This window comes from Vibrio sp. ArtGut-C1 (assembly GCF_002105475.1).
Taxonomy (GTDB): Bacteria; Pseudomonadota; Gammaproteobacteria; order Enterobacterales; family Vibrionaceae; genus Vibrio; species Vibrio diabolicus.
Genome location: NZ_NCTH01000017.1, coordinates 57,672 through 102,198, shown reverse-complemented (window position 1 = coordinate 102,198; position 44,527 = coordinate 57,672). Strand labels below are relative to the sequence as shown.

37 protein-coding genes (1 of these 37 running past the window's edge) are annotated in these 44,527 nt (G+C 45.0%); 18 read left to right on the top strand and 19 right to left on the bottom strand.

Annotated elements, in window-relative coordinates:
• Nucleotides 1-79: 79 nt before the first annotated feature.
• On the top strand, nucleotides 80-538 hold the full coding sequence (locus B7360_RS15415; RefSeq protein ID WP_254048125.1) for a hypothetical protein: 459 nt from the start codon (nucleotides 80-82) through the stop codon (nucleotides 536-538).
• A gap of 183 nt (nucleotides 539-721) precedes the next feature.
• Here B7360_RS15415 and B7360_RS15410 read toward each other — a convergent pair whose 3' ends face one another.
• From B7360_RS15410 to B7360_RS15390, 5 genes are all read right to left on the bottom strand, one after another.
• Nucleotides 722-1,765, bottom strand: a complete 1,044-nt coding sequence (locus B7360_RS15410) for a GMP reductase (protein ID WP_005396079.1) — start codon at nucleotides 1,763-1,765, stop codon at nucleotides 722-724.
• 435 nt (nucleotides 1,766-2,200) lie between these two features.
• The gene (locus B7360_RS15405; RefSeq protein ID WP_085343917.1) at nucleotides 2,201-3,742 is read right to left on the bottom strand and encodes an NAD(P)H-hydrate dehydratase; all 1,542 of its coding nucleotides are present in this window, start codon (nucleotides 3,740-3,742) and stop codon (nucleotides 2,201-2,203) included.
• 86 nt (nucleotides 3,743-3,828) lie between these two features.
• Nucleotides 3,829-4,266: a PAS domain-containing protein gene (locus B7360_RS15400; protein ID WP_005396081.1), complete on the bottom strand. Its 438-nt coding sequence runs from the start codon at nucleotides 4,264-4,266 to the stop codon at nucleotides 3,829-3,831.
• Nucleotides 4,266-5,270 (bottom strand): response regulator, encoded by a 1,005-nt coding sequence (locus B7360_RS15395; protein ID WP_005396082.1) that lies wholly within the window; start codon nucleotides 5,268-5,270, stop codon nucleotides 4,266-4,268. The genes B7360_RS15400 and B7360_RS15395 overlap by 1 nt, the downstream gene beginning before the upstream one ends.
• A 366-nt stretch (nucleotides 5,271-5,636) precedes the next feature.
• Nucleotides 5,637-6,545, bottom strand: a complete 909-nt coding sequence (locus B7360_RS15390) for an aldo/keto reductase family oxidoreductase (protein ID WP_085343916.1) — start codon at nucleotides 6,543-6,545, stop codon at nucleotides 5,637-5,639.
• 95 nt (nucleotides 6,546-6,640) lie between these two features.
• Between B7360_RS15390 and B7360_RS15385 the strand changes: the two genes are divergently transcribed.
• Nucleotides 6,641-7,054 (top strand): helix-turn-helix transcriptional regulator, encoded by a 414-nt coding sequence (locus tag B7360_RS15385; RefSeq protein ID WP_005396084.1) that lies wholly within the window; start codon nucleotides 6,641-6,643, stop codon nucleotides 7,052-7,054.
• On the opposite strand, the gene B7360_RS15380 is transcribed toward B7360_RS15385, so the two are convergent.
• On the bottom strand, nucleotides 7,035-7,613 hold the full coding sequence (locus tag B7360_RS15380; RefSeq protein ID WP_164673223.1) for a hypothetical protein: 579 nt from the start codon (nucleotides 7,611-7,613) through the stop codon (nucleotides 7,035-7,037). The two genes, B7360_RS15385 and B7360_RS15380, sit on opposite strands and share 20 nt — an antisense overlap.
• Before the next feature lie 490 nt (nucleotides 7,614-8,103).
• Here B7360_RS15380 and clcA point away from each other — a divergent pair, with 490 nt between their 5' ends.
• Nucleotides 8,104-9,507 carry a H(+)/Cl(-) exchange transporter ClcA gene (gene clcA / locus B7360_RS15375; protein ID WP_074190503.1) on the top strand — a complete coding sequence of 468 codons (1,404 nt, stop codon included), beginning with the start codon at nucleotides 8,104-8,106 and terminating at the stop codon, nucleotides 9,505-9,507.
• 261 nt (nucleotides 9,508-9,768) lie between these two features.
• The gene (locus B7360_RS15370; protein ID WP_074190502.1) at nucleotides 9,769-10,716 is read left to right on the top strand and encodes a TDT family transporter; all 948 of its coding nucleotides are present in this window, start codon (nucleotides 9,769-9,771) and stop codon (nucleotides 10,714-10,716) included.
• A 46-nt stretch (nucleotides 10,717-10,762) separates the two neighbouring features.
• Here B7360_RS15370 and B7360_RS15365 read toward each other — a convergent pair whose 3' ends face one another.
• Both B7360_RS15365 and folE read right to left on the bottom strand, forming a co-directional pair.
• A complete protein-coding gene (locus B7360_RS15365; RefSeq protein WP_006741126.1) occupies nucleotides 10,763-12,001 on the bottom strand; it encodes an NRAMP family divalent metal transporter in 1,239 nt (412 codons plus the stop codon).
• A gap of 275 nt (nucleotides 12,002-12,276) precedes the next feature.
• On the bottom strand, nucleotides 12,277-12,930 hold the full coding sequence (gene folE, locus B7360_RS15360; protein ID WP_085343914.1) for a GTP cyclohydrolase I FolE: 654 nt from the start codon (nucleotides 12,928-12,930) through the stop codon (nucleotides 12,277-12,279).
• A gap of 287 nt (nucleotides 12,931-13,217) precedes the next feature.
• Between folE and moeA the strand changes: the two genes are divergently transcribed.
• The 7 genes from moeA to B7360_RS15325 all read left to right on the top strand — a co-directional run bounded on the left by moeA (nucleotide 13,218) and on the right by B7360_RS15325 (nucleotide 21,589).
• Entirely contained in the window at nucleotides 13,218-14,453 is a 1,236-nt protein-coding gene (gene moeA / locus B7360_RS15355) for a molybdopterin molybdotransferase MoeA (protein WP_085343913.1), read from the top strand.
• 9 nt (nucleotides 14,454-14,462) lie between these two features.
• Nucleotides 14,463-15,212, top strand: a complete 750-nt coding sequence (gene moeB, locus B7360_RS15350; RefSeq protein WP_006741129.1) for a molybdopterin-synthase adenylyltransferase MoeB — start codon at nucleotides 14,463-14,465, stop codon at nucleotides 15,210-15,212.
• A gap of 185 nt (nucleotides 15,213-15,397) precedes the next feature.
• On the top strand, nucleotides 15,398-17,509 hold the full coding sequence (locus B7360_RS15345) for an LruC domain-containing protein (protein ID WP_085343912.1): 2,112 nt from the start codon (nucleotides 15,398-15,400) through the stop codon (nucleotides 17,507-17,509).
• Between the two features lie 10 nt (nucleotides 17,510-17,519).
• Nucleotides 17,520-17,969 carry a hypothetical protein gene (locus B7360_RS15340; RefSeq protein ID WP_085343911.1) on the top strand — a complete coding sequence of 150 codons (450 nt, stop codon included), beginning with the start codon at nucleotides 17,520-17,522 and terminating at the stop codon, nucleotides 17,967-17,969.
• 140 nt (nucleotides 17,970-18,109) lie between these two features.
• Entirely contained in the window at nucleotides 18,110-18,406 is a 297-nt protein-coding gene (locus tag B7360_RS15335) for a hypothetical protein (RefSeq protein ID WP_005396101.1), read from the top strand.
• A 39-nt stretch (nucleotides 18,407-18,445) separates the two neighbouring features.
• Nucleotides 18,446-19,276 (top strand): sulfurtransferase, encoded by an 831-nt coding sequence (locus tag B7360_RS15330; protein ID WP_085343910.1) that lies wholly within the window; start codon nucleotides 18,446-18,448, stop codon nucleotides 19,274-19,276.
• 21 nt (nucleotides 19,277-19,297) lie between these two features.
• Complete coding sequence (locus B7360_RS15325; protein ID WP_085343909.1) at nucleotides 19,298-21,589, top strand: EAL domain-containing protein; 2,292 nt, start codon at nucleotides 19,298-19,300, stop codon at nucleotides 21,587-21,589.
• 25 nt (nucleotides 21,590-21,614) lie between these two features.
• Here the strand turns inward: B7360_RS15325 and B7360_RS15320 are convergent, their stop codons facing one another.
• Both B7360_RS15320 and B7360_RS15315 read right to left on the bottom strand, forming a co-directional pair.
• Nucleotides 21,615-22,907: a glycoside hydrolase family 18 protein gene (locus B7360_RS15320; RefSeq protein ID WP_085343908.1), complete on the bottom strand. Its 1,293-nt coding sequence runs from the start codon at nucleotides 22,905-22,907 to the stop codon at nucleotides 21,615-21,617.
• A gap of 131 nt (nucleotides 22,908-23,038) precedes the next feature.
• Complete coding sequence (locus B7360_RS15315) at nucleotides 23,039-24,040, bottom strand: sugar-binding transcriptional regulator (protein ID WP_005396112.1); 1,002 nt, start codon at nucleotides 24,038-24,040, stop codon at nucleotides 23,039-23,041.
• 466 nt (nucleotides 24,041-24,506) lie between these two features.
• On the opposite strand from B7360_RS15315, the gene tal reads away from it, so the two are divergent.
• Together tal and tkt are read left to right on the top strand one after the other, a co-directional pair.
• On the top strand, nucleotides 24,507-25,457 hold the full coding sequence (tal, locus tag B7360_RS15305) for a transaldolase (protein WP_085343907.1): 951 nt from the start codon (nucleotides 24,507-24,509) through the stop codon (nucleotides 25,455-25,457).
• Between the two features lie 123 nt (nucleotides 25,458-25,580).
• Nucleotides 25,581-27,572, top strand: coding sequence for a transketolase (gene tkt, locus B7360_RS15300; RefSeq protein ID WP_085343906.1), 1,992 nt, complete (start codon nucleotides 25,581-25,583; stop codon nucleotides 27,570-27,572).
• 141 nt (nucleotides 27,573-27,713) lie between these two features.
• Here the strand turns inward: tkt and B7360_RS15295 are convergent, their stop codons facing one another.
• The 3 genes from B7360_RS15295 to aroG all read right to left on the bottom strand — a co-directional run bounded on the left by B7360_RS15295 (nucleotide 27,714) and on the right by aroG (nucleotide 31,855).
• Complete coding sequence (locus B7360_RS15295) at nucleotides 27,714-29,276, bottom strand: PAS domain-containing methyl-accepting chemotaxis protein (protein ID WP_048624841.1); 1,563 nt, start codon at nucleotides 29,274-29,276, stop codon at nucleotides 27,714-27,716.
• Nucleotides 29,277-29,487: 211 nt separating this feature from the next.
• The gene (locus B7360_RS15290) at nucleotides 29,488-30,660 is read right to left on the bottom strand and encodes an MFS transporter (protein WP_085343905.1); all 1,173 of its coding nucleotides are present in this window, start codon (nucleotides 30,658-30,660) and stop codon (nucleotides 29,488-29,490) included.
• 142 nt (nucleotides 30,661-30,802) lie between these two features.
• Nucleotides 30,803-31,855: a 3-deoxy-7-phosphoheptulonate synthase AroG gene (gene aroG, locus B7360_RS15285; RefSeq protein WP_012842357.1), complete on the bottom strand. Its 1,053-nt coding sequence runs from the start codon at nucleotides 31,853-31,855 to the stop codon at nucleotides 30,803-30,805.
• 461 nt (nucleotides 31,856-32,316) lie between these two features.
• Between aroG and B7360_RS15275 the strand changes: the two genes are divergently transcribed.
• The gene (locus B7360_RS15275) at nucleotides 32,317-33,309 is read left to right on the top strand and encodes an OmpA family protein (RefSeq protein WP_005396135.1); all 993 of its coding nucleotides are present in this window, start codon (nucleotides 32,317-32,319) and stop codon (nucleotides 33,307-33,309) included.
• Nucleotides 33,310-33,396: 87 nt separating this feature from the next.
• On the opposite strand, the gene B7360_RS15270 is transcribed toward B7360_RS15275, so the two are convergent.
• Nucleotides 33,397-33,999, bottom strand: a complete 603-nt coding sequence (locus tag B7360_RS15270) for a beta-phosphoglucomutase family hydrolase (RefSeq protein ID WP_031780520.1) — start codon at nucleotides 33,997-33,999, stop codon at nucleotides 33,397-33,399.
• Nucleotides 34,000-34,075: 76 nt separating this feature from the next.
• Here B7360_RS15270 and arfB point away from each other — a divergent pair, with 76 nt between their 5' ends.
• Together arfB and B7360_RS15260 are read left to right on the top strand one after the other, a co-directional pair.
• Complete coding sequence (arfB, locus tag B7360_RS15265) at nucleotides 34,076-34,489, top strand: alternative ribosome rescue aminoacyl-tRNA hydrolase ArfB (protein WP_005396137.1); 414 nt, start codon at nucleotides 34,076-34,078, stop codon at nucleotides 34,487-34,489.
• A gap of 101 nt (nucleotides 34,490-34,590) precedes the next feature.
• On the top strand, nucleotides 34,591-36,360 hold the full coding sequence (locus tag B7360_RS15260) for a methyl-accepting chemotaxis protein (RefSeq protein ID WP_085343904.1): 1,770 nt from the start codon (nucleotides 34,591-34,593) through the stop codon (nucleotides 36,358-36,360).
• A 90-nt stretch (nucleotides 36,361-36,450) separates the two neighbouring features.
• Here the strand turns inward: B7360_RS15260 and vmeZ are convergent, their stop codons facing one another.
• A complete protein-coding gene (vmeZ, locus tag B7360_RS15255; protein WP_085343903.1) occupies nucleotides 36,451-39,603 on the bottom strand; it encodes a multidrug efflux RND transporter permease subunit VmeZ in 3,153 nt (1,050 codons plus the stop codon).
• Nucleotides 39,604-39,611: 8 nt separating this feature from the next.
• On the bottom strand, nucleotides 39,612-40,739 hold the full coding sequence (gene vmeY / locus B7360_RS15250) for a multidrug efflux RND transporter periplasmic adaptor subunit VmeY (protein WP_085343902.1): 1,128 nt from the start codon (nucleotides 40,737-40,739) through the stop codon (nucleotides 39,612-39,614).
• A gap of 416 nt (nucleotides 40,740-41,155) precedes the next feature.
• Here vmeY and B7360_RS15245 point away from each other — a divergent pair, with 416 nt between their 5' ends.
• Nucleotides 41,156-41,620, top strand: coding sequence for a dCMP deaminase family protein (locus B7360_RS15245; protein ID WP_005373515.1), 465 nt, complete (start codon nucleotides 41,156-41,158; stop codon nucleotides 41,618-41,620).
• Nucleotides 41,621-41,707: 87 nt separating this feature from the next.
• Here the strand turns inward: B7360_RS15245 and pepT are convergent, their stop codons facing one another.
• Together pepT and B7360_RS15235 are read right to left on the bottom strand one after the other, a co-directional pair.
• Nucleotides 41,708-42,937 carry a peptidase T gene (pepT, locus tag B7360_RS15240; RefSeq protein WP_048624837.1) on the bottom strand — a complete coding sequence of 410 codons (1,230 nt, stop codon included), beginning with the start codon at nucleotides 42,935-42,937 and terminating at the stop codon, nucleotides 41,708-41,710.
• Nucleotides 42,938-43,107: 170 nt separating this feature from the next.
• Nucleotides 43,108-43,971: a DUF6279 family lipoprotein gene (locus B7360_RS15235; protein WP_085343901.1), complete on the bottom strand. Its 864-nt coding sequence runs from the start codon at nucleotides 43,969-43,971 to the stop codon at nucleotides 43,108-43,110.
• A 261-nt stretch (nucleotides 43,972-44,232) separates the two neighbouring features.
• Between B7360_RS15235 and B7360_RS15230 the strand changes: the two genes are divergently transcribed.
• Nucleotides 44,233-44,406 carry a hypothetical protein gene (locus tag B7360_RS15230; protein ID WP_005373524.1) on the top strand — a complete coding sequence of 58 codons (174 nt, stop codon included), beginning with the start codon at nucleotides 44,233-44,235 and terminating at the stop codon, nucleotides 44,404-44,406.
• 89 nt (nucleotides 44,407-44,495) lie between these two features.
• Here the strand turns inward: B7360_RS15230 and B7360_RS15225 are convergent, their stop codons facing one another.
• Nucleotides 44,496-44,527, bottom strand: the 3' portion of a protein-coding gene (locus B7360_RS15225; protein WP_005398453.1) for a response regulator. It continues 601 nt past the right edge of the window; 32 of the gene's 633 nt are visible here — the last part of the coding sequence; its start codon lies off the right edge, out of view; it ends in the stop codon at nucleotides 44,496-44,498.

Below are 44,527 nucleotides of genomic sequence, written 5' to 3'. Positions count from 1 at the left end.
GCAGTTTCTGTTGAGGAGTCAGTGTAATTTTCATAGTTCGTAGCATGATCCTGATTCTAAAGAAAATCAAGCATCTTCAATGATCACGGGTATATTTCCCGGCTTACGCATTGGCTATATGATTCCGCCAAAATCTTTAATAGATCCAATTTCAAATATGTTATGGCACTTGGGACGAAGTACATCTGTGGTGTCTCAAATCCTACTTGACGAATTCATGCGTGACGGTCATTTCTCTCACCATTTACTCAATATGAATAAAATCTATAGCGAAAGGTACCATAAACTCACTCAATTAATTGACAACGTAGATTGCTTACAACGTATTCCGAGCCAAGGTGGGTTACATATAGCAGCTGAAGTATCGGGGTGCGCGACAAAAATGGTGAATAAGCTTGCTTCATCCAATGTAGCGGTTTATCCATCATCGCATTTTTCTATCAACAATCATTCTAATGCCATCTTATTTGGATTTGGCATTATCCCTACCCCCAAAATAGAAGAAGCGTTTGATATTATTCAATCAGTATTAGATTAAACCGAGATAGTAGCAAGTATCTCATACTAAAGCAGATATAAAATTGCCCCTTCAAAAATGTCATAAACTTAAAGAGTCATAGACTTATGAAGAGGCAATATCAATTATATTTGCACCAAATATCAATACATGGTTTTAAATATCAATTTATGGTTATTTCAGCACTTGTTACATTCAGTCGATTTACTCTTTACCGAACACGTTGTTCTCTTGTTCTTGAACGCGGATGAATGTAGTACGCTTGGTTAGCTCTTTAAGCTTTGCTGCACCCACGTATGTACAAGTTGAGCGAACGCCGCCAAGGATGTCTTGAATAGTGCCGTGAACGCTACCACGGTATGGCAATAACACGGTTTTGCCTTCGGCTGCGCGGTAGCCAGCAACACCACCTGAGTGCTTCTCCATCGCGCTCTTCGACGACATTCCATAGAACTTCATGAACTTCTCGCCGTCTTTCTCGATCACTTCGCCGCCTGACTCTTCGTGGCCCGCTAACATACCGCCTAGCATAACAAAGTCCGCACCGCCGCCGAATGCTTTGGATACATCACCTGCGCATGAGCAACCACCGTCACCGATGATCATGCCACCAAGGCCGTGCGCTGCATCGCCACACTCGATGATTGCAGAAAGCTGCGGGTAACCAACACCCGTTTTTACACGAGTTGTACAAACTGAGCCAGGGCCAATGCCTACTTTCACGATGTCTGCACCAGCGAGGATCAACTCTTCACACATATCACCAGTAACCACGTTACCCGCAGAAATCACCTTGTCTGGGAACTCTGCTCGCACGCGTTCAACATACTCGACTAAATGCTCTGAGTAACCATTTGCAATGTCGATACAGATGAAAATAAATTCATCTGAAAGCGCCATAATATCTTTGGTTTTTTGGAAATCCGCGTCAGATGTTCCCGTAGACACCATTACGTTATTCAGGGTTGCTTTATCAGCTGATTTAGCAAACTCAGCCCAATCTTCTACCGTGTAATGTTTGTGAACAGCAGTCATTACACCATGCTCAGCTAGCGCTTTAGCCATTGCAAAGCTACCAACCGAATCCATGTTTGCTGCGATTACAGGCACACCAGACCATTGACGACCACTATGCTTGAATGTAAAATCGCGGGTTAAATTTACTTGAGAACGGCTCTTAAGGGTAGAACGTTTCGGGCGAAACAGTACATCTTTAAAACCTAACTTAAGTTCTTGTTCGATACGCATTGTGTAATTCCTTGATTCATATGTATATGTGTCATCTCAGAGTGCGTAGTGATTTCGTTGGCAGACGAGTTCACTGTTCTTCGGACACAAAAAAACCGGAGCGTTGGCAGACGCTCCGGTTTTCAGCATTATAGGCTGTGATTTATTTCCTACAAGTCTGATATTTGAATTTTTTTTGTGATACCATCTTGATAATCGCATATCAAAAACACTCCTCAAGTCGTTATTTTTTCTCATTATTTATAATTATCAACAACTTAAGAAAACGTTTAAGTTAACCTATTGCGCAAACCTTTGCGTCATACCTTTAAAATGAAAACGCACAACCTCTCAAATCTGCCTAAAACTCAATCACCTAATACTAAGATGCCCTGCTAATTCGTAAAAAGTACTCAAAAAAATCGACCAATTTTCTCAACAATGCATGAAATATAATTAAGTTCGATAGAGTTCTTGGGTGATAGCGGTACGAAGAGTGCTAACGACATCACTTGCCAAAAGACCAATTTGACCATGCTGACTCACGTTTATATCGGCAGCATGACTGTGGAGTACCACACCTAAACGTGCCGCGATGGAAATGGGTAACCCTTTAGCTAGCAATGCACCAATAACACCTGATAGCACATCTCCCATTCCGCCCGTCGCCATTCCTGCGTTGCCCGCTAGGCAGACGTACATTCTCGTTCCATCGTAAATAAGCGTTCCCGCACCTTTTAAAACCACCACACCGCCATAACGCTCTTGCAGTTGTCTTGCAGCAGAATATCGGTCACTTTCTATTTGTTGAGTGGTCACATTTAATAGTCGAGCTGCCTCTCCAGGATGCGGCGTGATCACTCGCTGGTTGTCGCACACCAAAGTGCCATCACATCGTTGACTTAGCATCGCTAGAATATTGAGCCCATCAGCATCAACAACTTTAGGTTTCTGTTCTTGAGCCAGATATTGATAGGCTTGATAAGCCCACTCATCATCACCAAAACCTGGACCAAACACCAATACTTCAGCCCAGCGAATGCGTTTAGTTAAGTCGTTCTCAGTATCCCTGAGTAAGTCGGCGGTGATGCTTTGGCTCATTACTTCTGGGCAGCCAATCTGTAGTGGAATAAGGCTACTCGGGTGAGTAATTGCGGCAGTTAAACCCGCTCCGGATCTAACCGCTGCAGAGGAACATAAACGAATCGCTCCTGACATACCTTGGTTACCACCGACACAAAGTAGTTTGCCATTGTCACCTTTGTGTGCTGTCGGGTTTGGCTTGAGCATTAACCTTGAAACAACCTGATGATCAATACCTAGTGCACTTTCTACTTCGATAGAATCAAACTCAACATTTACACCCAATCCACAAAAGTGGAGTTCACCAACTCGATCTCTCGCTTGTCCGGTGCACAAGCCTTGCTTAACACCAATGAAGGTTACAGTATGCTCAGCATGAATGGCATCGCCTAAAATAGCACCTGTATTTGCACACAACCCGGAAGGAATATCGACTGCAATCACTGGGGTGTGAATTTGATTGATTTGCTCAATGTAGCGACGGTACTCCGAACGAACCTCACCACTTAAACCAGTGCCTAACATGGCATCAATGATCACATCGGCTTCTAGCAATGCGGTATTCCACTCATCCCAATCATTGTTAACACCATCGATGGACTGCCAATCTTGATATGCGCGTAAAGCATCACCTTTGAGCGCAGTCACATCACCAAGTTGGAAAACCTGTACATTGAGTTGCGCTTGTTTAGCAAGCGAGGCAAATACGTATCCGTCACCACCATTATTCCCTTTGCCACAAATGACCAAGATATTTTTTGATTTGGGATACAAGTGTAAAAAACGCTCATACACAGCCATACCTGCGCGTTGCATTAAGCTATACATAGAAACACCAGCCATTTGCGCTGCCAGCGTTTCACCGTTTTTTACTTGTTCTGCGGTGTAGAGTTTTAGGGCGAGATTAAAGTCCATCTTCACGTTCTGCGCATTAGGAAACACAATTATAAGTATACAAAAAAGCCAAGGCGAACCTTGGCTTTTGAGAAAGTTTTTTATCGCTACTGACTCTGAGACATCAATGCTTCAGCCGTCGCGTCTTGTATAGATAAAAACAACGAATTGATTTTTCCAGTCGGTGTACGCATGGGGTTCAGCGTAACGTTCTGGTACATAAACTCCGCTTGCTGAGTGACAGGACGTACGTTACGGCAGCGGAACAAGTAAGGACGCTGGCGCCACGTAATAAAGCTGCGGCAACCTAAATCATACACGGGCTTTGTTTTTAACTTAAACCATTCCTGCGGGATTTCAGGGAAGATATCAAAGATAGAACGACCAATTGCATCATGAGATTGCAAACCACTGTGATGAGTCATAAACCCATTCCACACTTGCACATTATAATCTCGGTCAATGACGACGAGCCCCATGTCGACGTTTTGTACCATGTCTACCATCCAATGGAATTGTTCAAACTCTGCTGGCATATTCAACATTAGAACTCCTCCATTAGATATGACAGTTTGTTATCGAGCAGCGGCAAAGATTCATCGACGAACATAAACAATAAATCACAACGGATTGACGTTCCCTCAATGTTGTAGCTCACCTCGAATGTCATGGTGCGGCTGAATGCGCCCGTCGTAGACTCAATGATCGAATCAATTGATATATGCTGACCAAGAAGCACTGGAGGGCTTTGGAAGAATCGCACTTCAGATTGTTCGCCTAAGCCATTTAAGAATGACCCCACCAAGATATTGGAAATATCCATGAGCAGCTCAAGCTCTTCCAGTTCGTCGCTGTCAGCTGGCACTTTCATCAACTTCTTGAGATCCGATACGCTCGAATCGCTCAAAATCACCAGCGCTTCACCCGCAATACCTTCGCCACAAAAGCCCTGACAAACGCCCGATACGTTATCATGCGACGCTAAGTCACGGAGTGCCATGTGTAGTTCGCTCACTTCGAAGATATTAACGTTCGGAAGCGGTAATTGCACAAACACATCAAAATGACGCGCCAATGCATCTGCGGCTCGACCAATAGAGACGTTCGCTACTTCCATATAAATATCGCGACGACGTAAAATCGGTAACTCAATAGAAACAGGCGTGATAATTTGAGGACGAGGCTCTGGCTCAACCAACTCTTTAAGCGCATTCTTGAGTTCATCTTTGGCGATCGGTTTTTGAATAAACGCTTTTGCGCCCAGTGCGAACACACGTTCTTTCGCTTTAGGTTGGATATCCCCCGACACCACAACCACGGGAGTTTTATTCCCTAACCGCTGCATGTTTTCTAGTGTTTCAAAGCCATCCATTTCTGGCATGGTCAAATCAAGAAACATCAATTTAAACTCGTTCTTTTCGAGTTCTTCTAGCGCATTTTTTCCGTGGATAGCAAACGTAATATCGGCATTCAATGTGGCTGGTAGTGATCTCGCCATCTGTTTGCGTGCTAACGCTGAATCATCACAGATGAGTACGGGAAAAGACATTCAATCACCTTTTTATATTCCACAATCTGCGCCGGAGTCTAACAGATTGTTACAGCATGTAATACGAGAAAACTGACGAGTTTTTATTTCTTTTTTATTCAATAAGCATACGCAATATGAATGGATGAGTGAACAAAATGGCGAAAAAGCAAACATCCCATTCGCTGTTTAGTGACATGAAACAAACATGGATAAAACGCCTCCATTAAAAATAAGCACAAAGTTGCATTTTAAATTAAAAATCCGTTTTTACTCCCACTCTATCTGCTCAGTATGAGTAATGGGTAAATCGGTATCACGTAGCAATAAAAAAGCACCCTTTCATAGGGTGCCTTGAATAATGTATTCATCAATAAAATGTCACGTCTATGGCACACCGTGACCTTTAGAAGCCACCCATACGCGATACCATTGCTCTCGAGTCAATTCGATATTCAGCGCATTTACTGCCGTTTGCACACGCTCAATCTTACCAGAGCCAATGATTGGAATTGGGTTAGATGGCAAACGACGTACCCAAGCGTAAATCACTTGGTCAATGCTAGTCGCCCCCACTTCTTCGCGAATCGCTTCTAATTCGTTGCGAACACGAACGGCTTGCTCACTGTCACCACTGAAGATTGAGCCACCACCGAGGCAAGACCAAGCCATTGGGCGCGTACGCAGCATTTGCATTTGATCAAGCGTTCCATCATGTGCAACTTCAAAATTAAGCGGGTTGATTTCCACTTGGTTAGTCACAAGAGGCTTACCTAAACGAGATTGCAACAGCTCAAACTGGCGTGGAGTAAAGTTAGATACACCAAAGTGCTTCACTTTACCCACTTTGTGTAACTCTGAGAATGCTTCAGCCACTTCATCGGCATCCATTAACACGTCAGGGCGATGGATTAAAAGCACATCGATTTCGTCCACATTCAAACGCTCAAGCGAGTTATTCACCGATTGGTAGATGTGAGCGGAACTTGTATCGTAGTGATTGATCTTACGCTCTGGTGTTTTATCTCCGCACAGGTTGATATCACACTTTGTGACGATCTGAATCTGCTCTCGCACGCTCTTATCGAGAACAAGTGCTTCACCAAACAACTTCTCACACTCGTAATTACCGTATATGTCTGCGTGATCGACCGTGGTAATGCCTAACTCAATATGTTGCTTGAGGAATGACAAACGCTCTTGAGCAGTCATGCCCCAATCAACTGCACGCCAATATCCTTGGACCAGCTCTGAGAACTCAGGGCCTTTTGGTGCAGTCACAACTTTTGCAACCATGGTTTTTCTCCTTCAATTGATCTGCATTCATCGTAGTCTTGTTTTCACATCGGCTCAACGGGTAAACTTTGGCAATTCGAACTGGAGTACGAAATATGTCTTTTGCCCAACGCCTAGCCACCTTGATCGGAGAAGAAAGCATCAGCGGATTTGCACGACGCGTTGATGTGTCTGAAGCTTTAATACGCAAATATTTAAAAGGCAGTGAACCGAGCCTTACGAAAGCAAATCAAATTGCGATGCGAGCCAACTGCTCTCTTGAATGGTTAGCGACCGGATGTGGTTATTTATATCGCCGCGCTGAAGTCGTAGATATGGATGCGTACAAACTTGCATTTCAACACGTTATGAATCAGCCGTTGCCAGATGAGGCAGAAGAACAGCACCGTAAGCTCATCGCTGGCTATCAATACCTGCGTGCGCACAAAAAATCGGATGGATTTTTGGACGAGTCTGCGATGGCGACCTTCCTATCTCTCCATAAAGAATCTAAAAACGAGTCACTTTAACATCGATAATTTCGCCATCGCTGTGCAATTCCACATTTAAAGACGGTGATGGCGACGAAAACTCGTCCGGTTTTACCCAAAATAAGCTTCGAATCGTTTCTTGCGGATAGCGGTTTATCAACAAGATAACTTCTTTATCGACGAGCTCAGAAGATTTCTTTTCCAGTGCTTCAAAGACGTCATAGTGCTCTTGTCCGATAGTTATACTACGTAAAACCAACCCGTCTTTTCTTAAATTGAGGATTAAGTCATTGAGACTTTGCCATTGATATTCGGTCAAAAAAGAGAACTGAGCACTGTCCTTTCCCAAAACAACTTCACCATACAGATGCTGCTGATAGTACGAAAAATCGTCCAAACAAAATGTGCTGAAATACGTTGAAGCATCTTGCTGCTGCACGTCACAGCGATACCAGCTTCCCTTTGTTTCTATACGCTCTTTTAAATTGGAATACGGCATTGCAGACAACGTGTCCTGCCACCAACTCTGGGTTGAAAATGCTGGAAACGTTACCGAAAAACAACATAAAGAAAACAGGACTCGAGGATAAAAGCGCATGAATTACTCTGGTTGATTAACATCGACCCCAGACATTACCGACTAGTAGAAATTGTTCAAGATAAAAATAGTGGCAGGTAGTGCGGAAAGTTGTGAGCAGAAATTAAGAAGGCGCACATTTGCGTGCGCCTCTACCTCGTTACTCAATCGTGAGTGTGCGAATCGGAGATGTCTATTGATGCATCCCGAACATAAAACGAGGACTTACCGTAGGGTTTGAATCCATCCAAATTGTGTGTAAAACCTCACATCCCTCCTTCTGAAGCAGTCATGTTGCTTTACACCTAAAGCATGGTTCATTTTGCTCAAAAAACAAGTTTTTTATCCCAAATTATGAGAGCAATAGCACAGTCTTGGTGAATGAATGATATCGCGACACTTCGAACACTCAATAGTGAAAAGCTAAATTGCATCTTTATTGATTAGGTCTAGACTCTGCGAAGCGTATACTTTCTCGCGTCCCTTCCACCAGCAACAGGAGAACTTGTTAATGACCAAACGAGAGAGAATTGTGAAATCTGTGTTAGCGCACGTACCGAAAGATGCGATTAACCAGTTTGTCTCTCGAGGGTCCACACCATTTTCTGTCCTGATTATGGCCGCAATCGTTGGCACACTAGCTGGTTTTGTCGGCACTTACTTCGAACTTGCGGTTCATTTTGTTTCTGAAACCCGTACCGAATGGCTGAGAAGCGAAATCGGTAGCGTACTTCCTCTTTGGCTTGCTGCGGTGCTGATCAGCGCGTTGCTTGCTTTTATTGGCTACTTTCTTGTTCACCGCTTTGCCCCAGAGGCGGCGGGCTCAGGTATCCCTGAAATTGAAGGCGCGATGGACAACATTCGCCCTGTGCGTTGGTGGCGAGTCCTGCCAGTAAAATTCTTCGGCGGCATGGGCGCACTTGGCTCCGGAATGGTACTTGGTCGCGAAGGTCCGACAGTTCAAATGGGCGGCGCAGTTGGTCGAATGGTGACCGATATTTTCCGTGTGAAAGATGACGATACTCGTCATTCTCTACTCGCTTCAGGTGCCGCTGGTGGTTTGGCTGCCGCCTTTAATGCCCCACTCGCAGGCATTATGTTCGTTGTGGAGGAAATGCGACCTCAGTTTCGCTATTCTCTGATCTCAATTCGCGCGGTGATCATCTCTGCTATTATGGCCAACATTGTGTTTCGCGCCATCAACGGGCAAGACGCTGTCATCACAATGCCGCAATATCACTCTCCAGAGCTTCAGTCCCTTTGGTTGTTTTTATTGCTTGGCGCATTGTTTGGCGTATTCGGAGTGATCTTCAATAAATTGATTACCGTGGCACAAGACAGTTTTGTTGCAATTCACAAAAACGATCGTAAACGCTATTTAATCGTGGGTTCACTACTTGGTGGCATTTTTGGTCTGCTTCTCTTATACGTGCCGCAGCTAACTGGCGGTGGCATCGGCCTTATTCCTGATATTACCAATGGCAACTACTCGGTATCCGTTTTAGTTCTGCTTTTCTTTGGTCGCGTCATCACGACGTTGCTATGCTTTGGCTCTGGTGCGCCGGGTGGTATCTTTGCACCTATGCTTGCTCTGGGGACCTTGTTTGGCTATGCATTCGGAGCGAGTGCTGATGTGTTGCTTCCTACGCTTGATATCGAACCTGGCGTATTTGCTATTGCGGGCATGGGGGCCCTGTTTGCTGCAACGGTACGCGCACCGATCACGGGCATTTTGTTGGTGATTGAAATGACCAATAACTACTACTTAATTCTACCACTTATCATTACTTGTTTAGGTGCCGTGATTATTGCTCAGTTGTTTGGCGGACAACCGATTTACAGCCAGTTGCTACATCGTACAATCAAAAACGATAAGTTACGTCAGCAGGATCTTCCTGAAAACCAATCGACATAATTCTCGCTTTGTTATTATTTCGCTCCAAACTATCGAAGGGTTTGGAGCGATAAACTCTACATTTTTACATCCTTTCCCAAATATTCGATACCAAACTCACAAAAATACCATTCTCTGATATTTCCTCATCACCTTTCATGAGTAAGCGCTCTCTAAACTTGCTAGTATTCGCTACTCAAATAGAGCATTTCATCCAAATCATCACGTTTCGTTTCATTCAGGAAAAAATCAAATGGAGTAGATTTGAACTGGAGAAGACTTGTGCAGTTTTATAGCGTTCCGCCGTCTCAAGCCGCGTTAGCGCTAGGTATGATAGGTTTAGGACAAGCTTGGGCACTCTATGTCCCTGAAATTGGTGAACCAATACGCCCATTTTTAGCGTCACTCGGCGCGCTTTTACTCGCCCCTGTGCTGATAAAATATGCCACGAATCCACGATTATTTATGGTCGACATTCGTCACCCATTGAGCGGTAGCTTAATGGCACCCATGAGTATGGCGTTACTGATCCTTGCAGACTATCTTGCTTCTGTAGCGCCAATCATTGCTTATCCACTCTGGTTTATGGCACTTTTGCTGCATTTTACTATGATGGTACTGTTTTTTAGCTTTCAGCTAATGAACTTCAAAATGTCGAATATCGTACCTAGCTGGTTTCTCTATCCAGTGGGACTGATCAGCAGCTCATTAGCAGGCTCCCAATTGGGTCACAACCTATTCTCTGAAACCTTAGCGATGATGTGCATTGGCATTTATTTCTTTATGTTACCGCTGGTGCTCTATCGTTTGGTGTTTTTCGGATCTCTACCGAGACGAGCCAGGCCGACCCTCGCAATTATGGCCGCACCGGTAAACTTGTCATTGGCGGCATACTTGGTGAACTTTCCCCTGCCCGATCCGATACTGACTGGCGCATTAGCAGGGATTGCTATCACAATGACGTTATTGATCTACCTGTGTTACTTCCGCTTACTTCGATTGAAGTTTCAACCTTCTATCGCGGCGGTAACCTTTCCTTCCGTGATCAGTGCCATTGCGATGCACCGCTTAACCTCCTTTTTTGCCGAATCGCATCCACATTGGCACTGGCTACACGATTTTGGCTTTTTAGAGCTCAGCATTGCGACTGTGTTGGTGGTTTGGGTATCGGCAGGTTACGTCAAAATGTATTGGCCAGAAATCGTTAAGTCGCCCTCTAAACAAGCATAAAAAACGGCCTCATCTGAGGCCGCTGTTTATCTCTATCAATAAGACATCAACCCGCAAACTTCGCCATGAAGTTCCCAATGTTAGTCAAACTCGATGCCGCCATTACGATAACAATCGCTGCTCCAGTTAGCGTTAAGTACATTGGGTGTTGGTAGTCACCGACAATATCTTTGCGTTTTGTCGCAACCAATACAGTGCCCAAAACGATAGGAAGAATAATGCTGTTCACTAGGCCCGCTAGCATCAAAAGAAGAATTGGCATGTCCATGGTTACCGTGCCTAGCGAGGTTAAGATAATGAAACCAACACACCACGCTTTCTCGTTTCGCGCCACAACTGGGAAAAGCGTCTTAATTAATGATATAGCCATGTAAGAGTTGCCAACCACAGACGTGATGGAAGCTACAAACAGTACTAAACCAAAGATGAAGTAACCAAGCTGGCCAGCACCTTGACGGAAAGCATCCGCCGCAGGGTTAGCCGTATCCAGCGTTGCGCCTGTCGCGATAACGCCAAACACCGCCAAAAACAGTAGGATTCTAATAACCACCGCGATAGAAATACCAGCCCACGCTGTTGAGGTGATGGAAGGCACGTTCTCTTTGCCTTTCAAGCCGATGTCTACTAGGCGTTGTGCCCCCGTGTAGTAACCGCCAACTGCACCGCCAACGATAGTCAACGTAGGCAGAAGCAAACTACCAACATCCATAGGCATCACCGCTGCACTTAGTGTCTCTCCCATCGGAGGTAAGCTCGTCATAGCCACGTATGCGATCAGAACGATCATGAACAAGCCAAGGTAGCGGGCCATTTGGTCCATTCGTTTGGAGGCGTTATGAACCACAAACAACAAACAGCCAACGACACCGGTAAACAGTGCGCCCCATGTTGTGTCCACGCCCGTTAGCACATTGATGCCTAACGCTGCGCCACTCACGTTGCCAAAGTTAAACGCCACTGCACCAAGCGCAAGGAGAATACCAACACCATAACCCATGCCGGGTGCCACTTTGTTCGCAATGTCTTGGATTCGCATGCCAGAAACGCCGACAATACGCCACAAGTTCATCACAATACCAAACGTGATAAAAATGGAAGCCAAAACTGGAAATGCCATGTCGACTTTGTAGATATTTGTGAAGACTGCGGTTTGAGTCAAAAAGCCGGGACCAACAGAGGTTGTCGCCATCAAAAAAGCGACACTAAGCATGGCTTTCTTTTGCCAACTACTTTCTGTAACTGGAGCTGAAATAGAGGAGGTGCTGATAGTGCTTTGTGTAGTCATGCTGAGTCCCAAATTTGTTGTCTTTCTATTATTAGAAAATAGAAAGACAACTGACCGAGATCAGCTGAACTTAGAGAAATATTTCTTTTTAAAACAAACGATTACAAGTTGCAGCCGTTCATTGGGCGCATATATTAAGAGCAACGAATGTGACTGTCAATACACAATTGCATAATTACTATTTATTGCGACTCACTTGACGATGATTTGGATATAAAAGATATAAAAAAGGATGGCAACTCGCCATCCTCTCTCAATTTTATTTGTCGATTTGATTAACGCAGGCCATGCAGAAATTCAGCACGGGTCGCTGGGTTGCTCTTAAAAATACCACCTAACGCCGTAGTCGTGGTTTCACTGGTGGCATCCATCACGCCGCGTGACTTCACACAGTAATGCGTCGCGTCGATAGTCACCGCTACATCGTCAGACTCAAGCAATGTTTGCAAAGCAACAAGAATTTGCTGGGTCATACGCTCTTGAACTTGAGGGCGTTGCGCAAAGAAACGAACAATACGGTTGATCTTAGACAGGCCAATGATCTTACCGCGAGGAATATAAGCAACAGCGGCTTTACCGTCGATTGTCACAAGGTGGTGTTCGCACGTACTGGTCACAGTAATGTCTTTCACGCGAACCATTTCGCTCACGTTCATCTTGTTTTCGATAACGGTGATCTTGGGGAGGTTGGAGTAATCCAAACCAGAGAAAATCTCGTCCACGTACATTTTTGCAATGCGGTGTGGCGTTTCTTCTAAGCTATCATCCGTAAGGTCGAGCTGAAGCAGACCAAGAATCTCACGCATGTGGTATTCAATCTTTTCCTTCTTCTCTTCACGGCTAACGGCATTAGGGCGCATTGGTGTTTCTAACCCGCGTTGCTCTAGCGCTTCTTTCACTAACTTTGCTGACTCGCTAAGACCTGACATTCCACTTCCTCTTTTGTAACTACCACTCTCGGTGTGAAATACAATTGCCGTGTTTTCATCCCGTAGCGTTAAAGTCGCTCAGTCCGATGTTTATAACGCCAAGGCACATAACAAGAATACACTGAGCTATTTTCTCATGCTCCGTAGGAACTTTACCCCTTTCGGATGGGTGACAAGGATACTCGGATTTTTGAATAATTACACCCATATTTTATAGGTGGACATTCTTACTCGGTCCCCTTTTATGGTAGAGTTGCCACAAAACAAAAGAACATAGGATTATCTCAATGGGCTGCTGCGACGCACCTGGCTTGATGCCAATTGAAGAAGCGATGGATAAGATGCTATCGCGAATCAAACCTATCCAAACGACACTTTCTCTTCCTCTTGCTGACGCTCTGGGTTTTGTGCTGGCTGAAGACATTTTATCGCCAATTCACGTGCCCCCTTTCGACAATTCAGCGATGGACGGTTATGCCATTCGTATTCAAGACCTAGAAGTGTCTACAGTGTTGCCTCTGGCAGGTAAATCCTTCGCAGGTCAGCCTTTTGAGGGTGAATGGCCGGCAGGCACTTGTGTTCGAATCATGACTGGCGCGAAAATTCCGGAAGGCTGTGATGCCGTTATCATGCAAGAAAATACGGAAGTGATCGACGCTGGTATTCAGTTCAACCAAACGGATGTGAAGCCGCAAAATAACATCCGCCCTACGGGTGACGACATCAAGCAAGGCGATATTGTATTGGCAAAAGGCGCGCGCCTGACACCGCGCGATATTCCAATGATTGCCTCTCTTGGTGTCAGCCATGTCACCGTCGTGCGTAAGCCAAAGGTGGCATTTTTCTCCACAGGTGATGAACTTAAACCATTGGGTGAGCCACTCAAGGCGGGTCAAATCTACGACAGTAATCGTTACGGTATTAAGCCGCTGATCGAAAACTTTGGTTGTGAAGCGATTGATCTTGGCATTATCCCTGATTGCCCAGAAACACTAAAAGCAACGTTTGAAAAAGCACAAACGCTTGCGGATGTGGTTGTAACGTCTGGCGGTGTCAGCGTTGGTGAAGCAGATTACACCAAAGACATTCTTGAAGAACTTGGCGAAATCGGTTTCTGGAAACTGGCAATCAAGCCGGGTAAGCCTTTCGCATTTGGCAAGTTAAGTACTGCTTGGTTCTGTGGGCTACCAGGTAACCCTGTATCTGCGGTGCTAACAATGTACGTACTTGTTCAACCAATGTTGGCTAAATTGGCAGGCCACACTGAATGGAAAGCACCTGAGTCTATCCCTGTGACGACTAAAACCGCATTTAAGAAAGCGCCGGGACGTACAGACTACCAACGCGGTATCTATACTCTAGAAAACGGTAAATTTGTCGTTGAAACCACTGGCAACCAAAGTTCAGGAGCCTTCCGCTCAATGAGTTTGGCAAACTGCTTTGTTGTGTTGGAACGTGAGCGTGGCCGTGTGGAAGTTGGCGAAACGGTTCAAATCCAACTGTTTAACTCAACGTTATACTAGGAACGTACCGTGGATATTCTTTCCGATCAGGAGATGCTGCGCTATAACCGCCAGATCATTCTTCGTCAGTTCGATTTCGAAGGGCAAGAAGCACTCAAACAAAGCTCGGTGCTTATTTTGGGTGCTGGCGGTTTGGGTTGCGCTTCTAGCCAATACCTTGCCACGGCTGGTGTTGGCAATATTACGTTTATCGATGACGATATTGTTGAACTCTCCAATTTACAACGCCAAGTATTGCACCACGACGCCGATATTGGCCGTAAAAAGGTTGACTCCGCGGCGGATGCGTTGCGGGAACTTAATCCTCATATCGAAGTAAATACCGTTGCTAAACGCCTTGACGACATTCAGCTTCAGGCTTTGATTGAACAACACACTGTGGTGGTCGATGCTTCAGATAACGTCGACACTCGCAATCAACTCAACCGACTCTGCTTTGCAACAAAAACACCGCTTATTTCTGGTGCAGCCATTCGTATGGAAGGCCAAGTGAGTGTGTTTACGTACGACGACCCAACTCAACCGTGCTATCAGTGTTTGAGCGCGCTATTCGGCAGCAGTGCATTAAGTTGCGTTGAAGCTGGCGTAATGGCGCCTGTTGTGGGTATTGTTGGCGCTGTACAAGCGATGGAAACCATCAAGGTGATTGCAAATTACGGCCAACCCAAAAAAGGGAAGATCCTCATTCTCGATGCGTTTAGCATGTCCTGGCGGGAAATGAATTTGATGAAAATGCCGACCTGCCCTGTTTGTGGCTAAGTAACGCTGTCAGCTTATCAATGAAGATTCTCAAAAAGCTCAACGTAACGTTGAGCTTTTTCTTATTCTGAGATTCATATTTCGAACCAAATAACTTACCGATATAAAATTCATTATAAACAGTAATTTAAAAACTGGCACATTCCTTTCATTGCATATCATACAAACCAATGAGAGGGCGAATCATGAAAAGGACATCACTATTACTTGGATCTCTGTTCGCAAGCGCATACGTAAGCGCAGCGCCATTCGACACTTGTCCGAGCAAAGCATATTTATTCCAATCGACCCCAGTGCAAGTTTACGGCGTTAATCTGGTTACCGGATCAACCAAGTTACTGACCGACGATGTGGGCTTAGCATCTGGTATTAACGGCGTCGGTTTCAACTTCACTGATCGATACATCTATGGTTACGATACAACCAACTTGAAAATCGTACGTTTAGGCCAGGACTTTCAAGCAGAAACTCTCAACGTACAAGGGCTTCCTAGCCATACGTTTTTTGTCGGTGACGTGTACAACCACGTATACTACTTGTATCGCAAAGGTAAAGGGCTGTTTTCCATTGATCTGTCGCCGTTAGATACGGACCCAAATGCTACCTTAATCCTGAATAAAATCACATCAAATGCAAGCGTGAGTTTAACCGATTTTGCGTTCCACCCTGGCGACGGTGCGCTCTATGGTATCGATAATGGGTCTGGCGTATTGTATAAATTCGATACAAAAACAGGCCAAGCAACCGCGATCGGCAATACAGGGGAAACGGGTACCTTTGGTGCAGGCTACTTTGATGTAAACGGAAACTACTACGTATCGCGTAATCAGGACGGCAAAATTTATCGCGTCGACTTATCAGAAAACAATGCAGCCAATATCGCTGCGGGCATTGTTCCTGCTGTAGAGTTTGTGTCTAACGGTCCAAGTTCCAGCCAAAATGACGGTGCCCGATGCGCGAACGCTCCTGTTATTGACGAAGACGAGCCAATTGACTTTGGTGATGCACCTGACACTTACGCTACCTTGCTCTCTTCTAACGGACCACGCCACGCTGTTGATGGTATAACTTGGCTTGGCACCATTGCGCCAGATGGTGATGCCGATGGACAAGTGGCTCCGTCTGGAGATAACAAAGTTGGTACAGCAGATGAAGATGGCGTCGGCTTTGTTACCGCACTCGACCCAGGGTTAAGTTCACTAGTGAACGTAACTGCATCGACATCCGGCTACTTGTCAGCTTGGTTTGACTGGAACCGAGATGGTGACTTTGCTGACGAAGGTGAGCAAGTATTCACTGATGAGTTACTCTCTGCAGGCAGCAATACGCTTCCATTTGTCGTCTCTGAACTGGCAACCGCAGGTCCTAGCTGGAGCCGATTCCGCTTTAGCCAACAAACTGGTCTGAACTTCGATGGCGGATCAACATCAGGTGAAGTAGAAGATTACCCAATCACAATCACTGAAAACGGCGTATCCGTACAGCACTTCCCAAGTGCCGATTCCTACGCAACGGTCGCGTATGAAGACAACTGGCCCTACACCGCTGACTACGACATGAATGACGTTGTAATTAAGTTCCGTATGACTGAAACACGTATGGCCGGCACGGTGGAAAATATCCAAATTAGCGGAGATCTGGCCGCCTATGGGGCTGGCTATAAAAATGGCTTTGCTATTCGTCTACCTGGCGTTTCGAAAGCAAGCATTGAAAACGGCTTAACAAAGCTAACGTTTAATGGCAAAGAACAACCGACCAACGGTCTAGAAGCGATATCAGAAGAAGCCATCTTCATTATCAGTGACGACCTCAGTCAGTATGCGCAAAGTCAATGTGCGTATTTTCGAACCCAAACGGGTTGTAATGATAACGTCGCGTTGTCTTTCACACTGACCATCTACTTTAAGGAAGGAGCCGACCGCTCAGCGCTACAGGCCATGCCTTATGACCCATTTATCTTTGCCACCCCCAATACATATCACGGCGATGGCATCACCTTTCAACCAGGTAGAAAATGGGAAGTACATTTGCCAGACCAAGCACCAACTGAGCAGTTTGATGACGCAAACCTATATGGCGTGGGCGTAGACGCAAGTGACCCGGCTCGAGGCGTGTACTTCAAAACAGCGAACAACCTCCCTTGGGCATTGCTTATCGTCGAAGAGTGGAATTGGCCGCTAGAGAAAGTTGACTTAGTTGACGCTTACCCAGAGTTTGCCACCTACGCCGAGTCTGGTGGGCGAGAAGGAGCAAACTGGCATACCCAACCTAAAGCAAACAAACGTTACATTCCATAGGAGAAACATCATGAAAAACTTAATCACAATCATCATGGGATTAGCGTTAACAGCCTGCGGCGGTGGCGGCGGTGGAGACAAAAGCAACGATAGCGCTACTCCACCTCCAGCTCAAACTACCGTTATTGTTGAAGAGCCAAGCATGCAAAATTTAGACGTACCAGATGGGTTCGATTATGACCCAAGGTTAGAAAGCTCACTTGCGGTAGATATTAGTGGTTACTCTTTACAGCGCGCACATCTGAGCATTTATAAGGAGTACCGTGAAGATGCGTCTGGAACCTACCAAGCGAAATATTCGAGCAATATTGCTTCTGCTGCGCTGACGAGTGGGAAAGCTAAATTAGACTTCTCCACCTCGGACAGCCAAGATAACCTGTTAGTCGAAATTTGGTTCTACGATGGCTCAGAACCTCTTCAAAAAGTCGTCTCAACCGGAAATACGACATGGCGCATGTAAGATGCTCTATTGGTGAGCATTGATACTCGGGACTGGCGCAAGCCACAGGTTTTAAGACAAAATCGCATCGTTCTTTGAACATGCGATTTTTTTGTTGTAAAACAAAATGATTACTTGAAACAATAGCAATGGAGCGCAAATTGGATAATCCCAAAACCTATATGTTGGTCTTCAGCGGTTTCATTGCCCTACTTGTGCTCTTGTTGCTCATTAAGCAGACGGATGAGAACACGGTTTCAGCCACCGTCATTAGCAACACTTTAACTCAGTCCCTTGATGGTCAACGTCGGTACCTCACTATTAATTCACCTGAGATAGAGCAACAACGAGTGACGGTTCCAGTGTCCGCATCTTGTCCAGTGGGCTCTATTGCGTTGTTCCACCAAGCATCCCGCTCAAGTTTTGACTCATCCCTTTCATTCATTCGCTGTGAGTAAAGATACTGTGCGGACTTCCCAAATCAGAAGGATTTAACCATGCAAGCATTGATCGATGCCAAAGAACTTCATGCTTTATTAGACCAACCAAATGTAAAACTTCTAGACGCGAGTATTCGTTTTCAAATTCCTTCCGAAGGGAAAAAGATCACCAATAAGTGGATTCCAGGCTCATTGCGTTTCGACTACGACAATGACTTTTGTCTGCCAGATACCAATCTCCCTCATATGATGCCAACAGAAGAAGGGTTTAATCACAGCGCTCAGAAACTTGGCCTGAACAACGAAGACCTTATTGTTGTTTATGACAACTCAGGAACACTCGCCTCTCCGCGCGCATGGTGGATGTTTAAGGCAATGGGACACAATAATGTCAAAGTGCTTAATGGTGGCCTCCCGGCTTGGATTGAGGCTGGACTGCCTGTCACGGATGCATTGTCAGAAGCTAAGCAGCTTGGAAACTTTACCGGGAAATTAAATAAACATGCTTTTTTGGACGCAAATGCAATATTAGAGTACTCAAACAATTGCAGTGCAAACATTGTTGACGCTCGCTCACGTGCACGTTTTTTAGGCGAGGTACCAGAGCCAAGGGAGGGACTGCGTTCTGGTCATATTCCTAATTCTGTTTGCCTCCCTTTCCAAACATTGTTGAATAATGGCTTTATAAAGGCAGACTCGGAATTGAAACAAGCATTTAGTGCACTAACGTTATATAATGATAAATCAATCATTTTCAGTTGTGGCTCAGGTGTAACGGCCTGTATTTTGCTGCTAGCAGCATACCAGTTAGGTTGGCGTGATTTATCGGTCTATGACGGGTCATGGACAGAATGGGGCGCAGACCACTCATTACCCATTACTCGCTAATCTAGGAGCTATCGAAGCGGCATGGTCAGGTTAAAGAAGAACATTTGGACACTATACATGGCGCTACTTACAATAAGCGCCGTGTTGTTCGTGTTGTTTGGCCGCTACCATTATGAGTCAACCCTGAATAAGTACAAAGATAAGCAGCTCCTACAATTGGAGCTGTTTGCCTCTTCTGTCGAATCACTTCTGAAAGGACAAGAATCGTTACTTGAAGTCATTGGTCATCAGTTGGTCGAGAGAAATGACTTTTCTCGTACAGCAGCAGTTCAAACTCGCCCAATGCTGGACAAACTGCTCAGTATCCATCCGGCGATTATTGGGTTCGGCCTAACTAACCCCGATGGAGACTACATCGCCGTAAGCTCCAATTTGATCTTGGCAAAGCTGCATAATCTAAAACAAGATCCACTGACTCGTGATACCTTTTTGGCAGCGCTCAACTCCGACCGAATGATTATAGGTCGAACGTATTTTATGCCAGCTCAAGATTCACTTGTGATTCCGATCCGAAAAGCAATTCCAAATAAAGATGGTGTTGTACAAGCAGTGATGACGGCTGGCTTTAATATGAATTCATCTTCGGTTTTTCGTAACGACATCCATGCCAATGAGCACAACCGGGTCACATTGATCCGCAGTGATGGCTACCTTACTTTTAGCTCGTCAGAAGATACAACCCTAGAAGATTACCTAAAACCTGCCAATGATTTAGATATAAAAGCCGTTATGGCTCAAATAACAAAAGATTCAGGCTGGGATATGGCGCAACTAAAAGAGCTCACACGAGCGCTAAATATTGTTGTCGACAATTCTCGCCTGAGTGAGTTAATCACATTGAGATACCTTCCTGATTATCATCTTTGGGCCTCTTCCTCGACAGATTTGAATTTTATTAAGCGCGGATTTTACGAACAGTTTGCACTGTACTCGATTGTTTTTCTTATCGTCCAAGGTGCTTTTTACGCTTTATTCCGCTCCATTGCGAACAATGAACATAAAACAAAACTACGTTTGCTCTATCAAGCGAACCACGATCATCTCACTGGATTACCAAACCGAGAGTACCTACGCGCAAACATTCGACATTGGCTTTCAGGGAAAGGGAATCCTTTTTCTTTGATGTTTATCGATATTGATAATTTCAAATCAGTCAACGACACACATGGTCATGACTTTGGCGACGAAGTTCTAAAACAAATATCTATCCGCTTAAACACCTTTGTTAACGATGGCCGATTAATCATCCGTGAAGCCAGTGACGAGTTTATTTTTCTAACAAATCGAATTGATGAAGTAAGCGTTAAAAGACTAGCGAGCGACTTAATAAAGGCGCTATCAGAACCCTACGAAGTCAATGACAGTCAGTTCCTGCTCAGTTGCAGTATTGGTATTGCCTGCTATCCACACCATGGTGAAACATTAGATGAACTGCTCCTGTCAGCCGATATTGCGATGTATCAAGCGAAAAAACAACGCAACGTATACAGCCTGTTCAATCAGCAGATGCAAGCTACACACCTGCGTAAAATGAAAATTGAGCAACGCCTGAGGCTCGCGATAGATAAGCAAGCGCTTCATATGGTTTATCAACCTCAGTTAAACCTAGAAGGCGATATTTATGGTGTCGAAGCGCTTATTCGTTGGAGTGATGATGAGCTCGGCTTAGTCCCACCAAGTGAATTTATTCCCGTCGCAGAAAGCACTGGGTTGATGGTTCGTATTGGTGAACAAATCATTGAAAATAGCCTGACGGATATGGCTAAACTGACTGGTAATATTGATACATCTATCCAGATGTCTATTAACATCTCGGTCAAACAGTTTGTTCACGCCAAATTCATTACTAATCTTATGAATGCTATTGAGAAACGCGGCATCGAATGTTCAAAGATTACCCTAGAGATCACCGAAAACCTGTTTATTGAAGATCTTGAAAAGTTCGCACCAATTTGCGAGCGCTTGCATGCTCTTGGCTTTAAAATCTCGCTCGATGATTTCGGGACTGGCTACTCTTCATTAAGCATGTTGCGTACGCTACCTATTGACGAGGTGAAGATTGACAAGAGCTTTGTCGATCACATTGAGGATGACAAAAAAGCGCTGAATATGGTTAAGAATATCATTTCTATCGGCAAAAACTTTGAAATGAAAGTACTGGCTGAAGGAGTAGAAACGCTGCAACAACTGAATGAGTTAAAAGCTTGCGGTTGTGATTTGATTCAGGGCTACTTCTACTCTAAACCTTTATCGCTTGAAGACTTGATCGCTTTTACGAAGCAGAACCAAAGCAAAGAAACCGTAGTTGAATAATTACGATCGCTTTGCTTAGAAGGTTTTATTTATTCATTTCTTGGTACATCACCTCCACCAATTCTCCTTTCGGATCGCCTGACAATTCCCAAGTAAAAATACCGCCTAAGTTCGCCTGTTTAGCCCAATTTGCTTTGGCTTTGATCGAGCGTTGATCTTCGTAAGAGATAAAGACTTTCTTTACAGGATGCCACAAGTAAGGCGCTTGAGATTGCTCATCATACTTGTACTCGTAGCCCTGCTCCGCTCCATAGTTCTTCACCAAATCCCAGAACATGAAATAGCCGTTCTCACCCGTACCAAACTGCGCTCCTTGCTCGGATACAAGATCTTGCGTTGGTAAACCACCCGAGAAGTCTTTGGTGCCTTGCCAGCCACGCCCGTAAAACGCAGCGCCAATCACCAGCTTCTCACTTGGAATACCGAGCTCAATCATCTGATTGATGAACACGTCTGCGCCCATGCCCCACCAGCTTCGCTCAGTCGCATGCAAGTTGGTAGTATGCCCGGTTTGCTGCCCCCAACCACCAAGGAAGTCATACGTCATCGCAAACATGTTAGTTAGGTACGGCTCCGCGGCTTTCCAATCGATACCTGCTGCTTTTGGACCAACGCCAACAGCAGTAGAGAGCTCGTATTCACGTTTGGTTTGATTTGTGAGTTCATCTAATTCTGCACGCATGGTTTTCACCAAATAGGTAAAGGCCTCACGCTCAGATACTTTTTGCTCATCAGAAAGCTTGGTGTCAGGGTTCCAAGGCGACGTTGTTAAACCGCCACCACCAGGGTATTCCCAATCCAGATCAATACCATCAAAGAAATCATATTGAGCAATCAACTTAACGGCAGTTTTTGAGAATTGATCCATCGCTTGTTTGTTTTTTGCCATAGCATGGAACGGTTCGGACATTGTCCAACCACCAAAAGAAGGGAGAATTTTGAGATCAGGATGTTGTTTCTTCATTTCAGCAAGTTGAGCGAAGTGGCCTTTGTATGGCACGTTAACGGAGACAGCTCCAAAGTTCTTTTCCAGTGCCGCTTCTGTATCGACAATGATCGCCGTATACGGATCTTTTCCTTCACATTGTTCGGCAACCAGTTTTTGTACCGTTTCAGAAGCACCGGCATGAGGGCCGCACATACTAAGAAACGCGTAAATCACATGCGTCAGCTTATCTGCGGGAATATCGTTCACCGTGTATGGGTTTTCTGCATTTGCGTACTGCCAATCCGCAAAGTAACCCGCTACGACTTTTTGCTCGGCGTGCGCCGCACCAGTTAGCCCCATAATCAGTGCAGCAAGAAGTGTCTTTTTCATTGTGTTCTCCAGAGTAGATGTACAAATTTAAAGCTACTCCTAGAGAATATTTTTAACTTGAAAACGAAATCAGGCTGCGAGTCATTTATAACTCCTCGCAGCCTGATTACATAAATTGCATATTATTTGTGCTAACTCTCAGATGCCGCGTTGCCGTGCATTTGCTCATCTAAGTTGAGTACCGTTAATGCGTTGCTGACGCTCGTGGCGATCACGTCTATCGCTCCGGTTCTTAATGCTCCAAGTAAGGCGAGCGGCTTGCTGTTCTCCGCTGCAATCGCGATGACTTCCGATATTGGGCGAAACTCTTCAATACCAAGGCCAATCACTCGGTCACTCATTACGGTGTTGGCAACATTACCGTGAATATCAAAGAAATCATAACCTGCAAAGTCCCCGACCACGCCTTGTTGAAGCCTCGACTGAACCACTTCATCAGGCGTAAACCAACCTAAGTCCACCATGTAGCTGTTTTCGCTCATGTCACCAATACCGACCAAAGCGACATCAGCTTTACGTGCTAGGTCGAGCGTTTGTTTCACGGTTGCATTTTGCATGAAAGCCAACTTCTGTTCTCTGTTCTCTGCATAAGCCGGCGCATAGAGAGTTTCGGACGTTCCACCGTACTTTTTCGCTAACTGACGACAAATGTGGTCGGCGTTATACATACCACCACGTGGGTGAATACCGCCGATACCACATACAAATTTACAGTCACGCGGCGTAATAACACCAATATGGTGAGCGACGGACGACACGTTGCGCCCTTGTCCGACCGTCACCACCATGCCGTTTTTAAGCGTGCTGGTGAGGTAATTGGACACCAATCCCGATACCTGTAGTCGTTGTGCTTCTTCATTCGGCTGATCAAGAGCAACAAGCGCGCGCTTAACGCCGAATCGCTCGATCAAACGTTGTTCAATCTTGGCGCTAAACACCGGGTGGTATTTAACGGTAATTTCAACGATGCCTTCATCACGCGCCTGCTTGAGCATTCGCCCGACCTTTGCGCGTGATATGGCAAATTTTCTCGATATCTCTTCCTGAGTCGCACCGTCTTGATAATACGCGACGGAAATCTCTGTCAACAAATCCGTGTTTTCAATGGAAATATCTTGATTAGAACTGCTCATGGTTTCTCTCGCCCTTTAAGAGGATCGATATTGTATGCAATAAGTGAGCATATGCTCATTGACTTAGCATATGTTCTTTATCAATTTAAACGCTACATTTGCTCATCGCAATAACATTTTCTCACTACAATTTTTTACCCTCACGTACAACGCTCAACCTTTGAACAATAAGGGCAAACGTTTATTTGGGTTAACCACTAAACACACAGTAAAAAAACGTTGATGAAGTTCACTATAAGTCGATTTCAGCGATTGACTTTCAGCATAGATAGGATAAATATGGACACATCATTTACTCAGCTATCGATCAAATGTTCATTGCATTTGTTCGGTAACGAAATTTTCCGTAGTTGGCTGAGCAGATGTCTCATTAAATGCGATGAGACGATTAGCTAACTCGCTTGCAAATGCACAAGCTGTGATAACAAAAATCACGCTTAAGCCCATTTAAATAGGATGATCGATTATGAGCAACAAGTTAGAGCAACTTCGTAAACTAACGACTGTAGTAGCAGACACTGGCGAAATTGATGCAATCAAAAAGTATCAACCAGAAGACGCAACAACTAACCCTTCTCTTATCCTGAAAGCCGCTCAAATCTCAGAGTACGCACCTCTAATCGATGCTTCAATCGAATATGCTAAAGCACAGAGCAACGACAAAGCTCAACAAGTTCAAGACACTTGTGACATGCTTGCAGTAAACATCGGTAAAGAAATCCTAAAAACTATCCCAGGTCGTATCTCTACAGAAGTTGATGCTCGCCTATCTTACGATATGGAAGGCAGCGTAGCGAAAGCACGCCAACTAGTGAAAATGTACAACGATGCTGGCATAACTAACGACCGCATCCTTATCAAACTGGCGTCTACTTGGGAAGGTATCCGCGCAGCTGAAATCCTAGAGAAAGAAGGCATCAACTGTAACCTAACGCTTCTATTCTCATTCGCTCAAGCGCGTGCTTGTGCAGAAGCTGGCGTATTCCTAATCTCTCCATTCGTTGGCCGTATTATGGACTGGTACAAAGCGAAAGAAGGCCGTGACTTCGAAGCTTCAGAAGATCCAGGCGTACTGTCTGTAACTAAGATCTACAACTACTACAAAGAGTACGGCTACAAAACGGTTGTTATGGGCGCGAGCTTCCGCAACATCGGTGAGATCCTAGAACTGGCTGGCTGTGACCGTCTAACTATCGCTCCTGCTCTACTTGCTGAGCTAGAAGCGGCAGAAGGCGAAGTGGTTGAGAAGTTGGTTGACTCTAAAGGCGCAGCTGAGCGTCCTGCACCAATGACTCACTCTGAGTTCCTATGGGAACACAATCAAGACCCAATGGCGGTTGAGAAACTGGCTGAAGGCATCCGCAACTTCGCCGTTGACCAAGGTAAACTAGAAGCGATGATCGAAGCTAAGCTTTAATTGCTTACCAAAAGCGAGTAGCCCGTCTACTCGCTTTTACCATCAGCGCTTATTCAAGATTTTCTATTTGAACTTGTTTCGACGAGTTCCCTCTATTTAAACCCTTATCGAGAAGTAATCACTATGGATCGTAAATACCTAGCAAATGCAATCCGTGCACTAAGCATGGATGGTGTTCAACAAGCTAACTCTGGTCACCCAGGTGCACCTATGGGCATGGCTGATATCGCTGAAGTTCTTTGGCGCTCTCACCTAAACCACAACCCATCAAACCCTGAGTGGGCAGACCGCGACCGTTTCGTACTGTCTAACGGTCACGGCTCAATGCTAATTTACTCTCTACTGCACTTGAGCGGTTACGAGCTATCTATCGATGATCTGAAAAACTTCCGTCAGCTTCACTCTAAGACTCCTGGTCACCCAGAGTACGGCTACGCGCCTGGTATCGAGACAACAACGGGTCCTCTAGGTCAAGGCATAACTAATGCGGTTGGTATGGCTCTAGCTGAGAAAGCACTAGCAGCACAGTTCAACAAAGAAGGCCACGACATCGTTGACCACTTCACTTACGTGTTCATGGGCGACGGCTGTCTGATGGAAGGTATCTCGCACGAGGCATGTTCTCTAGCTGGTACACTAGGTCTAGGCAAACTGATCGCATTCTGGGATGACAACGGCATCTCTATCGATGGTCACGTTGAAGGTTGGTTCTCTGACGATACACCTAAACGTTTCGAAGCGTATGGCTGGCACGTAATCCCAGCAGTAGACGGTCACGATTCTGAAGCGATCAACGCAGCAATCGAAGCGGCGAAAGCGGATCCTCGCCCTACACTTATCTGTACTAAGACAATCATCGGTTTTGGTTCACCAAACAAATCTGGTTCACACGATTGTCACGGTGCGCCACTAGGTGCAGAAGAAATCGCAGCAACACGCAAAGAACTAGGTTGGGAGCACGGTCCTTTTGAAATTCCGCAAGAAGTCTACGCAGAATGGTCAGCGAAAGAAACAGGCGCAGCTAAGGAAGCAGCGTGGAACGAGAAATTTGCAGCTTATGAAGCAGCGTACCCTGAGCTGGCAGCTGAATTTAAACGCCGCGTAAACGGTGAGCTTCCTGCACAGTGGGAAGAGAAAGCAAGCCAAATCATTGCCGATCTTCAAGCAAACCCAGCGAACATTGCATCACGTAAAGCATCTCAAAACGCTCTAGAAGCATTTGGTACTCTACTACCTGAGTTCATGGGCGGCTCTGCTGACCTAGCGCCTTCTAACCTAACCATGTGGTCTGGTTCTAAGTCTCTAGAAGCAAGCGACTTCTCTGGTAACTACATCCACTACGGTGTACGTGAATTCGGTATGACGGCGATCATGAACGGTATTGCGCTACACGGTGGTTTCGTTCCTTACGGCGCGACATTCCTAATGTTCATGGAATACGCTCGTAACGCAATGCGTATGGCGGCTCTGATGAAGATTCAGAACATCCAAGTGTACACGCACGATTCTATCGGTCTTGGCGAAGATGGCCCAACTCACCAACCGGTTGAGCAAATGGCATCGCTACGTCTAACGCCAAACATGAGCACATGGCGTCCATGTGACCAAGTTGAATCAGCAGTGGCTTGGAAACTAGCGATTGAACGTAAAGATGCACCAACTGCGCTTATCTTCTCTCGTCAAAACCTAGCGCAACAAGAGCGTGATGCTGAGCAAGTTGCGGACATCGCGAAAGGTGGTTACATCCTGAAAGATTGCGAAGGCAAGCCAGAGCTAATCCTTATCGCAACAGGTTCAGAAGTTGAGCTAGCAGTAGAAGCAGCAGCACAGCTAACTGCTGAAGGTAAGAAAGTACGCGTTGTTTCAATGCCATCAACAGATGCATTCGACAAACAAGACGCCGCTTACCGTGAAGCCGTTCTACCATCAGACGTAACAGCTCGTATCGCTATCGAAGCAGGTATTGCTGACTTCTGGTACAAGTACGTAGGCTTCGACGGTCGCATCATCGGTATGACTTCATTCGGTGAATCTGCACCTGCTGGTGAACTGTTCAAAATGTTCGGTTTCACTACTGAAAACGTAGTAAATACAGCAAAAGAACTACTAGCGTAATTGCAGTAAAAAGATAATCAGTTTTCTCTATTGCGAATGTGAAAACTGAAAAGCCCCGCCAGCAATGGCGGGGCTTTCTTTTATCTGGCCCCTATTTGTGTAAACACAGCCAGAAAGTGAACACAACGACTTTCGTTACGGCTATTTGTCTTCAAATCGAAGCGCGAGCTGATAGAAATCTTGTACTTGCTCTTTCAACTGACGGCTGTTTTGCTCTACGGAGTGCGTTGCTGCCAAGTTTTGCTCTGCCGTAGAAGCAATAGAGTGAATATGCTGATTTACATCGCTGGAGAGCTTCAGCTGATTATTCGCCGCTTCCGCCACATCGACCATCAACCCACTCATGCTTTGCATCATCTGTTCAACCTCAGACAAACGAAGCGCGCTTTGCTCTGCAACCTGAGAACATGTATCCGTTTGCTCTTTGTTTGCCAGAATGTCTTTTTGCCAACTTTGTATCGTCGCCAACATAGCAGAGATAGACGCTTGGATTTGTTCAGTTGCATTGGATGTGCGACCAGAGAGCGCGCGCACCTCATCGGCAACAACAGCAAAACCACGACCTTGCTCACCCGCCCTCGCCGCTTCAATTGCCGCGTTAAGTGCCAGTAAATTGGTTTGTTCTGCGATCCCACCAATCTCTTCCATCAAATGATTCACTTTCTGCGCCTGATCACTCAGCTGATACGTCGTTTCCGTCGCTTTTTCAGCTTGAAGGCTCAACTGCGTTAGATTGGTGTGCGTTTGATCGATGGTTTCCTTCGCCATCAAGCATGACTTCAAGGTGTCATCAATTAGCATATGGGCATCATTGGTGCTAGAAGAGACTGAATTCGCCGAAGACTCCACCTCTTGAGTCGCATCACGTACGCGATGAATATCGGTGTTTTGCTGATTTAATGCAGCCGAAACTTCTGCTGTGGTTTGGCTCAACTCTTCAGCACAATGCTGCAAAGGCAATGCGGAGTCTGTCATTCTTCCTAACACGGTTCGAATTCTTGCGGATAGCATTTTGATATGGAAATCGGCAATCGAAAATGCCGTATTACCGGAATAGATCAAGCGACTCACGCTGTCGTATTGCTTTTGTAACTTTTTCAGTTGTTGAGGCGTATCAATTAATTCTTGGCGGAATAACAACGCTAGAACACTCGCAGGTAGTGCACTTGCAAGCCAAGCTAATGGACCTTCAATAGACAATGCATATGCGGCGGCAGGTGCGGTCAATGCGCCAAGTAGAATCGCATAGCGAATGGTTTCATTGAGTTTCAACGACCAAGTACGACCTGACTTCTCGGCGGCGCGCATACTCTTGTAGGCTTTCGTGGCTATATCAACCCACTCTCGCTTTGGCTTCACGCGCACAGATTGATAACCAACAACGTGGTTATTTTCATAAATAGGGGTGACATAGGCATCAACCCAATAGTAACCGCCCGACTTAGTGGCATTCTTAACCATGCCGCGCCAGGCTTTGCCTTGCTTAAGACGAGCCCACATATCGCCGAAAGCGGCTTTAGGCATGTCATTGTGGCGAACGATATTGTGGTTCTGACCGACGAGTTCTTCGTGAGTGTACTCAGCAACACGGCAAAAGGCTTCGTTACAATACGTAATAACACCTTGTAGGTTCGTTGTTGAGACGAGTTCCTCAGACTCCCTCACGAGAGTTTCTTGAGCTTTATGAGAAATATTGGCTGACATAGACGAAACTTCTGTAGTTTTTATTGATTTTCGGCAAGATATATACAGGATTTTTATTTTTATTACAAAAAGTTAGATAAAAAGTCTTATCAATTCGACATTTTTAGTGTGGGAATTCACATTATCAATAAAAATATAAAGAAGCAGTTGTGGAGTTGAGCTAATAAACAAAACCCGACACGTTATGCCGGGCCATGTATAGAAGATCTAATCAAGCAGTTTGGGATTCCGTTTCTTTGTTCGTTTTCAAAGCAAACATCACGATGACGAGTAACACAAAAGGAAGAACGTACAAATTAAGGTTTTGCCAACCTACGGTGGATTCAAGCCAGCCAGATAGTAATGCAGTGATAGTGACACAACTGAACACAAAGAATTCATTAAATGCTTGAGCTTTGCTCCTGTTTTTCGCTTCATAGCTTTGACTAAATAACCCAGTTGCCGCGATAAACATAAAGTTCCAACCAACGCCTAACAGAACTAAAGCAAGACTAAAGTGCCAAATGGACACTCCGTGTATGTTAATTCCAATGCAAGCAACAAATAGCAATCCACCGGCTAAAATCATATTCTTCGCGCCAAGCCGCTCTATCAAGCGTCCCGTGACAAACGCCGGTGCAAACATGCCCAGCACATGCCATTCGATCACTCCTGCCGCTTTGTCAAAATCAAAGCCACAACCAATCATCGCCAGAGGCGTTGCTGTCATTAAAATGTTCATCACCGCATACGCAACCATTGCGGCGATAACCGCTAGCATGAAATTAGGTCGACGGATAATATGCCCCACTTTATCCGCTTTAGTATGTAGAACTTGCGTGTGTGCTGGTGGAAAACGAATCGTTTGCAGCACGATCAACGCAGTTATATAAAGTCCAATAAGCACGGCAAAAGCACTAATGTACAAACCATCATCTGACCATTGCTGCGAATACACCGCCAAATTAGGGCCAAGTATCGCCGCTAGTACCCCTCCCGCCATAGATATCGAAATCGCCCTGTGTCTTGCCGACTCTTCACACACTTCAATAGCAGCAAATCTGTATAGCGTTCCGAAGCCAATACCAACACCAAGCAAAAAGGTAGAAACACAGAACAGATAGAAGTTCTGTTGACTTAACGCATACGTCGCTAGGCTGGCACCCAAAATGCCAATAACATTACCGAGACTAAACCCAAGTCGACGTCCCAACTTGCCCATAATTAGTGATGCTGGGATCGTCGCAGCCATCAGTCCTAAAAATTGCAGCGCAACGGGCAACGTAATAAAACTTGATGACGGCGCAAGTGTTTTGCCAATAAGGGCAATAACAGATATGAGTAAAATATTCCCTGTCATTAATAGGGCTTGGCAAAGGGATAATAGCCATACATTACGATTCAATTCCAAATTCCTTTTGGTTACAGCGCATACAGATAACATATAGGAAAGCAGAAACAATAGAAAGAGATGCGAGTAATTCTCAATAAAAAAGAGCCAGAAGCACAATGCCTCTGGCTCTTTAAAAAAGTTCTTTCTGTTGAGCTTATTTGTTACGGCGCGCTTTTACTGCATCTGAAAGCTGACGAAGTACGGTTTCCGTATCTTCCCAACCGATACATGCATCGGTAATCGACTGACCATAAGTGGCCGCTTTACCATCTACTAGGTCTTGGCGACCTTCAACTAAATGAGACTCAATCATCACACCAAAAATTGCTTCTTCGCCACCAGCGATTTGCTCTGATACGTCATCAGATACCAACATTTGACGTTTGAACTGCTTCGAGCTGTTAGCGTGGCTAAAATCAATCATCACTTTTTTCGGTAGCCCTGCGCCATCTAACTCGTTTTTAATTTGAGCAACATGCGCTGCACTGTAGTTTGGCTCTTTACCACCACGGAGAATGATATGGCAATCAGGATTGCCAGCGGTTTCTACGATCGCAGAATGACCGTATTTTGTTACTGATAAGAAGTGGTGAGAAGCACTTGCAGAACGAATCGCATCGCTCGCGATCTTAATGTTCCCGTCTGTACCATTTTTAAACCCAACAGGACAAGAAAGACCAGAAGCAAGCTCACGGTGAACCTGAGATTCTGTCGTACGAGCACCGATAGCCCCCCAACTAATCAGATCCGCCACGTACTGAGGCGTGATCATATCTAGGAACTCACTCGCGGTCGGCAAGCCCATATCGGTAAGATCAAGAAGAAGCTTACGTCCAATACGCAGACCATCATTCAGCTTGTAGGTATCATTTAGGTAAGGGTCGTTGATCAGACCTTTCCATCCTACCGTTGTACGCGGTTTCTCAAAATAAACTCGCATCACAACTTCTAGTTGTTCACCAAGTTCATCACGTAATACTTTTAGCTTTTTACCATATTCAACCGCAGCAGCAGGATCGTGAATGGAACACGGGCCAACAATTACAAGCAATCGGTCATCTTTTCCTTCAAGAATATTGTGAATGGCATTACGGCAATCGAAAGTGGTCGAAGAAGCGGTTTCAGTCGCTGGGAACTTCTCTAATACTGCTACAGGTGGCAATAACTCTTTTACTCTATTTATTCTTACATCATCAGTTTGAAACATTACTTCTACTTCCTGGTTTTTATTTCCGACCCAATTTTTTGCCAACTGAACTCATTGCAACATTGTTCACAAAGCGAGCAGCATCAAGGGCTCTGGTCATTTTCTGTCTAGCGTTTAAGTAACTTATCGGCTTAGGCGTAGACTTGCAATCAGTTTTTGCAAATAAATGCAAATAAAAACCACCTGTTAACCACCGCGCACAATGTAAAATAAAGTTTACGAAAAAAAGTTCAAAATAATCATCAATTTTCTTATGACCCTAAAAATCTTTACTACAATGTAAGAAATATCAGAAGTTTGTGAGGTGTTATTGGTTAGTAAATGTTGATCAAGTTCAAAGATATTGTTGCTTGATATGAAATGATTAGAATATTAAACTAATTTCTTATAAACGCTGGTTTTTTCTAATTTTTTGATAAAACGAAGTAGAAGTTAATATGCAATCAATACAAGGAAACATTATGAACAAAGTAGCAATTGCAGTAGCAGCAGTGGTAGCTGGTAGTAGCGCGCTTTTAAACTCTGCTCAAGCTGAAATGTATATCGGGGGCAAAGTAGGCATGACTACACTTGACGATGCTTGCTATCTAAATAGCCCTTGTGATGATGAAGCTTTTGGTGCTGGACTACATATCGGTTATGACTTCACCGATATCATCGGGCTAGAGTATGGTGTCGACTTCTTAGGCGATTACAAAGCTAACTTTAAGTCAGGGGCTAATACAGTTAATACGATCGACGGCAATTTAACGGCTTTAACTCTCGCACCTAAATTCAACTGGCACTTAAACGAATCTTGGAACTTATTCGCTAAGATCGGTGGTGCTTACATGATGTCTGATGACGAAAAAGATTTCGTTCCAACTGGCTCGCTAGGTGCTGAATACACTATCGACAGAAACTGGAGCGTACGCGCAGAATATCAACGCTATCAAGACCTGTCTGATGACGTATGGGACGACATGGACGCTAACTTCTTCGGTATCGGCTTTAACTACAAATTTGCGGCTGCGCCAGTGGTTGCGGCAGTTGTAACAGAAGAAGTGGTTGAGCCAGATCCAGAACCAGTGATGATGAGCAAAGTGCACAAAGAAGAGTACGGTACAGGTACGTTTGAATTCGACAGTGCTAAGCTAACAGACTCTGTTTCGGAGCGTCTAGACAACTTCGTATCATTCTTGAACGAATACCCTCAAGCTCAAGTAGAGATCACTGGCTACACGGATAGCTCTGGTCCTGCGACTTACAACCAAAAACTGTCTGAGCGTCGTGCTCAATCTGTTGCGGATTACCTAACTGCTGCAGGCATTGACTCAGATCGTTTAACTGTGAAAGGCATGGGTGAAGAAAACCCAGTTGCTGACAACAGCACTCGTGAAGGTCGTGAGAAAAACCGTCGCGTAGAGGTTGTGGTTCCTTCGTTTGAATACCAAGAGCTAGTTCAACCTGAATAAACATTTATGATACTTTATCTATGATGTTGTAACAGTTAATGGGGTGCGTTTGCACCCCATTTTGATCTCGCTTTATCGCTCTTTTTACTATGGTTTTGGAAAAAAGATTAACTCGTTATCTTGCACCATAACGCAATCCATACCCGCTGCATGCGCCGCTCGTTTACCTAGCTCGGTATCCTCGAATACAAGACATTGTGACGCTTCCAACCCAAGATGCTCGGCCGCCACCAAAAAGGTATCCGGAAAAGGCTTATGGTTCTCTACATCACTTGCTGTTACCACAACATCCAACTTGTCCAATAAACCGGAGTGGCTCAATAAGCGCATGGCACTTTCTCGTTGACTGCCAGTCCCGACCGCTATTTTCTTGTGGCCTAAATATTCTTCTAACACGATATTAGTGCACGGAATAACGTCACCGTGCAGCTCCATAGCAGCGAACGTTTCCATTTTAAATGTAGCGACGGTTTTAGGATCTAATGAAAGCTCATGCACACGGTTTAGCTCCTCAACAATTTTAAAGCTCGGCATACCTCCTAAACTGTGAAACCACTCCTGACAAAACGGAAAATCAAAGCGATCTGCGGTTGCTTGCCAAGCAGCCAAATGGGCTGGCATGGTATCTATTAAAGTACCATCCATATCAAATATGAATCCCTCATAGGGCCTAAAATCAATCGTGCTCATGTCTTTTCTTCTATTTGTACATCTGTGATGTTAATTTATCAGCTCTTTCAATCGTCCTTACCGGCATTTACTTATCATGCTCAAAATTTCGAACTCCGTCACAATTCAAGAGTGGGAAATTCAATTATCCCCAATTAGAGCTCAAGGAAATGGTGGCCAGAACGTTAACAAGGTAGCGTCCGCTATACATTTACGCTTTGATATCCGACATTCCAGCTTACCTGACTTCTACAAAGAACGATTACTTGCTCTTTCTGACAGTCGTATAACTAAAGATGGCGTGATCATCATCAAAGCGCAACAATTTCGCACGCAAGAACAAAATAAGGAAGACGCCCTGAATCGGCTTCAAGCTTTAATTAAAGCTGCCGCCTTACAGGAGAAGAAGCGTATTAAAACGAAACCAACCCGTGCTTCTCAACGCCGAAGACTTGATACCAAGAACAAGCATGGAGCGAAAAAGCAGCAACGTAAGAAAGTGCTGTATTAATGCATGTCGTTTTCTCGACATGTTAGTTGAACAACGTTTGCTAGCCCTTGGGAAATCTCATTGGATTTCTCTTTTTAGTTACTTATTCAGGAAACAACAATATGACTATTAGGCAAAAACTCTACTTCCTCGGAGTTATCGCCATTTTAGGCATCGTGGCCCTTTTGGGTACGTCATCCCATTTCGCCAATAAGAGCAATGAACTTAACCACGCCATCAAACTCGTTGGCGATCTAGAAATACGTTTACTCAACTTACGCAGAAACGAGAAAGATTTCTTACTGCGTAGTAATGACAAATACCTAAACAAATTTGATGCGAATGTTGATAAGTTTCTAAATACAGAAAGAGAGCTTGCGAGCATACTCACGAGCAATGAATTACCTTCCAGTCAACGATTCAAACAAGACCTCCTTGCATACCAAAAGGGCTTTCAGAATCTGGTCAGTGCTTACCAACTCTACGGACTTGATGCAAAGAGTGGCCTTCTTGCTGCTTACGAGCAAGCACTGTTAGAAGCCAAGCAACGCTCCGACCACCAGCAATTGCTGGCGTTGGTTCGTTTTGACTCTGCGGTCAAATCAGGTCAATTCAATAGTGATTTGCTTGTTGGGCTATATGCTCCGGAGCTCACCAAAACAGGTAAGCTAGTAGCGACACAAAAACAAGTTGTAGGAGTCGCTTACGACCAAGGCCTACTTGGTGAAACTCGCGCATTATCTCATGCCGTAGAAGAACAATTTGAAACCTTTTCGACAGCCCTTAGCTCTGCTGCTGCAAAGCGTGATGAACAAATGTCGACCATCAAGCAAGTCATTACTGCTCTGATCTTAGGTGTTATTTTCGCATTGATTTGGCAGATCTCTCGCTCAATCAATACACGAGTAAACAGCTTGCTTGGCACCATTCGAAGCATTAGCGAAACAAACAACATGGGACTGCGCTCTGACTTGAAAGGCAAAGATGAGCTATTTGATATCAGCCACCACCTCAATGATCTGTTGGATAAGCTTGAGCAGTTAATTAGTGGCACCCAAGAAAAATCTGCGCAGTTAACGGCCAGTACCGATAATATGCATCGTGAGCTAGAAGGAGTTATGGAGCAGTTCCATACTCAAACGGACCACACTGCATCGATGGCTACTGCGGTTCAGCAAATGGTGGCAACGATAGGCGAAATATCGGAAAGCACGTCGGTTGCGGTAGAGGGTGTACATCAAGCCGCGAATAATGCCGAACAAGGCCGAAGTGTTGTTGAAACTACTGTAACCAACATTGGTCAATTGACCAGTATTTTATCGAACAGTCAGCAGTCGATTGGCTCGTTGAACCAACATGTAGATAAAATTGGTGGTGCGGTGAACATCATCCAAGAAATTGCGGAACAAACTAACTTACTGGCTCTCAATGCAGCAATTGAAGCCGCGCGAGCGGGCGAACAAGGTCGTGGCTTCGCCGTTGTTGCCGATGAAGTACGTGCCCTAGCTAGCCGAACTCATCAATCTACCGAGGAAATCACGCGAGTTGTTGTTGATATTCAAGCTCAAATGTCGACGGTCGTGGCGGATATTGATCAATGTAACGATCAAGGACAACAAACGCTTAATGCCTCTGAAAAACTTGACTCTAGCCTGCAGCAGATCATCACTGACATGCATGCAATTCAAGGCAATTCGGAGCGCATTGCTTCTGCGATTGAAGAGCAAGGTATCGTGATGAACCAAGTTAGTGGCTCAATCACCGAGCTTAACGCGATATCTGAAAACAACATGCAATCCGCTCAGGAATGCTTGCACGAAGTGAACTCTGTTTCTGCTCAAGCTCATGATATGGACGAAGCAGTTGCACAATTTAAAACCGCGCTAAAATAACCTTCCCTACAAATAAAAAGCCCGAGGCAATCATTGCTTCGGGCTTTTTTCGACTTTAACTTCGTGCTCTACTGTGCACAGCGGGTGTGATTACTCATCATCAAGAGGAACCAGCTTGGTGTTGCCGCCATGAACTTTCTCACGCTGTCTTTGCACCAGAGCGTAGAAGCCTGGGATCAAGAATGTACCTGCTAGAAGCACACACAATAGACCACCAATCAGCGACACGCCGAGCGAGTTTTGGCTCACGTGCCCTGCACCTGCGGCGAAGATCAGCGGGAAGATACCCAGGATAAACGACCAAGATGTCATATTCACAGCGCGGAAACGTAACGTGCCTCCTTTAACCGCTGCACTATCGATATCAGCATCTTTTTCTTCACGTTCTTGCTTGGCGAACTCCACAATCAAAATTGCGTTTTTCGCCGCCAAGGCTATGAGCAAGACAAGGCCAATTTGCGCATACAAGTTAAGTGGTGTCCCAGTCAGGTTCAACGCTAAGAAGGAGCCTAACGTTGCTACTGGCACCACCAAAATGATGGCTAATGGAATACTCCAGCTCTCATATTGTGCCACCATGAATAAGTAAATGAAGATCAAAGCCAGTGCAAACGCATAAATGGCTTGGTTACCCGCAAGTACTTCCTGATAAGCCATACCTGTCCATTCGTACGTGTAGCCCTGCGGAAGGACCTCTGCAGCAACGCGTTCCATTGCGGCAATCGCATCACCACTAGAGTAGCCCGGAGCTGGTTGGCCTTGAATGATAGCACTGCGGTACATGTTGTAACGCCATGCCACATCAGGCTCGAACACTTGCTCGTAGCTCACTAGCGTACTTAGCGGAACCATATCGCCGTTCGAAGAACGAACATGGAAACGCTCTAGATCTTCCATGCTGCTACGGTGCTGGCTATCAGCTTGCATGGTTACGCGGAAGTTCTTACCAAACATGGTGAAGTCATTCACATAAAGCGAACCTAAGTTGCCTTGCAAGGTTTGGAAAATAGACGACAGTGAAATACCCAACTGCTGTGCTTTCTCACGGTCGATATCAACGTAGTAGTGCGGGACATTCGCGCGGAACGTACTAAACGTGTAGGCAATTTCAGGGGCTTGGTTGGCCGCTTGGATCATTTCTCCCATGACCATCGACAAATCGGTACGGCTTCGCCCTAGCGTATCTTCAAGCACAAACTCAAAACCAGACGCAGCGCCCATACCAGGGACCGCCGGTGGCCCCATCGCAAACACAACCGCTTGAGGCAACTCTGTTGCAGCACGACCGTTAATACGCGCCGCGATGGCATTGGCAGAGTGTTTCCCTTGCAACGAGTTACGAATATCCCAGTCATGCAGTTTGATAAACACAGATGCACCGTTTGATGCCGCTGCGCCTGTCATAAACGAGTAACCGTTCGCAACCGTCACGCCATCCACACCAGGTTCTTCACCAATCATGTTCATTAAATCATTGGTGACTTCTTCAGTACGAGATAAAGATGCTGAATCTGGTAGCTGAACGTTAACCAGCAAAATGCCTTTATCTTCTTGAGGAACAAACGCTGTTGAGGTGGTTTTCGCAAAGAAAGTGACCGCCGCGATAGCGACTATAAAGAACGTCACGAGTAGCAAAGATTTCTTCACCAAGAAACCAGCGACCTGACCATAACGCGTTGTGATACGCTCTAAGCCTCGGTTGAAAGCCTGGAACCAGTTAGCCGTGTTGCCCCCACCCTGCTTCAATACCAAAGAACAAAGTGCTGGAGACAGCGTCAATGCGTTAATGGATGAGATCACAACCGAAATACAGATGGTCAAAGCGAACTGGCGATACATGATACCAGTGATACCCGGCAGCATCGCGACTGGTATGAATACCGCAAGTAGAACCAAGGTCGACGTGATGATTGGGCCCGTTACTTCTTTCATCGCTAGCAATGTCGCTTTACGCGGTGAAATGGTTGGGTCTTTCGCCATGGTGGTATCGACGTTTTCGATTACCAGAATCGCATCGTCCACCACGATACCAATCGCGAGGATCAAGCCAAACAAAGTGACCGTATTGATGGTGAAGCCCGTCGCCTGCATGATGGCAAACGTACCAATCAGAGAAACGGGGATCGCAACAACAGGAATCAACGTTGCGCGCGCGCTACCCAAGAACAAGTAAGTTACAGCAATCACCAATAGAATCGCTTCAATCAGCGTTTTGACTACCCCTTTGATCGATTCAGATACGAACACGGTTGTATCGTAGCTGGTCTCATACGCCATGCCCTCAGGGAAGTTTTTACTCAAGTCCTCAAGCAGCTCCATGACGGCCTGACCACTTTCTAACGCGTTCGCATCCGATTGAAGAGACAATGCAACAATTGACGCGTCCTGACCACGGAATTTACCGTTACCATCGTAGAACTTTTTACCTAGTTCGACACGAGCGACATCTTTCAGATAAACCGTGGAACCATTTGGATTAGCTCGAAGGACAACGTTCTCAAACTCGCTCACGCTTTCCAAGCGACCTTTGGTCACAAGGTTAAACTGAACTTCTTGAGGATTGTTGTATGGTGCTGCACCAACACGCCCTGCCGCAACTTGAACGTTTTGTTCAGCCAAAGCGGCGTATACGTCTGACGTGGTTAGCTTAAGGTTGGCCATTTTTTCCGGATCTAACCAAACACGCATTGCGTATTCGCCACCACCAATCACGTTAACTTCACTAATGCCTTTCGCACGAGCCAGCTGATCTTTTACATTCAAGTTAATGTAGTTAATCAAGAACTGATCATCGTATTTGCCATCAGGTGAATAGAAGTTAAGTACCATCAGCAAGTCAGGTGAGCGTTTTTTCACCGTCACACCAACCATGCGCACTTCTTGAGGCAGTTTTGACTCGATCTGTGATACACGGTTTTGCACGTTTACTTGCGCCATATCTGGATCGGTCCCGACATCGAACGTGACGTTTAGGCTGTATGAGCCATCGTTCGCGCTCTTTGAAGACATGTAGATCATGTCCTCAACGCCATTGACCGAGGTCTCTATGGGGTCCGCAATGGCCTGCTCGACAACTTCCGCACTCGCACCGGTGTAGTATGCCGAAACGCTGACTGATGGCGGACTTATCTGTGGGTACTCCGCCACTGGCAAAATCGCCAGTGAGATCGCGCCTGCTAGCGTTAATATGATCGAAATAACCAGCGCGAATTTAGGTCTCTGAATAAAGAAACGACTTAACATAGTGCCCCCTACTGCTTATCTTCAGCAGGTGTTTGAATGCGCACTTCTACACCATTACGCACACGCTGTAGGCCCTGTGTAATAACCGTATCTTCCTGTTCGAGGCCTTCTCGAATGATAATGCCTTGTTCAACCTGAGGTCCAAGCTCGACGTTACGACGCTCTGCCACACTTCCCTCAGCCATCACCATCACAAAGTCACCTTCTAAGTCAGTCTGTACGGCACGTCGTGGGATAACAATAACGTCTTTCGTGTTCTTGTCTCTCAAGTTCACTTTGATGTGCTGACCAGGAAGTAACTTCTGATCCGGGTTTGGAACTAGCGCACGCATAGCAATCGTACCCGTTTTGGTGTCAATACGATTACCTAAGAAATCGAGCTTACCGAGATGCTCAAAAAATTGGCCATTTTCCAGCTCAAGCTGAACTTCAACTCTGTTTGATTCTGCTGAGCCGTCGCCTTTGACTTGATCCATACCCATGGCTAAACGCTCGCGCTCACTCACACTAAATGAAGTATGCACTGGGTCTAAGCTCACCAATGTCGTCAGCACGCCAGATGAAGGGGAAACAAGATCACCGGTACTCACTTTGGTATCGCTAATACGACCGCTGAACGGAGCTCGGATTTGAGTATAAGAAAGGTTAACTTCAGCAAGCTTAAGCTGAGCGTTTGCTGCTTCTAGCTCGGCTTTCGCACCAAGAAGTGCCGCAGTTAAGGCGTCAAACTCAGATTGAGAGATACTACCGCGAGGCAACAAGTTTTTACCTCGGGTGTGGTCTAGTTCCGCTTTTTTTAGCGCGGCTTTTGCTTGTGCAAGTGCCGCTTTAGCGCTCGCGACTTGTGCTTCAAAAGAAGATGGCTCGATAGAATAAAGAAGCTGCCCTTTTTCTACCATTTGCCCCTCTTCAAAGTGACGAGCTTTTAAATAGCCAGAAATCTGCGCGGTAATATTGGTATCTTCTACTGCTTCAATGCGACCGATATAAGACTTGCTCGGTTGGTAGTCGATAACCGTGACATCCTGAGTCACTACGAGAGGCGCTTGGCCTTCCCTTTGGGCATTATTAGCTTCCCCGCATCCAGCGAGGATTGCTGTAGCCGCCATTAGTGCGACAAGTGGTTTCTTTTGCATGTATTTACCGTCTTTATAGAACAGGATATTGTTGAATTCCCATCAACCTTACTCCTTGCTGCAACTGAAAACTTCACTCAAAAGCCCCCAAAATGTTACTAAATGTAAACATGAGAAACAAAAAGAAAATAAAGTAATTTAGTTAACAGTGATATTTAATGAACAACATACAAACAGCTCAATCATAACTATTTGATATATACTCTCAGGCATCGTGCATTTAGAGGCGCTAGGAAACGCGAATTAAGATATCGTATAAAGACGGAAGTGAGATTCGGTGCTCAAGATAAGAACGTTTTATGGTTAAAAAGACAAAAAATGACGCCTTCATACTCAAGACCCCGATTTTGACTATTTTTTTAATATAAATGGGTTATCATTCAATTAATTCAACGCCTTCGACAGAGAGGATGACTATGATTTCTAAATGGGCAAAACGCTTTTACCAGATGGCAGAACTAGTAGCGTCTTGGAGTAAGGACCCATCAACACAAGTCGGTGCAGTTATCACTAAACAGAATCGCATTGTATCTGTTGGATTTAATGGCTACCCGCACGGTGTTTCTGACAGTGTCGATACCGATGAACGCGAGTTGAAATATCTAAAAACACTGCATGCAGAAGAGAACGCAATTTTGTTCTCAAAACGTGATTTAGACGGATGTGATATTTGGGTGACGCATTTTCCATGTCCTAACTGCGCGGCAAAGATCATTCAAACAGGGATCTCACACGTACACTGCCCTGAGCAGTCTGAAGACTTTTTATCTCGCTGGGGAGATAAAATCCAAGTCAGCCAAGACATGTTCGATCAAGCGGGTGTGAAAGTCGACTGGCTACCACTAGAAGACATTGAAATTGAAGACAAAGACGTACGTTAATGTTTCGTTTTTGAATTTAAAAATAGCCCAGATGACTCTGGGCTATTTTTCCCCATTCAATCGAGAAGAACCGCTCGACCTGGTCTGTTAACCGTGTTTTTTCGCGGTGATTTCAGCAATTTTGACGATGACAAGCACTGACTTCTCCATCATTTCAACCGAAATAAACTCATGAATCCCATGGAAGTTAAAACCACCAGTGAAGATATTCGGGCACGGCAACCCCATAAAAGATAAACGAGCGCCATCTGTACCACCACGAATAGGTTTTATAATCGGCTCCACATCACACGCTTCCATCGCTTGCTTCGCTAGCTCAATGATATGCGGGTAAGGCTCAACCATTTCTCTCATATTGTAATAGCTGTCTGTTATTTTCAGTTCTACAGAACCATGGCGTAAGCCCGCGTTCATGTCATCAACGAGTTTCTGCATAAAGGCTTTTCGCTCTTCAAGGCCCTGACGATCAAAGTCTCGGATAATGTAACCAAGCTCGCTTCGCGCCACGCCCATTTCTGCCGATTTTAAATGGAAGAACCCTTCGTAGCCTTCGGTTGTTTCCGGAGTTTGATCTTGGGGCATTTGAACTTGAAATTTCGCAGCCAAGTTCATCGCATTGACCATTTTGCCTTTTGCGGTACCTGGATGAACGCTAACACCATGAAAAATCACATCGGCGTTTGCCGCATTAAAGTTTTCGTATTCCAGTTCACCTTGCGGGCCACCATCAATAGTGTATGCCCATTTCGCGCCAAACTTTTCAACATCAAATAAATCTGCGCCCCGGCCAATCTCTTCATCTGGTGTAAAGCCGATACAAATGTCGCCGTGTGGAATGTCTGGATTTTCTAGTAACAGCGCGACTGCAGAGAGAATCTCAGCAATACCAGCTTTGTTATCCGCGCCAAGTAATGTAGTGCCATCGGTAGTGATAAGATTGTGGCCATGTAGATGATGTAAATCTGGATATTGCACCGGAGATAGCACTTCATCCCCCAACCCTAGCGCAATATCGCCGCCTTGGTAATCTTCAATAAATTGCGGTTTTACGTTTTTTCCTGAGGCGTCAGGCGCGGTATCCATATGGGCAATAAAGCCTATAGGCGGCACCTCATAATCAACGTTAGCTGGCAGTCTAGCCATCAAGTAGCCATTTTTATCTAATGTCACATCACTTAAGCCAAGTTCAATCATCTCTTTCTTAAGCAACTCAGCAAACACAAGCTGACCAGGCGAGCTTGGGCAAAGCGTAACATGTGGATTTGATTGGGTATCGAACGTGACGTAGCGAAGAAATCTTTCAACTAAATGTTTCATATTTATTCTCATTGTTTTTATACGATGAGGCTTTATCAACCATCAATAAGCTGACCTTACCTCATCAAACCTCAAGCTATGTTACGCTCTTAGCTCAATAAGAATTTGCTTTGAATCATTTTTTCATAAGAAAGGCTACGGCACATCCCCTCGTCAATTGAAGCATGAATCTAATCTAATAATTCCTCAGCTAGTACTCGCCACTCTTTTACCTTACCGCGAAAATGACGCCATTGTTTATCGGTCATAGATTGAGAAATATCTAATGTCAGTTGATCGACCAGCACAAAGTTAGAATCAATATTTTTAGAAAGCTGCTCACTGTAATAGCTCTCTGGCTCGAACAACAGGCGCATAAATATATCCTGATAAGTGACAGCATTGGATTTGTTGTAGAACAGATATTCGAGCTCTTGATATATCGTTGCTCGATAACCTCTCCATAAAGGGCTGTTAAGAGTGACTTGCTGAGAAAACGTTTGAGCTAATTGGCGCTGACTTTCTGATAGACTTCCCAACCACTCTTCCATCCATTCTTCTGTGTTATCTAGAATAATTTCACGTATTTCATCTTCCGTTTTATCCGCATATTTTGCGTTTCGCTCTTGATAATGCTCTTGTACATTACTCAGAAATTCCCGTTCTTGATCTTTCGTTAACTGTAAACTCAAAGCAAAAAGGTCTGGTGCCGCTTTGCTTACCACTCTATCGTAATGCGCTCGCATTCTATCTCGATTTTCCTGCAAATAATTTAGGGTGATATCGCTCGCTTTTAATCTCTCAAGCTCTTTTAAATGATCGATATATAACGGTAACTCTTCTTTCTTATGCCATTCTGCTAACAATAATAAGCGTTCTTCGACCAAGACTTCTTGTTCACCTTGCAGAGAAACATAATCCTCTATGTAATCGATAACGAACCAATCGATATTGCTGTATAGAAACTTCTTCGTACATCCGGCAAGAAGAAATACGAAACAAAATAGAAGGCCATAGCGAAGCACCTTATTAGATACACCCTGTAATTTAGTCACTTATTCGTATTCCCTTTTCTATTGATTAAGTTCTATACTCAACTTGTATCACTTAATATTGCGGCAAACTTACACCAGTGTGACAAATATTGATTGCCACCTTAATAATATATAGAGTTTGAAATTAACTTTTTGATCACAGCTATCCGCAAAAAAGTGAGTTAGAGCGCAATTATCGGCTAAAAAATGCACCGAACGACGCTCCCTATAACGGCATATAATTTGCATGGATGTTTTTTGGATGGTTTATGGAGGCGAAGTATGGCAGCCGCTGAGCAACTTGATACCAGTGTAGAATATGAGATTCGATATTTTGAACAGGGGAAAATGCACTGCATGAGAGTCATTGCTGAAAGCAAAAAAGTGGCTTATCAGTACTATTTAGAGTGCGGTAAGCACAACAGTGACTTGTACTCTATTCGCCCAGACAAATAAAAAAACCGCCTTTAAGGCGGTTTTTTTATTATTAAAATCACGCTAAGCTATTGATCCCATTGACGGTTTGGGATTGTTCTTCAACAGTATTATTTGATGTCGCCAAAGCGCTCAAGATAAA

Bases quoted from the DNA above. Each gene is read 5' to 3' on its own strand.
- B7360_RS15415 (WP_254048125.1), top strand. From the start codon at position 80: ATGATCACGGGTATATTTCCCGGCTTACGCATTGGCTATATGATTCCG.
- B7360_RS15410 (WP_005396079.1), bottom strand. From the start codon at position 1,765: ATGCGTATCGAACAAGAACTTAAGTTAGGTTTTAAAGATGTACTGTTT.
- B7360_RS15405 (WP_085343917.1), bottom strand. From the start codon at position 3,742: ATGGACTTTAATCTCGCCCTAAAACTCTACACCGCAGAACAAGTAAAA.
- B7360_RS15400 (WP_005396081.1), bottom strand. From the start codon at position 4,266: ATGTTGAATATGCCAGCAGAGTTTGAACAATTCCATTGGATGGTAGAC.
- B7360_RS15395 (WP_005396082.1), bottom strand. From the start codon at position 5,270: ATGTCTTTTCCCGTACTCATCTGTGATGATTCAGCGTTAGCACGCAAA.
- B7360_RS15390 (WP_085343916.1), bottom strand. From the start codon at position 6,545: ATGGTTGCAAAAGTTGTGACTGCACCAAAAGGCCCTGAGTTCTCAGAG.
- B7360_RS15385 (WP_005396084.1), top strand. From the start codon at position 6,641: ATGTCTTTTGCCCAACGCCTAGCCACCTTGATCGGAGAAGAAAGCATC.
- B7360_RS15380 (WP_164673223.1), bottom strand. From the start codon at position 7,613: ATGCGCTTTTATCCTCGAGTCCTGTTTTCTTTATGTTGTTTTTCGGTA.
- clcA (WP_074190503.1), top strand. From the start codon at position 8,104: ATGACCAAACGAGAGAGAATTGTGAAATCTGTGTTAGCGCACGTACCG.
- B7360_RS15365 (WP_006741126.1), bottom strand. From the start codon at position 12,001: ATGACTACACAAAGCACTATCAGCACCTCCTCTATTTCAGCTCCAGTT.
- folE (WP_085343914.1), bottom strand. From the start codon at position 12,930: ATGTCAGGTCTTAGCGAGTCAGCAAAGTTAGTGAAAGAAGCGCTAGAG.
- moeA (WP_085343913.1), top strand. From the start codon at position 13,218: ATGGGCTGCTGCGACGCACCTGGCTTGATGCCAATTGAAGAAGCGATG.
- B7360_RS15345 (WP_085343912.1), top strand. From the start codon at position 15,398: ATGAAAAGGACATCACTATTACTTGGATCTCTGTTCGCAAGCGCATAC.
- B7360_RS15340 (WP_085343911.1), top strand. From the start codon at position 17,520: ATGAAAAACTTAATCACAATCATCATGGGATTAGCGTTAACAGCCTGC.
- B7360_RS15330 (WP_085343910.1), top strand. From the start codon at position 18,446: ATGCAAGCATTGATCGATGCCAAAGAACTTCATGCTTTATTAGACCAA.
- B7360_RS15325 (WP_085343909.1), top strand. From the start codon at position 19,298: ATGGTCAGGTTAAAGAAGAACATTTGGACACTATACATGGCGCTACTT.
- B7360_RS15320 (WP_085343908.1), bottom strand. From the start codon at position 22,907: ATGAAAAAGACACTTCTTGCTGCACTGATTATGGGGCTAACTGGTGCG.
- B7360_RS15315 (WP_005396112.1), bottom strand. From the start codon at position 24,040: ATGAGCAGTTCTAATCAAGATATTTCCATTGAAAACACGGATTTGTTG.
- tal (WP_085343907.1), top strand. From the start codon at position 24,507: ATGAGCAACAAGTTAGAGCAACTTCGTAAACTAACGACTGTAGTAGCA.
- tkt (WP_085343906.1), top strand. From the start codon at position 25,581: ATGGATCGTAAATACCTAGCAAATGCAATCCGTGCACTAAGCATGGAT.
- B7360_RS15295 (WP_048624841.1), bottom strand. From the start codon at position 29,276: ATGTCAGCCAATATTTCTCATAAAGCTCAAGAAACTCTCGTGAGGGAG.
- aroG (WP_012842357.1), bottom strand. From the start codon at position 31,855: ATGTTTCAAACTGATGATGTAAGAATAAATAGAGTAAAAGAGTTATTG.
- B7360_RS15275 (WP_005396135.1), top strand. From the start codon at position 32,317: ATGAACAAAGTAGCAATTGCAGTAGCAGCAGTGGTAGCTGGTAGTAGC.
- B7360_RS15270 (WP_031780520.1), bottom strand. From the start codon at position 33,999: ATGAGCACGATTGATTTTAGGCCCTATGAGGGATTCATATTTGATATG.
- arfB (WP_005396137.1), top strand. From the start codon at position 34,076: ATGCTCAAAATTTCGAACTCCGTCACAATTCAAGAGTGGGAAATTCAA.
- B7360_RS15260 (WP_085343904.1), top strand. From the start codon at position 34,591: ATGACTATTAGGCAAAAACTCTACTTCCTCGGAGTTATCGCCATTTTA.
- vmeZ (WP_085343903.1), bottom strand. From the start codon at position 39,603: ATGTTAAGTCGTTTCTTTATTCAGAGACCTAAATTCGCGCTGGTTATT.
- vmeY (WP_085343902.1), bottom strand. From the start codon at position 40,739: ATGCAAAAGAAACCACTTGTCGCACTAATGGCGGCTACAGCAATCCTC.
- B7360_RS15245 (WP_005373515.1), top strand. From the start codon at position 41,156: ATGATTTCTAAATGGGCAAAACGCTTTTACCAGATGGCAGAACTAGTA.
- pepT (WP_048624837.1), bottom strand. From the start codon at position 42,937: ATGAAACATTTAGTTGAAAGATTTCTTCGCTACGTCACGTTCGATACC.
- B7360_RS15230 (WP_005373524.1), top strand. From the start codon at position 44,233: ATGGCAGCCGCTGAGCAACTTGATACCAGTGTAGAATATGAGATTCGA.